Annotated in this window: 49 protein-coding genes (2 of these 49 cut by a window edge); 17 read left to right on the forward strand and 32 right to left on the reverse strand. The window is 59.9% G+C overall.

Features of this window, described 5'->3' with window-relative positions:
• The 3 genes from ACR0FG_RS13175 to ACR0FG_RS13185 form a co-directional block, all read right to left on the reverse strand.
• Nucleotides 1–757, reverse strand: partial view of an isovaleryl-CoA dehydrogenase gene (locus tag ACR0FG_RS13175; protein ID WP_170710181.1) — the 5' portion only. Its footprint begins 407 nt before the window's first position; the window shows 757 of its 1,164 coding nt (coding positions 1–757); it begins with the start codon at nucleotides 755–757; its stop codon lies off the left edge, out of view.
• A gap of 165 nt (nucleotides 758–922) precedes the next feature.
• Nucleotides 923–2,113: a DegT/DnrJ/EryC1/StrS family aminotransferase gene (locus tag ACR0FG_RS13180; protein ID WP_480893455.1), complete on the reverse strand. Its 1,191-nt coding sequence runs from the start codon at nucleotides 2,111–2,113 to the stop codon at nucleotides 923–925.
• A 39-nt stretch (nucleotides 2,114–2,152) separates the two neighbouring features.
• Nucleotides 2,153–2,821 (reverse strand): HAD-IA family hydrolase, encoded by a 669-nt coding sequence (locus ACR0FG_RS13185; protein WP_480893456.1) that lies wholly within the window; start codon nucleotides 2,819–2,821, stop codon nucleotides 2,153–2,155.
• Between the two features lie 133 nt (nucleotides 2,822–2,954).
• On the opposite strand from ACR0FG_RS13185, the gene glmU reads away from it, so the two are divergent.
• Genes glmU through ACR0FG_RS13200 form a run of 3 tightly spaced genes read left to right on the forward strand, consistent with a single transcriptional unit; the run spans nucleotide 2,955 to nucleotide 6,824 of the window.
• Nucleotides 2,955–4,307: a bifunctional UDP-N-acetylglucosamine diphosphorylase/glucosamine-1-phosphate N-acetyltransferase GlmU gene (gene glmU / locus ACR0FG_RS13190; RefSeq protein ID WP_480893457.1), complete on the forward strand. Its 1,353-nt coding sequence runs from the start codon at nucleotides 2,955–2,957 to the stop codon at nucleotides 4,305–4,307.
• A 4-nt stretch (nucleotides 4,308–4,311) separates the two neighbouring features.
• Nucleotides 4,312–6,135: a glutamine--fructose-6-phosphate transaminase (isomerizing) gene (gene glmS, locus ACR0FG_RS13195; protein WP_480893458.1), complete on the forward strand. Its 1,824-nt coding sequence runs from the start codon at nucleotides 4,312–4,314 to the stop codon at nucleotides 6,133–6,135.
• Entirely contained in the window at nucleotides 6,132–6,824 is a 693-nt protein-coding gene (locus tag ACR0FG_RS13200) for a DNA alkylation repair protein (RefSeq protein WP_480893459.1), read from the forward strand. The genes glmS and ACR0FG_RS13200 overlap by 4 nt, the downstream gene beginning before the upstream one ends.
• Here ACR0FG_RS13200 and ACR0FG_RS13205 read toward each other — a convergent pair.
• Nucleotides 6,821–7,231 (reverse strand): hypothetical protein, encoded by a 411-nt coding sequence (locus ACR0FG_RS13205; RefSeq protein WP_170710187.1) that lies wholly within the window; start codon nucleotides 7,229–7,231, stop codon nucleotides 6,821–6,823. The two genes, ACR0FG_RS13200 and ACR0FG_RS13205, sit on opposite strands and share 4 nt — an antisense overlap.
• Before the next feature lie 91 nt (nucleotides 7,232–7,322).
• Here ACR0FG_RS13205 and moaA point away from each other — a divergent pair, with 91 nt between their 5' ends.
• The gene (gene moaA, locus ACR0FG_RS13210; RefSeq protein WP_480893460.1) at nucleotides 7,323–8,330 is read left to right on the forward strand and encodes a GTP 3',8-cyclase MoaA; all 1,008 of its coding nucleotides are present in this window, start codon (nucleotides 7,323–7,325) and stop codon (nucleotides 8,328–8,330) included.
• 1 nt (nucleotide 8,331) lies between these two features.
• The gene (locus ACR0FG_RS13215) at nucleotides 8,332–9,657 is read left to right on the forward strand and encodes a 3-deoxy-D-manno-octulosonic acid transferase (protein ID WP_480893461.1); all 1,326 of its coding nucleotides are present in this window, start codon (nucleotides 8,332–8,334) and stop codon (nucleotides 9,655–9,657) included.
• Between the two features lie 42 nt (nucleotides 9,658–9,699).
• Here ACR0FG_RS13215 and ACR0FG_RS13220 read toward each other — a convergent pair whose 3' ends face one another.
• From ACR0FG_RS13220 to ACR0FG_RS13245, 6 genes are read right to left on the reverse strand one after another with little or no spacing between them, the layout of a single operon-like run.
• The gene (locus tag ACR0FG_RS13220) at nucleotides 9,700–10,863 is read right to left on the reverse strand and encodes a M20 aminoacylase family protein (RefSeq protein WP_480893462.1); all 1,164 of its coding nucleotides are present in this window, start codon (nucleotides 10,861–10,863) and stop codon (nucleotides 9,700–9,702) included.
• A gap of 17 nt (nucleotides 10,864–10,880) precedes the next feature.
• A complete protein-coding gene (locus tag ACR0FG_RS13225) occupies nucleotides 10,881–12,044 on the reverse strand; it encodes a M20 aminoacylase family protein (protein ID WP_480893463.1) in 1,164 nt (387 codons plus the stop codon).
• Between the two features lie 15 nt (nucleotides 12,045–12,059).
• Nucleotides 12,060–13,226 (reverse strand): M20 aminoacylase family protein, encoded by a 1,167-nt coding sequence (locus ACR0FG_RS13230; protein WP_480893464.1) that lies wholly within the window; start codon nucleotides 13,224–13,226, stop codon nucleotides 12,060–12,062.
• Between the two features lie 22 nt (nucleotides 13,227–13,248).
• Nucleotides 13,249–14,409, reverse strand: coding sequence for an acetylornithine deacetylase (gene argE / locus ACR0FG_RS13235; protein ID WP_480893465.1), 1,161 nt, complete (start codon nucleotides 14,407–14,409; stop codon nucleotides 13,249–13,251).
• A 7-nt stretch (nucleotides 14,410–14,416) separates the two neighbouring features.
• The gene (locus ACR0FG_RS13240) at nucleotides 14,417–15,226 is read right to left on the reverse strand and encodes a glycosyl transferase (RefSeq protein WP_480893466.1); all 810 of its coding nucleotides are present in this window, start codon (nucleotides 15,224–15,226) and stop codon (nucleotides 14,417–14,419) included.
• Between the two features lie 6 nt (nucleotides 15,227–15,232).
• A complete protein-coding gene (locus tag ACR0FG_RS13245; RefSeq protein WP_480893467.1) occupies nucleotides 15,233–17,053 on the reverse strand; it encodes an ABC transporter ATP-binding protein in 1,821 nt (606 codons plus the stop codon).
• A gap of 283 nt (nucleotides 17,054–17,336) precedes the next feature.
• Here ACR0FG_RS13245 and ACR0FG_RS13250 point away from each other — a divergent pair, with 283 nt between their 5' ends.
• From ACR0FG_RS13250 to ACR0FG_RS13260, 3 genes are all read left to right on the forward strand, one after another.
• Nucleotides 17,337–19,043: a peptide ABC transporter substrate-binding protein gene (locus tag ACR0FG_RS13250; RefSeq protein ID WP_170710196.1), complete on the forward strand. Its 1,707-nt coding sequence runs from the start codon at nucleotides 17,337–17,339 to the stop codon at nucleotides 19,041–19,043.
• A 94-nt stretch (nucleotides 19,044–19,137) separates the two neighbouring features.
• Entirely contained in the window at nucleotides 19,138–20,145 is a 1,008-nt protein-coding gene (locus tag ACR0FG_RS13255) for an ABC transporter permease (protein WP_170710197.1), read from the forward strand.
• A complete protein-coding gene (locus tag ACR0FG_RS13260; protein WP_170710198.1) occupies nucleotides 20,138–21,118 on the forward strand; it encodes an ABC transporter permease in 981 nt (326 codons plus the stop codon). The genes ACR0FG_RS13255 and ACR0FG_RS13260 overlap by 8 nt, the downstream gene beginning before the upstream one ends.
• Before the next feature lie 6 nt (nucleotides 21,119–21,124).
• Here ACR0FG_RS13260 and ACR0FG_RS13265 read toward each other — a convergent pair whose 3' ends face one another.
• The 6 genes from ACR0FG_RS13265 to ACR0FG_RS13290 form a co-directional block, all read right to left on the reverse strand.
• Nucleotides 21,125–22,261: an MFS transporter gene (locus ACR0FG_RS13265; RefSeq protein WP_480893468.1), complete on the reverse strand. Its 1,137-nt coding sequence runs from the start codon at nucleotides 22,259–22,261 to the stop codon at nucleotides 21,125–21,127.
• A 69-nt stretch (nucleotides 22,262–22,330) separates the two neighbouring features.
• A complete protein-coding gene (locus ACR0FG_RS13270; protein WP_480893469.1) occupies nucleotides 22,331–23,608 on the reverse strand; it encodes a DUF3422 family protein in 1,278 nt (425 codons plus the stop codon).
• A gap of 318 nt (nucleotides 23,609–23,926) precedes the next feature.
• Nucleotides 23,927–25,381 carry an NAD(P)(+) transhydrogenase (Re/Si-specific) subunit beta gene (locus ACR0FG_RS13275; protein WP_480893470.1) on the reverse strand — a complete coding sequence of 485 codons (1,455 nt, stop codon included), beginning with the start codon at nucleotides 25,379–25,381 and terminating at the stop codon, nucleotides 23,927–23,929.
• A 14-nt stretch (nucleotides 25,382–25,395) separates the two neighbouring features.
• Nucleotides 25,396–26,967, reverse strand: coding sequence for a Re/Si-specific NAD(P)(+) transhydrogenase subunit alpha (locus ACR0FG_RS13280; protein ID WP_480893471.1), 1,572 nt, complete (start codon nucleotides 26,965–26,967; stop codon nucleotides 25,396–25,398).
• Nucleotides 26,968–27,098: 131 nt separating this feature from the next.
• Complete coding sequence (locus tag ACR0FG_RS13285; protein ID WP_480893472.1) at nucleotides 27,099–27,548, reverse strand: methyltransferase family protein; 450 nt, start codon at nucleotides 27,546–27,548, stop codon at nucleotides 27,099–27,101.
• A gap of 179 nt (nucleotides 27,549–27,727) precedes the next feature.
• Entirely contained in the window at nucleotides 27,728–28,342 is a 615-nt protein-coding gene (locus ACR0FG_RS13290; RefSeq protein ID WP_480893473.1) for a TetR/AcrR family transcriptional regulator, read from the reverse strand.
• Nucleotides 28,343–28,405: 63 nt separating this feature from the next.
• On the opposite strand from ACR0FG_RS13290, the gene ACR0FG_RS13295 reads away from it, so the two are divergent.
• Together ACR0FG_RS13295 and ACR0FG_RS13300 are read left to right on the forward strand one after the other, a co-directional pair.
• Nucleotides 28,406–28,870, forward strand: coding sequence for a (2Fe-2S)-binding protein (locus tag ACR0FG_RS13295; protein ID WP_480893474.1), 465 nt, complete (start codon nucleotides 28,406–28,408; stop codon nucleotides 28,868–28,870).
• Between the two features lie 3 nt (nucleotides 28,871–28,873).
• Complete coding sequence (locus ACR0FG_RS13300) at nucleotides 28,874–31,117, forward strand: xanthine dehydrogenase family protein molybdopterin-binding subunit (protein ID WP_480893475.1); 2,244 nt, start codon at nucleotides 28,874–28,876, stop codon at nucleotides 31,115–31,117.
• Between the two features lie 8 nt (nucleotides 31,118–31,125).
• Here the strand turns inward: ACR0FG_RS13300 and ACR0FG_RS13305 are convergent, their stop codons facing one another.
• Nucleotides 31,126–31,905: a gamma-glutamyl-gamma-aminobutyrate hydrolase family protein gene (locus ACR0FG_RS13305; RefSeq protein WP_480893476.1), complete on the reverse strand. Its 780-nt coding sequence runs from the start codon at nucleotides 31,903–31,905 to the stop codon at nucleotides 31,126–31,128.
• 156 nt (nucleotides 31,906–32,061) lie between these two features.
• Entirely contained in the window at nucleotides 32,062–34,197 is a 2,136-nt protein-coding gene (locus ACR0FG_RS13310; protein ID WP_480893477.1) for a malate synthase G, read from the reverse strand.
• Between the two features lie 208 nt (nucleotides 34,198–34,405).
• Between ACR0FG_RS13310 and pepN the strand changes: the two genes are divergently transcribed.
• From pepN to ACR0FG_RS13345, 7 genes are all read left to right on the forward strand, one after another.
• A complete protein-coding gene (gene pepN / locus ACR0FG_RS13315) occupies nucleotides 34,406–36,958 on the forward strand; it encodes an aminopeptidase N (RefSeq protein ID WP_480893478.1) in 2,553 nt (850 codons plus the stop codon).
• Nucleotides 36,955–37,386, forward strand: coding sequence for a hypothetical protein (locus ACR0FG_RS13320; protein ID WP_480893479.1), 432 nt, complete (start codon nucleotides 36,955–36,957; stop codon nucleotides 37,384–37,386). The genes pepN and ACR0FG_RS13320 overlap by 4 nt, the downstream gene beginning before the upstream one ends.
• 124 nt (nucleotides 37,387–37,510) lie before the next feature.
• A complete protein-coding gene (locus tag ACR0FG_RS13325) occupies nucleotides 37,511–38,758 on the forward strand; it encodes a hypothetical protein (protein WP_170710211.1) in 1,248 nt (415 codons plus the stop codon).
• A gap of 100 nt (nucleotides 38,759–38,858) precedes the next feature.
• A complete protein-coding gene (gene gatB / locus ACR0FG_RS13330; RefSeq protein ID WP_480893480.1) occupies nucleotides 38,859–40,370 on the forward strand; it encodes an Asp-tRNA(Asn)/Glu-tRNA(Gln) amidotransferase subunit GatB in 1,512 nt (503 codons plus the stop codon).
• Between the two features lie 141 nt (nucleotides 40,371–40,511).
• Nucleotides 40,512–41,768 carry a peptidase T gene (gene pepT, locus ACR0FG_RS13335; protein WP_480893481.1) on the forward strand — a complete coding sequence of 419 codons (1,257 nt, stop codon included), beginning with the start codon at nucleotides 40,512–40,514 and terminating at the stop codon, nucleotides 41,766–41,768.
• Between the two features lie 80 nt (nucleotides 41,769–41,848).
• On the forward strand, nucleotides 41,849–42,322 hold the full coding sequence (locus ACR0FG_RS13340) for a DUF4177 domain-containing protein (RefSeq protein ID WP_480893482.1): 474 nt from the start codon (nucleotides 41,849–41,851) through the stop codon (nucleotides 42,320–42,322).
• A 93-nt stretch (nucleotides 42,323–42,415) separates the two neighbouring features.
• Nucleotides 42,416–43,786, forward strand: coding sequence for a DUF3179 domain-containing protein (locus ACR0FG_RS13345; RefSeq protein ID WP_480893483.1), 1,371 nt, complete (start codon nucleotides 42,416–42,418; stop codon nucleotides 43,784–43,786).
• On the opposite strand, the gene ACR0FG_RS13350 is transcribed toward ACR0FG_RS13345, so the two are convergent.
• The 14 genes from ACR0FG_RS13350 to murC form a co-directional block, all read right to left on the reverse strand.
• Entirely contained in the window at nucleotides 43,787–45,472 is a 1,686-nt protein-coding gene (locus ACR0FG_RS13350) for a chloride channel protein (RefSeq protein WP_480893484.1), read from the reverse strand.
• 100 nt (nucleotides 45,473–45,572) lie between these two features.
• Nucleotides 45,573–47,222: a DNA repair protein RecN gene (gene recN, locus ACR0FG_RS13355; protein WP_480893485.1), complete on the reverse strand. Its 1,650-nt coding sequence runs from the start codon at nucleotides 47,220–47,222 to the stop codon at nucleotides 45,573–45,575.
• 36 nt (nucleotides 47,223–47,258) lie between these two features.
• The gene (locus ACR0FG_RS13360; RefSeq protein WP_170710218.1) at nucleotides 47,259–48,122 is read right to left on the reverse strand and encodes an outer membrane protein assembly factor BamD; all 864 of its coding nucleotides are present in this window, start codon (nucleotides 48,120–48,122) and stop codon (nucleotides 47,259–47,261) included.
• Nucleotides 48,123–48,247: 125 nt separating this feature from the next.
• Nucleotides 48,248–49,168 carry a UDP-3-O-acyl-N-acetylglucosamine deacetylase gene (lpxC, locus tag ACR0FG_RS13365; RefSeq protein WP_480893486.1) on the reverse strand — a complete coding sequence of 307 codons (921 nt, stop codon included), beginning with the start codon at nucleotides 49,166–49,168 and terminating at the stop codon, nucleotides 48,248–48,250.
• Between the two features lie 214 nt (nucleotides 49,169–49,382).
• Complete coding sequence (gene ftsZ, locus ACR0FG_RS13370; RefSeq protein WP_480893487.1) at nucleotides 49,383–50,996, reverse strand: cell division protein FtsZ; 1,614 nt, start codon at nucleotides 50,994–50,996, stop codon at nucleotides 49,383–49,385.
• A gap of 351 nt (nucleotides 50,997–51,347) precedes the next feature.
• Entirely contained in the window at nucleotides 51,348–51,767 is a 420-nt protein-coding gene (locus ACR0FG_RS13375) for a hypothetical protein (protein ID WP_480893488.1), read from the reverse strand.
• Entirely contained in the window at nucleotides 51,754–53,088 is a 1,335-nt protein-coding gene (gene ftsA, locus ACR0FG_RS13380) for a cell division protein FtsA (RefSeq protein WP_480893510.1), read from the reverse strand. Before ftsA ends, ACR0FG_RS13375 begins: the two co-directional genes overlap by 14 nt.
• Before the next feature lie 7 nt (nucleotides 53,089–53,095).
• Nucleotides 53,096–54,100, reverse strand: coding sequence for a cell division protein FtsQ/DivIB (locus ACR0FG_RS13385; RefSeq protein WP_480893489.1), 1,005 nt, complete (start codon nucleotides 54,098–54,100; stop codon nucleotides 53,096–53,098).
• Nucleotides 54,088–55,005 (reverse strand): D-alanine--D-alanine ligase, encoded by a 918-nt coding sequence (locus ACR0FG_RS13390; RefSeq protein WP_480893490.1) that lies wholly within the window; start codon nucleotides 55,003–55,005, stop codon nucleotides 54,088–54,090. The genes ACR0FG_RS13385 and ACR0FG_RS13390 overlap by 13 nt, the downstream gene beginning before the upstream one ends.
• A 112-nt stretch (nucleotides 55,006–55,117) precedes the next feature.
• Nucleotides 55,118–56,041, reverse strand: coding sequence for a UDP-N-acetylmuramate dehydrogenase (gene murB, locus ACR0FG_RS13395; protein ID WP_480893491.1), 924 nt, complete (start codon nucleotides 56,039–56,041; stop codon nucleotides 55,118–55,120).
• Nucleotides 56,038–56,331: a hypothetical protein gene (locus ACR0FG_RS13400; RefSeq protein WP_170710224.1), complete on the reverse strand. Its 294-nt coding sequence runs from the start codon at nucleotides 56,329–56,331 to the stop codon at nucleotides 56,038–56,040. Before ACR0FG_RS13400 ends, murB begins: the two co-directional genes overlap by 4 nt.
• Nucleotides 56,332–56,354: 23 nt before the next feature.
• Nucleotides 56,355–56,621: a DUF2484 family protein gene (locus ACR0FG_RS13405; protein ID WP_170710225.1), complete on the reverse strand. Its 267-nt coding sequence runs from the start codon at nucleotides 56,619–56,621 to the stop codon at nucleotides 56,355–56,357.
• Nucleotides 56,618–56,866 (reverse strand): DUF2484 family protein, encoded by a 249-nt coding sequence (locus ACR0FG_RS13410; RefSeq protein WP_170710226.1) that lies wholly within the window; start codon nucleotides 56,864–56,866, stop codon nucleotides 56,618–56,620. Before ACR0FG_RS13410 ends, ACR0FG_RS13405 begins: the two co-directional genes overlap by 4 nt.
• Nucleotides 56,867–56,870: 4 nt before the next feature.
• Nucleotides 56,871–57,671, reverse strand: partial view of a UDP-N-acetylmuramate--L-alanine ligase gene (murC, locus tag ACR0FG_RS13415; RefSeq protein ID WP_170710227.1) — the 3' portion only. It continues 606 nt past the right edge of the window; only the last 801 of its 1,407 coding nucleotides appear in the window; its start codon lies off the right edge, out of view; its stop codon occupies nucleotides 56,871–56,873.

The following is a 57,671-nucleotide window of genomic DNA, read 5'->3' on the forward strand; positions in this document are numbered from 1 at the left end:
CGGCCAACACCACACGCTCATAGTCCAGCCCTGACATCAGAACGGCCACGCCTCGGCCTTCTTCGCCCAGAACATTCTCGAACGGCACCTCGACATCTTCAAAAATCAACTCAGCCGTGTTTGATCCGCGCATCCCCAGCTTGTCGAAATGGGGCGAGGTGGAAAACCCCTTCATCTCTTTCTCGATCAGAAAGGCTGTGATGCCTTTCGATCCCGCTTCAGGATCGGTCTTGGCATAGACGACCAGAGTATCTGCATCCGGTCCGTTGGTGATCCAGTATTTGTTGCCATTCAACCTGTAATGATCATTGCGCTTTTCCGCGCGCAGCTTCATCGACACGACATCCGACCCGGCCGAGGGCTCGGACATTGCCAGCGCCCCCACATGATCCCCCGAAACAAGACGTGGAAGATATTTCTGCTTTTGCTCTTCGGTGCCGTTCAGCTTGATCTGGTTCACGCAAAGGTTCGAATGCGCTCCATAAGACAATGACACCGAGGCCGAGGCGCGCGCGACCTCTTCAACAGCGATGGTATGGGCCAGATAAGTCATCCCTGCGCCGCCATACTCTTCGGGCACCGTAACGCCCAGCAACCCCAACTCGCCCATCTCTTTCCACAACTCGTTCGGAAAAGCGTTGGAACTATCGATTTCGGCGGCCATCGGCTTGACCCGCTCCTGCGCCCAGCGATGCACCATCTCACGCAGGGCGTTCACGTCCTCTCCCAAATCGAATTTCATCGTGGCCGTGAACATACGCGCTCTCCTCCTTCGCGTTAATGAACAAGTGTTCAATAACTGAATAACAGCGAATCCCCAGACGGTCAATCTTTGCAAAGGCCAACGACCAAAACGCAAAACGCGGCCTGTCGGGCCGCGTTTCTGCAGATTGAGCGTGCGCCGCAGGCGCACTCCGTTAGGTCATGATTGATAAACAGCGCCGACTTCAGCCCGAATGATCCGCGCGATCAGGCTGCAATCCTCAAGCGAAAAAGTCAGCGGAACACGCATGTCCATGATCCCGGTCAGGATGCGATCACTTGCTGGCATCGGTTCGCTCTCGGCATAGCGCCAACTGTCATAGCGCGAGGTAAACCCGGCGGGCTCCGCTCCTCCGAACCATTTCAGCTCAACCCCCCGCGCGGCACAGCGCTGGATCACTTCGGTTATACGCTCGGGAAGCCAATCGAGCAGAAGAAACTGAATTGATGACCCGACATAGGTTTCGGCCTCGAGACGTTCGACGATTGTCAGACCGGGCGTTCCGCGCAAACCGTCTTCGATCACCTGATAACGCTCGTTCCATCGCGCGACCTGTCGGTCCAGATCGCGCAGCTGCGGACGCAGGATCGCGGCGCGAAGATTGTCCATCCGCCCCGAGATATTGGGCGTGGTGTATTTAACCCGCTCAAACACTTCGGCCCCCGGAGCAGCCAGATGCCGTTCGTAGAGCATGTAGGAACCGGACAACATCGTCGCCATGGCTGCCAATTCCTCATCATCGGTGATCAACAAACCACCCTCGCCCGAGTTCACGTGCTTGTAGGTCTGGCAGGAATAACACCCGATCGCGCCTTGCCTGCCGGAAAGCTGCCCGCGCCACGCCGCGCCCATCGTATGTGCACAATCTTCGATGACGACCACACCGGCCGCATCACACATCTGCATCAGCCGATCCATGTCGCACAAATGCCCGCGCATATGGCTCAGCACCAGTACACGCGCTTGATCCAGCTTGGCTTCAAGATCGTCCAGATCAATGGTCAGGCTTTCAGACACACCGACAAAAACAGGTTTGCCTCCGACCGAGGCAATCGCTCCGGGCACTGGTGCCAGCGTAAACGCATTGGTCAGGACCGGATCACCCGGCAGCACCCCAACGGCTCGCAAGGCAGTCGCCATGGCATAGCCACCAGATGCAACGGCCAGACAGTATTTCGCACCCATCTGGGCCGCAAATTCCTGCTCTAGCAGGGCGGTTTCACCCAGCTCTCCGGCGGCAACGTTATAGCGATGCAAGCGCCCATGGCGCAGAACCGTCAGGGCTGCTTCGATTGCGTCTTCCGGGATAGGTTCCTGCTGCGTGAAGCTGCCAGTAAATCTCTCGGTCATAGCTTTGTTCTGGGGCTACGAGGTGGCCGCGTCAAGGGATCACGCTGCCCCGATCAGAGTGTTTACCAGATCAGGCAGGTCGTCAAAGTGATGCAGCAACGCTTCGGGCTGCAACGATGCCATATCTTCCCCGGACGGACCAAAGGTGACCAGCACCGAAGGAACACCCGCCGCTCGGGCGGTGTTTCGGTCCGTATCCGAGTCGCCAATCAGAACACACATGTCGGGATGCCCCCCCGCCCGTCGCGCCGCCTCGCGCAACGGCTCGGGATCGGGCTTGCGCACGGGCAAGGTATCGGCACCGACAAGCGAGGCGAATTGATCGCGAACGCCCATCCGCGTCAGCAACAGATCGGCCAGACCTTCGGGCTTGTTGGTGCAGATGCCCACGCCATACCCCGCAGCCTTCAAAGCTTCGACCGCGCCCAGCGCGCCAGGATAGAAATATGTATGGGTGTCGATGGCTTGCCCGTAGACGTCAAGAAAAATTGGGTAATAGGTTTCAACCGTTTTCTCATCATAAGCGCCCACGCGCTTCAGCCCCTGCGTCAACATCAAACGTGCGCCGCGCACCGCTACCGCTGCGTCCTGTTCCGGATGCAGCACATCGCCATGCCCCATCTGTCGAAAACAATGGTTCGCAGCGGCCAGCAAATCGCCGGATGTATCCGCCAATGTTCCGTCCAGATCAAAGATGACAGTCCGCATCAAAACTCCTTGCTCGGCAGAATTCCGCCATCTCGTGTTGCAATCGGCAATCTTCTTTGATGGCCGAAGCGCTTGCGCCTTTGACCTCAGCGGATAAAACGGTCCGCGACAAAACAAAAGAGAAAACAAATTTATGAGCACTGCCCTGATCATCCTTGCCGCCGGAAAAGGCACAAGGATGAATTCCGACATTCCCAAGGTTCTGCACCCGATTGCCCAGACACCGATGCTGGTTCACGCGATGCGCGCCGGAGCCGTCCTGTCGCCCGCGCAGACCGTTATCGTCACCGGCCACGGGGCCGAGGCGGTTGAAAAGGTCGCCACTGCCGAAGACGAAAGCGCCCAGATCGCTGTTCAAGAGGAACAGCTTGGCACGGCACACGCCGTTGCGCAGGCCCGCGACGCTTTGCAGGGATTTGAGGGCGATGTTGTTGTTCTTTATGGCGACACGCCGTTTTTGCAGCCCGACACGCTGGAACGCATGATCGCAGCCCGGGCGCAGAACGATCTGGTCATTCTGGGGTTTGAGGCCGCCGATCCTGCCCGCTATGGCCGTCTTGTGATGAATGGCGACTTGCTGGAACGGATTGTCGAATTCAAGGATGCGTCAAATGAGGAACGCGCCATAACCTTCTGCAATTCAGGACTTTTGGCGTGTGACGCGGGAACGCTCTTTTCACTGATCGATGCCGTCGGGAACGACAATGCTTCGGAAGAATACTATCTGACGGATGTTGTCGAAATCGCCCGGTCCCGCGGGCTGAACGTCACGGCCGTCGCCTGTGACGAAGCCGAGACGCTGGGCGTCAACTCTCGCACGGATCTGGCGGCGGCGGATGCGGTGTTTCAGACCCGCGCGCGTGCTGAGCTGCTGGAGCAAGGTGTAACCTTGATGGCCCCCGACACGGTCTATCTGTGCGCCGATACCGTTATCGGACGCGACACCGTGATCGAGCCCAACGTGGTGTTTGGCCCCGGTGTCACTGTCGAAAGTGGCTCCACGATCCGCGCGTTCTCGCATCTGGAAGGGTGTCATGTCAGCCGTGGTGCGGTTGTCGGCCCCTATGCCCGCCTGCGACCCGGCGCTGAACTGGCCGAGAACACCCGTATCGGTAATTTTGTCGAGGTCAAGAATGCCGAGATTGCCGAAGGCGCAAAGGTCAATCACCTGAGTTATATCGGCGATGCCTCGGTCGGGGCCGCATCCAATATCGGAGCGGGGACCATCACCTGCAACTATGACGGGGTGATGAAGCACAAGACCACGATTGGCGAAAATGTCTTTGTCGGATCGAACACGATGCTTGTGGCTCCGGTTACGGTTGGTGACGGTGCGATGACGGCAACAGGGACGGTTGTGACGAAGGATGTTGAACCTGATGCGCTGGCCGTCGCCCGCGCCAAACAGGAAAACAAGCCGGGTTATGCGCGCAAACTATTTGAAATGTTGAAGGCGAAAAAGGCTCGCCGCGACAAAGGAGCCTGAGCATATGTGTGGAATTGTTGGCGTTCTGGGCAGCCACGAAGTGGCCCCCATTCTTGTGGAGGCACTGAAACGACTGGAATACCGGGGCTACGACAGCGCCGGTATCGCCACCGTAAATGGCGGAGCGTTGGGACGACGTCGGGCGGTCGGCAAGCTGGTCAATCTCAGCGATCTGTTGGTGCATGACCCCCTGCCCGGAAAGTCCGGCATTGGACATACACGCTGGGCAACGCATGGTGTCCCTTCGGTCACAAATGCGCATCCCCATCAGGCTGGCCCGGTGGCCGTGGTGCACAATGGCATCGTTGAAAACTACCGCGAGTTGCGGGCAGAACTTGCCGAAAGCGGCGTCGACTTTGTGACTGAAACCGACACCGAAACCGTCGCCCTTCTGACCGAACACTACATGAATACCGGCCTCTCGCCGGTTGAGGCCGCGTACAAGACCATCGACCGTCTGGACGGTGCCTTTGCACTGGCCTTTCTGTTCAACGGCGAAGATGACCTGATTGTTGCTGCGCGGAAGGGCTCTCCGCTGGCAATTGGTCACGGTGATGGTGAGATGTATGTGGGCTCGGACGCGATCGCGTTGGCCCCGCTGACGGATCAGATCACCTATCTGGAAGAAGGCGACCGGGCGGTTCTGACCCGCACCTCGCTGGAAATCCGCAATGAGGCGGGCGAAATCGCCAACCGCGAAAAGCGTCAGATCAAGCTGGATCAGGCACGCGCCGACAAGGGTGAGCACAAGCATTTCATGGCCAAGGAAATCGCTGAACAGCCCGTTGTTGTGGCCGAAGCGATCAGATCCTATCTGCCAACCGGCGGGGATGAGGTCATCCTGCCGGGTGCCGGGCTTGATTTCACCAAACTGGATCGCCTGACGATGGTCGCCTGCGGCACCGCGTTCTACGCCTGCCTGACCGCGAAATACTGGTTCGAGCAATTGGCAAAAATGCCGGTCGAGGTCGATATCGCAAGCGAGTTCCGCTATCGCGAACCTCCGATCACCGACCGCACACTGGCCCTGTTTGTCAGCCAATCGGGTGAAACCGCCGATACGCTCGCCGCGCTGCGTTATTGCGAGGGCAAAGCGGACAAGATCGTCTCAGTCGTCAATGTTCCCGAAAGCTCGATCGCGCGGGAAAGTGATGTGGCGCTTCCGATCCACGCGGGCGTGGAAATCGGTGTGGCCTCGACCAAGGCGTTTACCTGTCAGCTCAGCGTCCTGCTGATGTTGGCGCTCAAAGCCGCGGCGGATCGCGGTACGCTCAGCCCCGAGGAGATCGCCGATCACGCAGCGGCCTTGCGTGGCTTGCCCTCGGTCTTGAATACCGCCTTGGATCAGAACCTGTCGATCCGCACATCTGCCCAACGCCTGTCCGAAGCGCGAGATGTGCTCTTTCTGGGGCGCGGTCTGATGTATCCGCTGGCCATGGAAGGTGCGCTGAAACTCAAGGAAATCAGCTATATCCACGCCGAAGGTTACGCATCGGGCGAGCTGAAGCACGGCCCCATCGCCTTGATCGACAAGAATATGCCGGTGGTTGTCATGGCTCCCAAAGATACGGTGTTCGACAAGACCGTATCCAACATGCAAGAGGTCATGGCGCGCAAGGGTAAGGTCATTCTGGTTTCTGACGATGACGGCATCGCCGAAGCGCAGGATGGCGTCTGGAGCACGATCCGAATGCCCCATGTCCATCCCAGCCTGACGCCGATCCTGTATTCCGTGCCAGCGCAATTGCTGGCCTATCACACGGCGGTTGCCAAAGGTACTGACGTGGATCAACCGCGCAATCTGGCCAAATCCGTGACGGTCGAATGACCGGGCGGATCAACGTGGACACTTATCTGGATCAGATCAAAGCCCACGCTGATCCCGAACGCGCCGAACAGGCGGCAGCATATCACAAGGCCGCCCGTCCGCATCTTGGCGTGCCCAACCCGGTTCTGAATGACCTGACCAAAACGTGGCGGCGCGAGTTGGATGTGGCGCAACGCGTTGATTTGGCCGATGCCCTGTGGCAGACCAACATTCACGAGGGCCGTCTGGCCGCTGCCAAGCTGCTGACGCAGGCGCGAATCCGCCCCGATCAGGCGGTCTGGGAACTGTTGCAAAGCTGGTTGCCCGATTTCGATGCATGGGCGGTTGCGGATCATGCCTGCATGGCGATGCAGAAACGCCTGACCGCCGATCCCGAGCGTTTGGATCAGGTCGAACAGTGGACAACATCGGACCACATGTGGACCCGCCGCGCCGCCTTGGTCGCCACCCTGCCCTGGACCAAACAGAACCACCCAAAACCCGATGACCTGCAACGCCGAGACCGCATTCTGGGGTGGGCCGCTGGTTATGTCCCCGATCGGGACTGGTTCATCCAAAAGTCGATTGCCTGGTGGCTGCGCGAGCTGTCGAAACACGACCCTCAGCGCGTCATTGGCTTTCTGGAACAGCATGGCGAAGCCATGAAGCCCTTTGCCCGGAAAGAAGCTGGGAAATACCTGCGCTCCTAGTTGGAATACACTTCCAACTCGACCAGTTCATCAAACGGCAACAAAAGGGCCCGCATCGCGTCCAGTGACAGGCGGCCTCCGCTGCCCTCAGGGCCGGGGACAAGCGTGATATAGGCTTGCGCTCCGGTTCTTGGCACCACGACCCGGCCGGTCATCTCTGTGTCCACCAGCGAAGTCTCCAACCAACGACCCGGCGTATTGGGATCGCCCAACCCTGCCACCGTCTTGCGCGGCCCGTCCCAGCCCGTTGAAGACGTAGCCGGGGGCGGTGCCTCGGCCGGGGCTTCAGCGACGACCGGCGTCGCTTCGGGCTGAGGGTCCGACGCGCCGAATACCCGGTCCGAGGTTGACCGAATAGCCTCGCACCCGCCAAGAACCAGACAAATTCCGAACAATACAAATCTCATACCCCTAAAATTACCCTGCCACCCGCAACTGCGCCAGCCCAAAGCACAGATGACCCTTGCCGGTGCCCCCTTGCCGCTTTACCTATGAGCCATGACAGCACCGCTCATCGACCCGTTTGCCCGCGCCATCACCTATCTGCGTGTCTCCGTCACGGACCGCTGCGATTTTCGCTGCGTCTATTGCATGTCGGAAAACATGACCTTTCTGCCCAAGAAAGATCTGCTGACTCTGGAAGAGCTGGACCGCATGTGCTCGACCTTTGTTCGCATGGGCGTCGAGAAACTGCGGATCACCGGGGGTGAGCCGTTGGTTCGCCGCAACATCATGACATTCTTCAACAGCATGACCCGGCATCTCGACAGTGGCGCGCTGAAAGAACTGACGCTGACAACCAACGGTTCTCAGCTGCATCGCTTCGCCGATGACCTCTACGCCGCAGGAGTGCGCAGGGTGAATATCTCGCTGGATACTCTGGATGAGGACAAGTTCGCCAAAGTCACCCGCTGGGGCCGCCTCAAGCAGGTATTGAACGGCATCGACGCGGCGCAAAAGGCCGGACTGCGGATCAAGATCAATGCTGTCGCGCTCAAGGGCTTCAACGAAGAGGAACTGCCCCGCATCACCGAATGGTGCGCCGAACGTGACATGGACCTGACATGGATCGAGGTCATGCCGATGGGCGATATCGGCAACGAGGATCGTCTGGATCAATACTGGTCCCTCAAAGATGTTCGCAAGGAATACGAAAACCACTATGCCGTGACCGATCTGGCGGAACGCACCGGCGGGCCTGCGCGCTATGTCCGGCTTGAGGATACGGGGCAAAAGATCGGCTTTATCACGCCGCTGTCGCATAACTTCTGCGAAAGCTGCAATCGCGTGCGCCTGACCTGTACCGGCGAGCTTTATATGTGCCTCGGTCAGGAAGATATGGCAGACCTACGCGGCGCATTGCGCGACCACCCCGATAGCGAAGAACCGCTGGAAGATGCGATCCGCAAGGCGATCACCCTAAAGCCCAAAGGCCATGATTTCGACTATTCGCGCCAATCGGTCGACGGCCGGATGAGTCGCCACATGAGCCATACGGGCGGCTGACATGTCCGGGCAAAATGCGCGCCCGACGCTGCTTTACAAACTCTATTGCGGGCTGACCTATGTCGCGGCTCCCTTGGCCTGGAAAACCGTCCGCGCCAAGCTTGAAGCCGCCGGGGTGGCTCCTGAAAGGCAACGTGAGCGCTTAGGATACGCCAGCCAACCACGCCCCTCGGGCCAACTGATCTGGTTTCACGCCGCCAGCGTCGGGGAAAGCCAATCGGTTCTTAGCCTTATCAAACGACTGGGCGACCGTTTGCCGGATTCACAGTTCCTGATTACCTCAGGCACCCCGACCTCAGCCGCATTGATCGAAAAGCGTCTGCCACCACGCACGCGCCACCAATACCCGCCACTTGATACTGCTGGTCCGGTGCGGCGCTTTCTGGATCACTGGAAACCTGACGCGGCGATCTTTGTCGAAAGCGAAATCTGGCCGCGCCTGATCGTCGAAAGTGCCGATCGCGGAACACCCTTGGCACTTCTTAACGCGCGACTATCGGAAAAATCTGTCGCAGGCTGGAAAAAGCGCCCGCAAACTGCGCGGTTCATACTGAACAAATTTCGCCTGTTCCTGACCCAGAACGACAAAACGGCTGCGAATTTGATCGCGATGGGCGCGCCTGCTGACCGGGTCCAACCCGGCACCAATCTAAAGGCCATGTCAGACCCACTACCGGTGGACACAAACACCCTCAACGACATCCAGACACAAATCGCAGACCGTCCGGTCTGGATCGCCAGTTCCACCCATGCCGGAGAAGAAGAGGCCATTCTTGCCGCGCATAAACACCTGTTGAACCAACGGCCCAATCTGTTGCTTTTGCTGATCCCACGCCATCCCGAACGCCGGGAGGAGGTCGCCAGACTGACGGCCCAAGCCGAACTGGACTATTCACTCCGCAGCAAGCAGCAACCGATCACCGACGCAACCCAAGTCTATATCGCCGATACGCTAGGCGAGACTGGCACCTGGTACGCCTTGTGCCCCATCGTTTTTCTGGGGGGCTCGCTCAGGGAAATCGGCGGCCACAATCCCTTTGAACCTGCGCAAGCCAATGCTGCGGTCATTACCGGGCCTGGATACTTCAATTTCGCCGAGACATTTGCCCCGTTGATCAAAACGGGTGGAGCGGTCGAAGTTGAAACCAGCGCAGACCTTTCGAAAATAGTCGAGACATGGCTTACGGACAAAACCACGCTTGAGACTGCGCGCGCCGCAGCAAAATCCTGCGTGAACACCCAAAAATCGGCATTGGACGATGTCATCGAAACGCTCAGTACCCAACTCGACCTCGCCCCCCCGGCGGATCCGGCTTCATCTGTCTAAAAATATCCCGGGGGTGTGGGGGCAGAGCCCCCACTCTTTATATCAAGCCGCAGGCATCCGTTGCTCAACGATCTCGGCCCACCAGCTGCACCCGGCCGGAATTGCCTCATCGTTAAAGTTATACTCCGGATGGTGCACCATCGCCGTGTCGCCATTGCCGACCAAAATGTAAGCACCCGGCCGCTCTTCGAGCATAAAGGCAAAATCTTCGCCACCCATGACCAACGGTGCCTCTTCACAATCGCCCGACACCGAGCGGGCCACCTGTGCTGCAAAATCGGTCTGTTCGTCGCTATTCACCATGACCGGATAGCCCCGAATATAGGTCACATCTGCTGTGCCACCAAAGGTCGCCGCGACCCCGTTGCAAATCTCGTTGATCCGCTTTTCCGCCAAATCGCGCATTTCCTTGCCCATGGTGCGCACGGTGCCTTTGATCTGAACCGTCTGCGGGATCACGTTGAAAGCCTTGGACGAGGTTTCAAACGACGTCACCGACACCACCACCTGATCAATCGGGTCAGCATTACGAGAGGCAATCGTCTGCAACGCCAGAACCGCCTGCGCTGTCATCACAGTGGTGTCCACTGTCTCCTGCGGCTTCGCCGCGTGGCCGCCGCGTCCTTCAAAGGTGATATCGAACTGGTCAGTTGCCGCAAAGAACGACCCTGGACGGATCGAGAAGCTGCCGACCGGTTTGCCCGGCCAGTTGTGCATCCCATAGACCTCCTGGATGTTCCAACGCTCCATCATACCGTCCTCGCACATCTCGCGACCGCCGCCGCCGCCTTCCTCGGCGGGCTGGAAGATCACCACGACGGTGCCATCGAAATTACGCGTCTCGGACAGGTATTTGGCCGCGCCCAGCAACATGGCCGTATGCCCGTCATGACCGCACGCGTGCATCGCCCCATCGGTTTTCGAGGCATAGTCCAGACCCGTCGCCTCGTGAATCGGCAAAGCGTCCATGTCAGCCCGCAATCCGATGACCTTACCGCCGGTATCGACCTTGCCCTTGATGACCCCAACAACGCCCGTACGGCCAATTCCGGTCACGACCTCATCGCAACCGAACTCTTTCAGTTTGTCCGCAACCAGCGCACTTGTGCGATGGGTTTCAAACAGAATCTCGGGGTTTTCATGGATATCCCGTCGCCATGCGGTGATTTCATCCTGCAACTCGGCAAAGCGGTTTTTGACTGGCATTTCTTCTCTCTCCTATCTCAAGCCGCCGGCATCCGGCGCTCGACCATTTCGGCAAACCACGAGCATCCCATCGGGATGATCTCATCGTTGAAATTGTATTCGGGGTGATGCAGCCCGGCGCTGTCGCCGTTGCCCAACACAATGAAAGCCCCGGGGCGTTCTTCCAGCATGAACGAGAAATCCTCGCCCCCCATCACCATCGGCGCTTCACCACAGCTGCCGCCCACGGAAACCGCAGCCTCAGCCGCATATCCGGTCTGTTCCTCGGCATTGATGGTCACCGGTACGCCGCGCGAGTAAGTCACTTTGACCGTGCCGCCAAATGTCGTGGCAATGCCCTCTGCCACCTCGGTCAGCCGTTCCTCGATCAGGTCGCGTATTTCATTTGAGTGCGTCCGCACGGTCCCGCGCACCTGCGCCGATTGCGGGATAACGTTGAACGCCTTTGACGAGGTTTCGACCGAAGTCACCGACAATACCGCCTGCAGGATCGGATCAGCATTCCGCGACACGATGGTTTGCAGCGCTACAATCAACTGAGACAGCATCACTGTTGTATCAATCGTCTCTTGCGGCTTGGCCGCGTGACCGCCCCGCCCTTCAAGGTGAATATCGAACTCATCCGCTGCGGCCAGCAAAGGGCCGGATCGGATGGCAAACCGCCCGGTTGGAACGCCCGGCACATTGTGCATCGCATAGACTTCCTGAATACCAAAGCGATCCATCAGACCGTCCTTGCACATTGCCTCGGCCCCGTTTCCGCCCTCTTCAGCCGGTTGAAAGATCACAATGGCCGTGCCGTCAAAATTCCGCGTCTCGGACAGGTATTTCGCTGCGCCCAACACCATCGCCGTGTGGCCATCATGACCGCAGGCATGCATGGCGCCGTCGGTCTTGGAAGCGTAGTCCAGTCCCGTCTGCTCCTGCATCGGAAGCGCATCCATATCAGCGCGCAACCCGATCACGCGGCCCTGCGTATCGGTCTTGCCTTTGATGACGCCAACAACGCCCGTGCGACCAATGCCGGTCACAACCTCATCACACCCGAATTCTTTCAGTTTTTCGGCCACCAGCGCGCTGGTCCGGTGCGTGTCATAGAGAATCTCAGGGTGTTGGTGAATGTCACGCCGCCAACCGGTGATTTCTTCGTGCATTTCCGCAAGGCGATTTTTGATCGGCATCTCATTCTCCCAAAGCTATGCGACAGGCATCCGTCGTTCCACCAGTTCAGCAAACCAACTGCATCCGGCGGGAATTGCATCGTCGTCGAAATTATATTCCGGGTGGTGGCACATGGCGGTGTCCCCGTTCCCGATAAAGATGTAGGCACCGGGCCGTTCTTCAAGCATATAGGCAAAATCTTCTGAGGGCATGATCGGATCGGTGCTGTCATCGACCTTGCCTGCCACCGCTTGCGCGGCCTCGGCCGCGTAGCCGGTTTCAGCCTCGGAATTAACGGTCACGGGATAACCCGGTGTCCAGACCATCTGAGCCGACGCATCAAAAGCCGAGGCCGTATCTTCCGCAATCCGGCGCACGCGCTGTTCTGCGATCTTGCGATACTCGGGGTCAAGCGTCCGCACCGTGCCCTTCAACCGCACCGTATGGGCAATCACATTCGAAGCGACGCTGTCGGTTTCGAATGTGCCCACGGTCAGGACGACACGTTTGATCGGATCAACCGTGCGCGACACAACCGATTGCAAAGCCACAACAATATGCGACGCCACAAGCGTGGTATCCACCGCTTCATGAGGCGCGGCAGCGTGACCGCCCTTACCGGTCACGACGATCTCGAACTCATCGGACGAGGCCAGCAACGCGCCGGGGCGGATCGCGAACTCTCCGACCGGCATTCCGGGCATGTTGTGCATTCCGTAAACTTCCTGAATGCCCCAGCGCTCCATCATTCCGTCCTGGCACATGGCCAGACCACCAGCCCCGCCTTCTTCGGCGGGTTGGAAGATCAGCACCGCAGTGCCATCGAAATTCCGCGTCTCAGCCAGATATTGCGCCGCGCCCAGCAGCATCGAGGTATGACCGTCATGCCCACAGGCGTGCATCTTGCCCGAAACGGTCGAGGCATAGTCCAGCCCCGTCGCCTCTTCGATCGGCAGCGCATCCATATCGGCGCGTAGGCCGATCACCCGACCCATGGTATCCGTGCGGCCCTTGATCACCGCCACAACGCCGGTTTTTCCAATCCCCGGCGTGATCTCATCCACGCCGAACTCTTTCAGGCGATCAACCACAAATCCCGCCGTTTCTTCGACGTCATACATCAATTCAGGATGCATATGCAGGTGACGTCGCCATTTGGTGATCTCATCATGCATTTCGGCAAGCCGGTTCTTGACGGGCATCTTTGACCTCCCTTCTGAGGTGTTATTCGCAGAGCCGTTCTACCAGACGTTCCATGAATTTTTGGCCTGCGTTGAATTGAGAAATCGTAATAAACTCATTCGGCTGATGGGCCTGCGCAATATCGCCGGGGCCGCAGATCACGGCGGAATAACCGGCCTCCTGAAATTGACCGGCCTCGGTGCCATAGCTGACCACATGGCTGGCATTGTCGCCGGTCAACGCGCGCACCAGCATTTCGGCCTCACCGTCCTGTTCAGGGACAAGACCGGGGATCGAGAAATTCTCGGACAGCTCGATCCGCGCTTCGGGATGAATCACCTGCATCCGTGCTTCAACTTCTCGGACCTTGTCGAAATAAGCCTGCTGCCAGGTGGCTTTTTCTTCATCCGGGACGGTGCGGAAATCCATCATAAAACGGCAATCCTTGGCGGTGATATTATGGGCGGTGCCGCCGTCGATCATGCCCACATGGCAGGTGGTCCAGGGCGGGTCGAACACAGCCGCGATATCCGAAGGCTGCGCTGCCATATTCTGCGCATTACGCTGATTGGCCCAGTCGATCAGCGGCGCGGCCTCCATGATGGCGTTGACACCGGTATGCATGATCGAGCTGTGAACCTCAAACCCGACGATATGCGTGTCATAGCCGAACCCGCCCTTGTGACCAGTGACCGCCTGCATCATCGACGGCTCGCCCACGATCACGGCCGAACCCTTTGGCAACACCCCTTGCATCGCTTCGATCATTGGCGGCGCACCGGTGCAGCCCACTTCTTCGTCGAAACTCAGTGCCAGTTGCAAGGGTCGAGCGACACCTGCGTATTGCGCCTCGACCAATGCCCAGATCGCCAGAGCGTCGAACCCTTTCATGTCGCAGGTGCCGCGCCCGAAATATTTTCCCTCGCTCTCGGTCACAACAAACGGGTCGGTGTCCCATGGTTGCCCGTCAACCGGTACAACGTCCGTGTGGCCGGACAGCACAACCGCGCCCTCTTTCAATGGTCCGACATGTGCAAACAGCGCGGCCTTGTGCGGCTGATCGGGATCGGGCCAGAGATGCGGTTCGATCCTATGCGATTTCAGATAGTCAGAAACCCAGTTGACCAGCGGCAGATTGGTGTCGCGACTGACCGTCGGGAAAGACACAAGTTTGTCCATAATGTCCTTTGGTGACAGTCTCATCGTGTGCTCATCCCACCCAATGCTCTTCGATCCATTTCGCCGGCTTGATAAAGTGGCGCAAATACCGCAAGCTGTTCTTTTCCGTAGACTTTCTGTCGTGACGCGCCGCCCAATATGTGCCTAAAGATCCCGCCTTGTGCCGGTGGGTCCACTGCCCCAGAATGGCGTTTTCGGGATCGTTGGCCCCAGCGAAAATAACCACCCGCGCCTTTTTCGGCAGAGTTGGCGTCATCACCAGATTCAGCGGGAAGGTCCAGACGCAATCATGGCTGAACTGCTGAACCGCCCAGCGCGGAAAGAACTTTACCCCGCCCGGCGCGTTTTGTGTGACATAGCGTTGTTCGAACCGGAATTTCTCGGCAATCTTCTGCGGGTCTTCGCGGAACGCCTTTTGCATCGGCGCGAGCTTACCCACCGGAAAGCGGAACAGCGACGTTTGTCCCAGACGCTCGAACGGCGTGGTCGGGTTTTTAGCCATGACGACGTCGTCTTCGTTACCGATCTCAAAGAAAATATCCAAAGATCCCGTGATGACGATATCAAGATCCAGAAACAGAACCGGCCCGGTCAACGAGCCCAGCTTTTCGCTCCAAAGCCTGGATTTGGGCCACTTGCCAATCACACCGACCGGCATGTCATAATCGACCTCTGGCAGATCCTCGCATATCACCTCGGGGCGGACGCCTTCGCGGGAATCCGTGAAACAGGTAAAGCTAAAGGGCGGCGTGATGTTCCGGGCCACCATGCCATACAGCCGATTGATATAGTTCGGTCCGTATTTGGTGCCCCAGTTGATACAGATGATTTGCTTCTTCATGTCGCCCTAGTAACCGCTATCGGTCTCCAGCACAAAGTGTCCGGGTTCAACCTCGCGATAGACCGACGGCTCGGGCTTGTAGTCGATGGGATGAATAGGCGATGGGATCGGTTTGAAGTTCAGATCCTTCTCGGATTTGCGCTGGTTCGGATCCGCAATCGGAACCGCCTTCATCAGCGCCTGAGTATAGGCATGCTGGGGGTTTTCGAACACGCGCGCACGCGGTCCCATCTCAACGATGCGACCCAGATACATGACGCCGACATAGTGGCTGACACGTTCGACCACGGCCATATCGTGGCTGATGAACAGATAGCTGAGGCCCAGTTCGGATTGCAGTTCCATCATCAGGTTCAGAACCTGCGCCTGAACGGACACATCCAAAGCCGAGACAGCCTCATCCGCGATGATCAGCTTGGGGTTCAGCGCCAGCGCGCGGGCGATGGCGATCCGTTGACGTTGCCCGCCCGACATTTCATGCGGGAAACGCCGCATAAAGCTGCGCGGCAACTGCACCTTGTCGAACAGTTGCGCGACGCGGTCTTGAAGCTCAGACCCAGACGCCACACCATAGTTGCGCATCGGTTCGGCAACTTGATCGATCAACTGCATCTGCGGGTTCAGGGACGCAAACGGGTCCTGAAAGATCATCTGCATGTCCAGCCGCGCCTTGCGCAGACCGCTTTGGTCCAGCTTCATAATATCGACGCCGTCCAGATCGACCTCACCCGCCATGGGTTCGACCAGACGCAGGATCGACCGCCCCGCCGAAGATTTACCGCAACCGGACTCGCCCACCAGACTGAGCGTCTGCCCCCGGTTCAGAGTGAAGGAAACATCTTCGACCGCGTGAACATTCGAGATCGTGCGACGCAGCAGACCGCCCTTGACCGGAAACCGCGTGGTCAGGTTCTTGACCGTCAGCAACACCTCGTTGGTGCCGGGAATCGGCGCGATATTCTGCCCTTCGACGCCCAGCAGCTTCATCGGTTCGGGCGCGGATTTGCCCCGCATCTCGCCCAGTTTCGGAACCGCAGCCAGCAGCGCCTTGGTGTAATCATGCGTCGGGTTTTCAAAGATTTCCTTGACGGTGCCTTCTTCGACCTTGTTGCCACGGAACATGACCACAACGCGGTCGGCCATCTGCGCCACCACGGCCATGTCATGGGTGATGAACATCACCGCAGTGCCGGTTTCGCGCTTGAGCCGGTCCATCAGCGCCAGAATCTCGGCCTGAATGGTCACGTCCAGCGCAGTGGTCGGTTCGTCTGCGATCAGCAGGCGAGGCTCGCAGGCCATGGCCATGGCGATCACGACACGCTGACGCATCCCGCCGGACAATTCGTGCGGGTATTGTTTCAGCCTCCGCTCAGGCTCGGGGATGCGGACCTGACGCAACAATTCTAGCGCGCGTTCTTCGGCCTGAGCTTTGGTCATATCCTTGTGGATACGCAGACCTTCGGTCAGTTGCCGACCCACGGTGAAGACCGGGTTAAGCGCTGTCATCGGCTCCTGAAAGATCATGCCAATCTCGTTGCCGCGAATCTGTTTCATCAGATCCTGATCTGCATCCGCCAGATTCATCTCGTCGCCATCGCGACGATCAAACAGCAGTTGCCCACCCGCAATTTCACCGCCGCCAAATTCGACAAGGCGCATCAGAGACAGCGAAGAAACAGATTTACCCGACCCGGATTCTCCAACGATACAAACGGTTTCGCCGGGTTTAACCTCGAACGAGACATCCTCGACGCCGACAACCGGCCCGTCCTTGGTCTGAAATTCCACCCGCAGTTTTTTGACCTGGGCAATAGGCTGATCCAGCACGCGCGCGCTCCCCTTGGCGTCATTTTTGTCTGAGTGCCAAACGCTAAGGCCGCAGCGCCGGAAAAGTCAAACGCATTGCTGAAATTCGCGACGGCAAGGCTTGCAATTTTCGAAAGTTCTGTTTCGATACGCCTCGTAACCACTCTGGGGAGTGGCGAAAAATCGCGACACGTGAAACGCATTGTTGTTTCCCGTCAAATCCTTATCCCCAAAGCGGCAACGCCAAACCCGCAGGCATTGCGGAGATAATCGAGACACGAATGTGTCCAACATGGAGTGTATGATGAAAATCAAAACCCTTTTGCTTGGTGCGATTGCAAGCACGGCGATGGCCCCGATGGCCTTTGCCGAGCGCGGATCGGACGGCAATGTCAGCATTATCTACTGGCAGGCCCCGTCGATCCTGAACCCGTTCCTTTCGGGCGGCACCAAGGATGTGGAATCGGCCTCGTTGGTAATCGAGCCTCTCGCGCGCTACGACCAGGACGGCAACATGGTGCCATATCTGGCCTCCGAGATTCCGACCGTTGAAAATGGCGGCGTCAGCGAAGACCTGACCTCGATCACCTGGAAGATCGCGCCGGGAATCACCTGGTCGGACGGCACGCCGTTTACCTCGGCGGATGTGAAATTCACCGCTGATTACTGTATGCACCCCGAAGGCGGCTGCGCGCAGGTGACTAAATTCGAAGGCGTCACCTCGGTCGAGGCTGTTGACGATCTCACCGTCAAGGTCACTTTCGACGCACCGACCCCGTTCCCCTACGGACCGTTTGTGGGCGGCGAAAGCCCGATCATTCAGGCCGCTCAGTTCGCGGATTGTGTCGGTGCCAAAGCGCCCGAATGCACCACCGAGAACTTCAACCCGATCGGCACTGGACCTTTCGTGGTAACCGAGTTCAAGCCGAACGACGTGATCACCTTCAAGGCCAACGACAACTATCGTGACCCGGCGAAACCGGCCTTTGCGACCGTGACCTTCAAAGGCGGCGGCGATGCAACCGCGGCAGGCCGCGCGGTCATGGAAACCGGCGAGTTCGACTATGCCTGGAACCTGCAGCTTGCGCCCGAAGTGATCGCGCAGATGGAAGCAGGCGGCAAGGGCACTCCGGTTGCAGGCTTTGGCCCGCTGGTCGAGCGTATCATGCTGAACCAGACCAACCCGTCGCCCGATCTGCCGGAAGGCGAGCGTTCGACAGCCAAGCATCCGCATCCGTTCCTGCAGGATCCAGCCGTTTACAAGGCTCTGTCGCTGGCCATCGACCGCCCGCTGCTGGTGGAAATCGGTTATGGTCAGGCGGGCAAAGTGACCTGTAACTGGGTCCCTGCTCCGGCTGCGTTCAACTCGACCTCAATGAGCTGCGACACGCAGGACATCGAAGGCGCGAAAAAGCTGCTGGATGATGCAGGTATCGTAGACAGCGATGGCGATGGCATCCGCGAAAAGGACGGCGTTCCGCTGAAAATCGTCTATCAGACCTCGACCAACGCTGTCCGTCAGGACTTCCAGGCATTGATCAAGGAGTGGTGGAGCCAGATCGGTGTTGAAACCGAACTGCGCAACATCAACGCATCGGTCTTCTTTGGTGGTGATCCGGGCTCGCCCGACACGTTCCAGAAGTTCTATGCTGACGTTGAAATGTACGCCAACACCTTCAACGGCACCGATCCTCAGTCCTATCTGGGCAACGGTCTTTGCGACAAGGCGCCCAAGCCGGAATCGCAGTGGCAGGGTGAGAACATCAGCCGCTTCTGCAACGAAGAGTTCGACAAGCTGCATGGTCAGCTGGCCGAAACCGCCGGTCTGGAGGCCCGCGCTGAAATCGCGAAAAAGCTGAACGACATCATGGTTGAAAACGGCGGTATGATCCCGCTGGTACACCGTGGCCGTCTGTCGGCGCACGCAAACTCTCTGGGTGGCGTTGTCCTGAACGTTTGGGACAGCGAGCTGTGGAACATTGCGGACTGGCACCGCAAAACCGGTTCCTAAGCCCTGATTTTGCAATGCCGCGCCCCGATCGTTATCGGGGCGCGGTCATTTGCGCACCATCCCAACAAGAAGACGCATATAAAGGCGCCTCTTAATGCTTAACTTTACCATTCGACGACTGGTTCTGGCCGTACCCACGCTGCTGTTCATCAGCCTCGTCATCTTCCTGCTTCTCGAACTCGCCCCAGGCGACCCGATGGCGCAGGTTCCTCTCACCGTCCCACCCGAAGTCAAAGAGAAGATGCGCGAGGCGCTTGGCCTCGGCCAGCCGATGCATATCCGGTTCTGGAAGTGGATCGTGCAGTTCTTCTGGATCGAACCGCAAGTTCTGATCGACGCAATGTTCGGAACTACCTTTTCCGAAGGTGACCTGCGTGTGATTTCGTGGCAGACCCGTTCGCCCGTCATGGACATCGTCGTTCAGCGTATCCCGCAGACCCTGTGGGTTGTTGGCACCGCCTATGTGGTCGCGATCCTGATCGCCCTGCCCATCGGCATTTATTCCGCATACCGCCAGTATTCATGGTTCGACCAGATGGGCACCTTCGTCTCGATGGTCGGCTTTTCGGTCCCGCCGTTCTTTTCCGGCGTTCTGGTGATCGTGATCTTTTCGGTCCAACTCGGCTGGTTCCCTTCGATCTATGACACGACTCATGTGGTGAATAGCTGGGACAGCTTTGTTGTGCAGTTGAAGCAGATGATCATGCCGGTCATGGTTCTGGCACTGCAGATCACCGCGCAGCTTTCCCGGTTCATGCGCGCTTCGATGCTGGACAACCTCAATCAGGATTACGTCCGCACCGCCCGCGCCAAGGGCCTCAGCGAATATACCGTGGTCATGGTCCACGTCCTGCGCAATTCGATGATCCCTGTTGTCACCGTGATCGCGCTGGGTATTCCAGCGATCTTCGGCGGCGCGATCATTACCGAGCAGGTCTTCAAAGTGAATGGCATCGGCCAATTGCTGATCGGGGCCATTCAGGCCAACGACCTGCCAATGGTGCAGACGCTGACCTTCATCTTTGCCGTGCTGATCGTGTTGTTCAACCTGATCGCGGACGTTCTGTATGGCATTCTGGACCCGAGGATTCGCTATGACTGATCATGATCGTACCGATACGCTGGTCCCGGACGAAGGATTGGCCCCCGCCTCGACCGCGTTGCCGACCACAGGAGTGATGGAGGAACTGACCACCCCACCCCGCAGCCAGTGGCGCGATGTTTGGGATCAGTTCAAGACCCACAAAGGCGCGATGATCGGGGCGGTCCTGTTCATCTTCATCGTAGCGGCTGTGTATCTGGGTCCGTACCTCTGGACCATCGACCCAACGCAGATCGACATCCGGTCGCGCAATCAGGGGCCCAGCCTTGCCCATCCCTTTGGCACCGACCAGTTGGGCCGCGATATCCTTGCGCGGATGATGTCAGGCGGGCAGACCTCGGTTTCCGTAGGTATCACGGCGATGCTGCTGGCCCTGTTTCTGGGCTCGTTCATCGGCGTGATCGCCGGGTTCTTCAAACGGCTCGATGGCCCGCTGATGCGCCTGACCGATCTGTTCCTAGCGCTGCCTCTGTTGCCCTTGCTGCTGGTCATGATGCTGCTGTTTCGCGAACCCCTGTCCGCTGCGTTCGGACTGGAGCGCGGCATCTTCATCCTGATCGTCTGCGCCATCGGCATCACCTCGTGGATGCCCACTGCGCGGATCGTGCGGGGGGACGTTCTGGCCATCAAAGAGCGCGAGTTCGTTCTGGCCGCCCGGTCCATCGGCACCAGCAACAGCCAGATTATCACGCGGCATATCCTGCCAAATGTGCTGTCGCCGATCATGGTCTCGGCAACGCTGGGGATTGCTACGGCGATCATCACCGAAAGTGCTCTGTCGTTCCTTGGGCTGGGCTTCCCGCCGGATTTCCCGACTTGGGGCCGGTTGCTGTTTGACGGAGTCGACTATCTGCAGCAATACCCCGAACGCGTGTTCTGGCCCGGTCTTGCGATCTCGCTGACCGTTCTCAGTGTGAACTATCTGGGCGACGGCCTGCGTGATGCGCTGGATCCGCGTATTCGCGGGCGCTGAACAAACTCAGCCGGTGCGTTTCAGCGCACCGGCTAACACAATGATCAGAGCCGCCAGCGGGATCAGGACCGCAAAGGCCAGCCTCAGCGTCATCAACTCGGCGAGAAACCCGATCAGGGGCGGCCCGATCAACAACCCTCCGTATCCTAAAGTTGCGACACTTGCGATGGCCTGTCCGGGTGGCACGTTCGGATCACTGGCCGCGCGGCTGAACGCCAATGGCATGATCACTGCATAACCCACACCCATCAGGGCAAAGCCGGTCAGAGCCAGACCCGAACCACCGGCAGAAACAACGGCAAACACACCCAGTGCAGCGAAGAGACCGCCAAACCTTGCCGTTGCAACCGGACCAAAACGCGCGATGACCACACCACCGGCCAGCCTGAAGACCACCATCGCGATCGAGAATACGGCATAACCCAACGCGGCAACGCTCTCTGCTGCTCCGGTCTCATCCCGCAGGAAAATCGCGCTCCAATCCGCAACTGCACCTTCGCCCAAAGCGCCACACAAGGCGACAAACCCAACAAGCACCAATGCACCGGAAGGCAAAGCAAATACTGCTCCTCCGGCCTGTTCCGTCTTGCGCGAACTCCACGTCACCCATGACAAGACCAATGCGAGGCCTACGACAATTCCACCTGCCAGCAGAAAGTGCTGCAGCACCGTCAGGTTCAGTTGAACCGCCCCAAACCCGCTGAACGCGCCTAAACCTGCCCCAAGACTCCACATTGCGTGGAAAGAAGGCATAAGCGGCTTGTCATAAGCCTGTTCAACCTCTGCCGCCCAAGCGTTCATCGCCACATCCATTGATCCGTGAAATGCGCCGAAGATGAAAAGGTAGATGGCAAGCGCCCAGAACCCACCGGCAAAGGCAAGAAGGATCAGCGACAGCGTATAAAGGACTGCAATAACCCGCGTGATCGAAACTGCACCAAACCGATCCGTCAGCCGACCTGTGATCGGAAAGGAACAAACCGCCCCAGCCGCCATGAACAGCAGGCCGTAACCCAGCTCTTCGTGGCTGAGGCTCAGACGATCGCGCACAGCCGGAATGCGCGAAGCCCAGATGCCAAACAAAGCCCCGTTCAGAATGAACATGGCCGTCACCGCACGCCAGGCCGCAAAAACACTGATCATCGGATTCTCATGTGAAACGTGACAAACGATGCGTGTATCGCAGGGCCTGCGGTGATTGGCAAATACACCCTATTCGATACGACGACGGATCTTTCGGATCGCAAACCAGACAGCCAGCACCACGGGCACGGTTACACCGGCAGTCAGCATCCCCTTGCTGATCCCCGCCTCGGTCAGCGGATAGAGAAGATATCCGAGCAGCGAGACCGCATAATAGCTGATCGCGACCACCGACAATCCCTCGACCGTATGTTGCAGCCGCAGCGCCAGATCGGCGCGCCTGTCCATGCTGGTCAGCAACGCCTGGTTCTGGGCGCTGCGTTCGACATCAACCCGCGTTCGCAGCAACTCTCCGGCGCGGATCGCCCTGTCAGACAGGGTTTGCAGCCGCTTTTCTGTTGATTTGACCGTGCGGATGGCGGGCTCGTACCGGCGCATCATGAAATCGGCAAAGCTCTGCCCGCCTTCAAAGCGTTCTTCTCTCAACACCTCGACCCGCCGATTGACGATGGCCTCGTAGGCACCTGTTGCACCAAAGCGGAATGCGCATCGGGCTGCGATGGTTTCAAGCTCGGTCGATGTCGACAGAAGCTGGGGCAACAGCGCATCAGGGGCGACAGCGTCGTCCGTCATTTCGACCATCAGTTCGGTCAACCTCTGGTCCAATTCGCCGATGCGCGGCATGATCTCCTTGACTCGGGCGAAGCCAAGCATAGACATCGCCTTGTAGGTCTCGATCTCGCACAACCGTTGGATTACCCGCCCCGTCCTGCGCTGCCCGGTCCCTTTCGAGACGAACAGCGCAAATCTCATGTGGCCTGCAGGATCGATCCGAAAATCGCTGGCGCAGATGGCCGAGTCATCCAGGACCCGCGCAACCGCCAGACTTTCCGGCTCAAACCAGCTTCCCAGGGCCGAGCGCCCCACCTCGTCCTCAGGTCGGTCCACGACACGCATCATGACGGACGTGATCCTTTCGCCCGGACTTGATGCCAGCCAGTCCGCCGGGAAAACCTCGAAATCCGCCGGATCAAATGCCCGTTCGCTGACATTCTGCGAAATCGCGGTATAGGTCACAAATTCGGTATGCTGCTCCCACTTGAGCCAATGCCGTCCGATCTGCCCTGCGTAATGCGTAGCCTCGGGTTGAGGATGCGTCGCCCCATGCCGATCCAGCAAGTTGATCAGATGGGCCATATCCTCGCCCCGGTCCCGCGCTGCGGCTTCGTCGCTTTTCTTGATGGCCAGGAAGACAACGGTGCACGGGGCTTGTGCCACCGGGAACGGTCGTGCGTGCAGTTCATTGGCCAAGGCGTAGCGCAATGGGTGGTCCTGGATCGGCGTCATAACTTGCTCCGTCGGGTTCGAGCTACTATACCCATCCCCCGAGCTTCCGCAATTCTCGCTTTATTTCAATTAGTTACGTGGATACCTCGGTATACAATTCGCTATCTCTTTGATTTAACTGCCATTGCTCGACAGCACCGCGTTCAACACTCAGTTTTTCCACGCGGTATCGTCGATGAACTGCCAGATTTCGAGGCAATTCCAGAGCTTTGGTGTCTTTTCAGCAACTGAACGTGGGCACAACCTGCCTAATAATTAGTCGCTACATTGAAAAAGGCGCCCGATATGGACGCCTCCCTCTGTTTCATTTCACTCAGCTCATTCGATCATTGGCAGGAGTTTATCGAGTGAGGCTTTGGCGTCACCATAGAACATGCGGGTGTTTTCCTTGAAGAACAGCGGGTTTTCGATGCCCGAATACCCGGTGCCCTGACCGCGTTTCGAGACAAAGACCTGCTTGGCCTTCCAGCATTCCAGTACCGGCATCCCGGCGATGGGGCTGTTGGGGTCTTCCTGTGCCGCAGGGTTCACGATGTCGTTCGAGCCGATGACGATGGCCACATCCGTTTCGGGGAAGTCGTCATTGATCTCGTCCATCTCGAGCACGATGTCATAGGGCACCTTGGCCTCGGCCAAGAGCACGTTCATGTGCCCCGGCAGACGACCCGCAACCGGGTGGATGGCAAAGCGCACATTCTTGCCCTTGGCGCGCAGCTTGCGGACCAGTTCGCTGACCGATTGCTGCGCCTGCGCCACGGCCATACCGTAGCCGGGGATGATTACGATGCTGTCCGCATCGTTCAGCGCCGCGGCCACACCGTCGGCCTCGATGGCGATCTGTTCGCCCTCAACGGCCATCTGCTCGCCCTGCGGGCCGCCAAAGCCACCCAGGATCACGCTGACAAAGTGGCGATTCATCGCTTTACACATGATGTAGGACAGGATCGCACCCGACGAGCCCACCAGCGCGCCCACCACGATCAGCAGGTCGTTGCCAAGGCTGAAGCCAATCGCCGCAGCCGCCCAACCCGAATACGAGTTCAGCATCGACACCACCACCGGCATATCGGCTCCGCCGATGCCCATGATCAGATGATAGCCGATGAAGAGCGCCGCCAGCGTCATCAGGAACAGCGGAAAGAACCCGCCCGAGGCGGTGTACCAGATCAGGCAGATCAGCGAGAGACCCGCCGCCGCCGCGTTTAGCATATGACCGCCGGGCAGCTTAGTCGCCGCCGAGGTCACCTTGCCCGCCAGCTTGCCATAGGCCACGACCGAGCCGGTAAAGGTGATCGCACCGATGAAGATGCCCAGAAACAGCTCCACATGCAGGATCGCCAGTTCGGCAGAGGTCTTCTTGGCGATCAGCTTGGCGAACGCGCCGAGATCAGACAGGTCCGCCTGTGACGCGCTGTCGGCGATTGCCATGACCTGCGCCACATTGCCGATCTCAAAATGCGCGTTGAAGCCAACGAATACAGCCGCCAGACCGACCAGCGAGTGCATCGCGGCCACAAGCTGCGGCATCTCGGTCATCTGCACGCGCTGCGCCACGTATTGACCGATCAGGCCACCGCCCGCGATCAGCAGCAGCGACAGTAGCCACAGGCCCGAGCCCGGACCAACCAGCGTGGCAAAGACCGCCAGCGCCATACCGACAATGCCATACCAGACCGCGCGCTTGGCGCTTTCCTGGTTCGACAGACCACCCAAGGACAGGATGAACAGAACAGCCGCAACAACATAGGCGGCAGTGGTAAAGCCAAATTCCATCTACCCGGCCTCCCTTAAGATTTCTGGAACATGGCAAGCATGCGCCGGGTGACAAGGAAACCGCCGAAGATGTTGATCCCGGCCATGAAGACAGACAGCGCCGCCAGCAGAATGACCAGGAACGACCCCGATCCGATTTGCATCAAGGCCCCTACGATGATGATCGACGAGATCGCATTGGTGATCGCCATCAGCGGTGTGTGCAAGCTGTGCGAGACGTTCCAGATCACCTGGAAGCCCACAAAGATCGCCAGCACGAACACGATGAAGTGCTGCATGAAGCTGGCCGGGGCCACCAGCCCCACCAGCAGCATCAGCGCGCCACCCACACCCAGCAGGGTGAATTGCTGTTTGGTCTGCGCCTTGAAGGCCGCGATCTCCTGCGCCTTTTTCTCTTCCGGGGTCAGTTCCTTGACCTCGGGTTTCTTCTGCGCCGCGATCGCCTGCACCTTGGGCGGTGGTGGCGGGAAGGTGATGTCGCCTTCGAACGTCACCGTCGCACCGCGGATCACATCGTCCTTCATGTCGTGATTGATCTGACCGTCCTTTTCGGGCGTCAGGTCCGACATCATGTGGCGAATGTTGGTCGCGTACAAAGACGACGATTGCGCCGCCATCCGGCTGGGGAAGTCGGTATAGCCGATGATGGTAACGCCATTGGGCGTCACGATCTTCTCATCCGCCACGGTCAGCTTGCAGTTGCCGCCCTTTTCTGCCGCAAGGTCCACAATGACCGAACCCGGCTTCATCGCCTCGACCATATCCTTGGTCCAAAGCTCAGGAGCTTCGCGGTTCGGGATCAACGCTGTGGTGATCACGATATCCATTTCCGGAGCAAGCTCGCGGAACTTGGCCAGCTGCGCCTCGCGGAACTCATCCGACTGCACGCTGGCATAACCGCCGGTAGCCGCGCCATCTTGCTGGTCTTCCTCAAAGTCCAGATAGACGAACTCGGCCCCCATGGATTCGACCTGCTCGGCCACTTCGGGGCGCACGTCAAACGCGTAGGTGATCGCCCCCAGCGAGGTCGAGGTCCCAATCGCCGCCAGACCGGCCACACCGGCGCCGACGATCAGCACCTTTGCAGGCGGAACTTTACCGGCTGCGGTCACCTGACCGGTGAAGAAACGACCGAAGTTGTTCCCGGCCTCGATAACCGCGCGGTAACCTGCGATATTGGCCATCGAGGACAGCGCGTCCATCTTCTGAGCGCGCGAGATACGCGGCACCATCTCCATCGCAATAACGTTGGCACCTTTGGATTTGGCCGCTTCCATCCCCTCTTCGTTGCCCGCAGGGTTGAAGAAGGAAATCAGCGTCTTACCCTTGGTCAAACGTTTCAGTTCGGTTGCGTTGGGCTGGCGCACCTTGGCGACAATGTCCGCCGCTTTCCACAACGCGGCAGCCGTCTTAACAACCTCAACACCAGCCTCCTGATAGCTCGCGTCCGAGAAACCAGCGGCAGCACCCGCACCCTTCTCAATCAGGCACTCATAGCCCAGCTTTTGCAATTGACGAGCCGAATCCGGCGTCATCGCAACACGGTTCTCCCCGTCAAAAATCTCCTTTGGTGTGCCTAGCTTCAACGGTGCAGTCCCCCTTGTTTTCGGTCTGTTGGCGCAAGTAGTCGGTATTCTTCGTCAAGCTCTGATGTATCTCGCGAAAGATTATTTCGCAAGCGCAGCATTTCGGACGCTGTGTCAAAATCCTCACAGCGTCAGATCCACCGGCGGGTCTGGCGTTCATAGCGGGCAAAATCCGCCCGAAAAGTCCGGCGCAGGCGGTCTTCTTCCGGCAGGATGAAACGGCGCTCAAGGACCCAGACAAAGATGGGAAGCAGGATCAGGGATATCACAGCGTCAAAGCGCAGGATCAATCCGGCCAATATCAACACATCACCCAGATAAATCGGGTTACGGCTGCGTTTGAATATTCCGGTCTGGACCATTGAAGTCGGGGTTTGACGCGGCATGACCGGTGTCTTGAACCGCCGAAACTCGGCTATTGCAAGGATGATCAGAATAACCCCGGCACCAATCAACAGACCACTTGCAAGATCGGTAAACCAGCCATCCAGGGACAGTCCCAGCGGCAGATACCGCGCTTGCAGCCACGCCAGAACAGCTGTTCCCAGCAACCAGACCGGTGGGATATCAATGCTGCGCATACCCGTTTCCATTTGCCCCGACAATCACCATAGGTGTCGTTTTCGGGCGCAGATGTATCGCTTTACGCCCTTGATGGCAAAACACAGATGGTCGCAGGAATATCAGTGCGACCAGAAGCCCGCCGATGTCAGCCAATTCACAACGCTGTCGGCTAATGCACGGTGGGCTTACAGGTGGCTTATCGGGCTTCGAGTCCTGCTCCGATCAGCGCAGAGACCTGTGCGATGCGATCTTCGAATTCGCGCGCGCCAGAGGTTGTCAGCTTTATCCCTTTGAGCGTTGCCGTAATCGTCTTGGCCATTTCATCAGGGCCGTTTGGCAGCCCAACGCGTCCGGCGGCGTGCTCTTGCGTCAGCCACTCAGCATAAAGCCGCGTCAGCTCAGCCTCGCCCTGCTCGACGATATCGTCAGACATGGATTTCGTGGCGTCCAGCATCTCGACCCCATGAGGCGAGGCCAGAATTGTGGCCATACCGTCGGTCTGCGCCTGAATCGCCTTATCTACAACTTCTGGAATTGTGCCAGCCCCTTGCAACGCGCGCGCGACCGCGGAAATCTTGTCACTGTAATGCAGTTCAGTCAGCTTGCGGACAATGTCCTGCTTGTTCTTGTAATGCAAATAGACAGCAGGCCGTGACATGCCCGCCCCTTTGGCAATGTCATCCATCGAGGTTTTGCGAAACCCATATGCGGCAAACGCCTGAAAGGCCGAATTCAGGATCGCGGCCTGTCTTGGATCATCAATAGCTTCAATCATGCCCGAAGCACTGACAGTTTTTGTTAATTTTGTCAATTTACATCCTGACATTTTGCGATAAATATGTCAGAAACCTGCCACAGCCAAAAGAGGTGCGCCATGGCGACCCCCCTCAAGATCAACGGAAAGACCCATCAGGTCGATCTGCCCGACGATGTTCCCCTGTTGTGGGTTCTGCGGGATGAAATCGGATTGACCGGAACCAAGTTCGGCTGCGGCGTTGCTGCTTGCGGGGCCTGTACTGTTCATATCGATGGCGAGGCCGTGCGGTCCTGCCAAGTGGCGCTTTCAGATGTTTGGGGCGACGTGACGACCATCGAAGGGTTGGGCACACCCGACGCGATGGCAACGATTCAGCAAGCATGGGTCGACAATCAGGTGGCGCAATGCGGCTATTGCCAGTCGGGTCAGATTATGCAGGCGGCGGCATTGCTGGCCGAGAACCCCTCGCCCACGGACACGGATATTGATGATGCGATGCAGGGCAACCTTTGCCGCTGCGGCACCTATCCTCGCATCCGCGCAGCCATCCATGACGCTGCCGCCAAGCTGAAGGAGGTCTGAGCCATGGCAAGTATCGGAAAAATCCTGCGCCGCACCTTCCTGATCGGTTCTGCCGCCGTTGTGGGTGGTGTCGCCTTTGGTGCCTATTATGTTTCTCGCCCCGCCGCGAACCCGCTGAAACCGGGCGATGGTGAAACCGCGCTCAGCCCCTTTGTGATGATCGATCAGCAAGGCGTCACGCTGTTTGCCCCCCGTGCCGAAATGGGACAAGGCGTGATGACCACATGGGCCGCTCTGATCGCCGAGGAACTGGATGTTGAGCTTGACCAGATCCGCATTCTGCACGGTCCCGCTGCGGCCGCGTATTACAACTCGGCACTGGTTGGAGAGGGTTTGCCCAACAAGGGTTATGACGTCTCGGATTTCCAGCACAATCTGGGTGAGGCGCTGGGTGTCCTTGGCAGAACGCTGGCTTTGCAGGTCACAGGTGGCTCGACCTCGATGAAAGACGGGTTCGAGCGGATGCGCATGGCAGGCGCCACCGCGCGCGAAACGCTTAAACAGGCGGCGGCTGATCGGTTGGGTGTTGATCGCGCGCAGCTGAAGACGGAAAACGGTGCAGTCATCGCCCCCGATGGGACACGCATCGCCTACACCGAACTGGCCGAGGCCGCCGGGCAAATCGAACCGCCCGAGGCTGCCCTGCGCGATCCGTCCGACTGGCGTCTGCTGGGACAACCGCAGCCCCGTGTTGATATTCCCGGCAAATCCACCGGAACCGCCGAGTTCGGCATCGATGTGCGCCCCAAGGGTTTGAAATTTGCCTCGGTCCGCATGAACCCCAAGCTGGGTGGCAAGATGAACGGCTTTGACGCCAGCGCGGCCGAAACGATGCCTGGGGTCGAGAAAGTGGTCGATCTGGGCACTGGTGTTGCTGTCATTGCAAACAACACCTGGCTTGCGATTCAGGCGGTCGAGGCCATCGACGTAGACTGGGGCGATGCACCCTATCCGCCGGAAACCGACGCCCTGATCGCTGAGATTGCCAAGGCCTTCGATGCGTCCGCAAACTCGACCATGCGCGACGATGGGGACGTGGACGTACTGCCCGAAGGGGCCACCGAAATCACGGCAGACTATACCGTGCCCTATCTGGCCCACGCCACGATGGAGCCGATGAACGCCACCGCGTTGTTTACGGGCAACAAGCTGGATCTTTGGTGCGGCAATCAGGCGCCCACGTTAATTCAGTTCCGGGTCGCCAACGTCGCCAATCTGGATGCGGAAAACGTTGAAATTCACACCACCTATCTGGGTGGCGGCTTTGGTCGCCGGGGTGAGCTGGACTTTGGCGAGATTGCCACCAAGGTCGCCATGGCAATGCCCGGCACGCCGGTTCAAACCACCTGGAGCCGTGAAGAGGACATGCGCCACGACTATTTCCGCCCCGCTGCGCTGGCGCGGATGCGTGGCGCGGTCAAAGACGGCAAGGCGGTGCTGATCGACGGCAAAGTTGCCTCGCAATCCCCGACCCAACAGGCGGTTGCGCGCTACACCGGCTTCCCCGGCGGCGGTCCCGACAAGGTGCTGGTCGAAGGGTTCTTCAATCAGCCCTACGCGGTACCGAACTACCGCATGAGCGGGCATATCGCGGATCTGGCCGTTCCCGTGGGCTTCTGGCGCTCGGTTGGCAACAGCCACAATGGCTTCTTCCATGAGACATTCATGGATGAGATGGCCCACGCCGCCGGACGCGACCCGCTCGAGCTTCGCCTTGAGCTGGCAAAATCCGAACACGCGCCATCAGCGGGATGTCTGGAGGCCGTCAAAGAGATGTCAGGCTGGACGGGCAAAACGCCCGATGGCGTCGGGCGCGGCGTCGCGCTGACCTACAGCTTTGGCACCCCGGTCGCACAGGTGATCGAGGTTGCGCCGGATAAGTATGGCTCGATCCGCATGACAAAGGCATGGATTGCTTGTGATGTTGGCCTTGCACTGGACCCTGCCACGGTCGAGGCGCAGATGATCGGCGGCATGATCTATGGTCTGTCCGCTGCGGTTCAGGGCGAGATTACCTTTGCCGATGGCGAAGTCGAACAGGGCAACTTCCCGGACTATGATGCGCTGCGGATGCACAACACGCCGGTCACGCAGGTTCGCATTCTGGAAACCAACAAGCACCTTGGTGGTGTGGGCGAGCCGGGAACGCCGCCCTCAATGCCCGCGCTTGGCAATGCACTGTTTGACCTGACAGGTCAGCGTGTCCGCGAACTGCCGTTCAACAAGCATTTCGATCTGCTGGTTTGAACCTGAACTCAGGCCGTGCGCTGTAGGTGCGCGGCCTTGCGACCGGCGGCCCACGCATGAACCGCCGCACCAAAGGCTTCGAACAAGGGGCGCGAGACCGGATCATTGGCCGCGTCCCATTCGGGGTGCCATTGAACCGACAAGGTAAATCCGGGCGCGTCCTGAACATAGATCGCCTCGGGCGTGCCATCAGGCGCATGGCCGTCAATCACGATACGTTGCCCGATGGCCTTGATCCCCTGCCCATGCAGCGTATTGGTCATCACCTCGGTTGCGCCAAACAATTTATGAAACACCCCCCCTTCGGCCAGTGTCACCACATGGCGAAGGGCAAACTTTTCCTCAAGCGTGCCATCGGGGGGCATTCGGTGGTTCAACCGCCCCGGCAAATCGCGGATTTCAGGATAAAGCGTCCCACCCATGGCCACATTGACCTCTTGAAAGCCACGGCAAATCCCGAAAAACGGCTGTCCCCGGTCAACACAGGCCCGGACCAGAGGCAATGTGATCGCATCCCGCGCCCGGTCAAAATCACCATGCGCCTCGGTCGCGCATTCGCCGTATTCCTCGGGATGCACATTGGGGCGGCCACCGGTCAGCAGAAACCCGTCGCAAACCTCAAGCAGTTCGTCCACAGACACAAAACGCGGATCGGCGGGGATCAACAATGGCACACAATCCGAGACATTGGACACCGCATCCGAATTCATCGTCCCGCCCGCATGGGTCGGGTACTGATCATTCATCAGATACGAATTGCCGATAATTCCGACGACCGGACGCACCATTCAATCCTCACTGCAAGATTTAGAACCGTTCTCGCATTCATGACAAAATTACGCGGAAATTCAAAGTGCACAGGCGCAGCTTGGGATGTGAATTTCTCAACATCCCAAAGATCTGGCCTACCCTTTTCGCCCAAACAGGGCGGTGCCTGCACGGGGTCAGTTGCTTTGTGCCTTCAGCTCCAGCCGCCGCGCGTGCAGAACCGGCTCGGTATAACCCGAGGGCTGCACACGGCCCTTGAACACCAGATCGCAAGCCGCCTGAAAGGCGACACCCTCAAAATCCGGGGCCATGGGGGTATAGGCGGGATCGCCGGCATTCTGCAGATCAACGACCGCGGCCATCTTTTGCATCGCCGCCATCACTTGCTGCTGACTGACCAGATCATGATGCAACCAGTTGGCCAGCGCCTGAGACGAAATCCGGCAGGTGGCACGGTCCTCCATCAGGCCGATATCGTTGATATCGGGCACTTTTGAACAGCCGACGCCTTGATCCACCCAGCGCACGACATATCCCAGAATACCCTGCGCGTTGTTCTCGATCTCGCGAGCGATCTCGGCATTGCTCAGGTTGCGCCCATCTAGCAGAGGGATGGTCAGCAGATCATCCAGCGTGCCACGTGCACGACCAGCGGCGATTTCATCCTGCCGCGCCAGAACGTCAACCTTGTGATAATGCGTCGCGTGCAGGGTCGCAGCGGTTGGTGACGGCACCCAGGCGCAGGTCGCGCCGGACATCGGATGGCCGATCTTGGCCTCCAGCATCTCGCCCATCCGGTCGGGCATCGCCCACATGCCTTTGCCGATCTGCGCCTTGCCTTTCAGCCCACAGGCCAGACCGATATCCACATTGCGATCCTCGTATGAGGCGATCCAGGGCGTGTTCTTGATATCACCCTTGGGCAGCATCGGCCCCGCCTCCATCGAGGTGTGAATTTCATCCCCGGTCCGGTCCAGAAAGCCGGTGTTGATGAAGGCAACGCGCGACTTGGCGGCACGGATACATTCCCTGAGATTGACCGAGGTCCGCCGTTCCTCGTCCATGATGCCCAGCTTCACGGTGTTGCGCGGCAGGCCAAGGATGTCTTCGACCATGTCGAATATCTGAACCGAAAACGCGACCTCTTGCGGCCCGTGCATCTTGGGTTTGACCACATAGACCGAACCCGTGACCGAGTTGCCGCCATCCCGCTGCAGGTCATGCATGGCGATCAGCGTGGTGCACAGCGCATCCATCAGCCCTTCGCCAATCTCGCGACCCTCGGCATCCAGCACGGCAGGGTTGGTCATCAGGTGCCCGACATTGCGCACCAGCATCAGCGACCGACCCTTGAGCGATGTGGCCTCGCCATCAGGTGCGGTAAACGCCAGATCCCGTGCCAGTTTGCGGGTAAAGGTCTTGCCACCCTTGGTCACATCCTCGGTCAGGTCGCCTTTCATCAGGCCCAGCCAGTTGCCATAGGCCACAACCTTGTCCTCGGCATCGACACAGGCGACCGAATCCTCGCAGTCCATGATGGTAGACAAAGCCGATTCCAGCCGCATGTCAGAGATATGCGCCGGATCCGTTGCGCCGATTGCGCTATGGGCGTCGATCCGGATCTGGATATGCAACCCATTGTTGCGCAACAGCACGAACTCTGGCTTCGCCGCTGGGCCGCCATGGCCGACGAATTGCGTAGGATCAGCCAGGGTCGGCATCAGCGCCCCATCCTGAACGCTCAACCCCGAGACATCCGCCCACGATCCAAAGGCCAGCGGCACGGCGTCATCCAAAAACGCCTTGGCCCAGGCAATCACACGGTCGCCACGCGCCCTGTCATAGCCACCACCGGACGGCAGATCGCCCATCGCATCGGTGCCATACAGCGCATCATACAGGCTGCCCCAACGGGCGTTGGCCGCGTTCAGCGCAAAGCGGGCATTAGTGATCGGAACAACCAGCTGAGGTCCGGGGATCACCGCAATCTCGGGGTCGACATTGGCCGTCTCGATCTGAAAATCGGGGCCTTCTTCGACCAGATAGCCGATTTCGCGTAGGAATTCCTGATACGCAGCCGGGTCATGGGACAGACCCTTGCGTGCGCCATGCCACCCATCGATGCGGGCTTGGATATCGGCCCGCTTGGCCAGCAAATCGCGGTTCTGTGGTCCCAGATCGTTCACCAGACGTGCAAGCCCATCCCAAAACTGCGCGGGCGAAACGCCTGTTCCCGGCAATGCGCGGGTTTCGATGAAATCCACCAGAACCCGGTCTACCTGCAGCCCGCTCCGGGTGTCCCTTGTCGTCATTCGCCGAATCTCCCGCGATTGTGTGCCATTGTATGCGCAGTCCATTTAGGTCGTTTGTTTCCAACAGGCAACTTTTGACGTTGCCGTCCATTGATCCGGAAAATCGCGAAACAGTTTCAAAAAACACAACACGAACAAGGCGGGTTGGTTGCAGCCCCCAGACGAAGCCCATAACGTCGCGCCAGACAACTTTGATACGAGGCCCCCGATGCGCGACGCCGCCCCTTCGACCATCTACCTGAAAGACTATACGCCCTTCGGATTTCTGGTGGACAGCGTGCATCTGACATTTGATCTGGCCGCCCATGCAACCCGCGTGACCTCGCGCATCGCATTTCGACCAAACCCGGAGGCATCGGATCGCACCTTCTTTCTGCACGGCGAAGAGCTGAAGCTGATCCGGGCCACAATCGACGGCGCAGACGTCACACCCGAAATCACCGAAAAGGGCCTGACTGCTTCGGTCCCAGATGCGCCCTTTGTGTGGGAGGCCGAGGTTGAAGTCGATCCCGGCAACAATACCGCGCTTGAGGGGCTTTACATGTCGAAAGGCATGTATTGCACCCAATGCGAGGCCGAAGGGTTCCGCAAGATCACCTATTATCCAGACCGCCCCGATGTGATGTCTACCTTCACCGTTCGCATCAACGGAAACCTGCCCGTGCTGCTGTCCAACGGTAACCCGACCGGCAAAGGCGACGGCTGGGCCGAATGGACCGATCCGTGGCCCAAACCCGCCTATCTGTTTGCGCTGGTGGCCGGTGATCTGATTGCCCATCCCGGTCAGTTCACGACCATGTCGGGCCGCGACGTCGAGCTGAACCTCTGGGTCCGACCCGGTGACGAAGGCAAATGTGCGTTCGGCATGGAAGCGCTGAAAAAATCGATGAAATGGGACGAAGACGTCTATGGCCGCGAATACGATCTGGACGTGTTCAACATCGTGGCCGTGGATGATTTCAACATGGGTGCGATGGAGAACAAGGGACTGAACATCTTCAACTCCTCCGCCGTTCTGGCCAGCCCGGAAACTTCGACCGACATGAATTTCGAACGGATCGAGGCGATCATCGCGCATGAGTATTTCCACAACTGGACCGGCAACCGGATCACCTGCCGCGACTGGTTTCAGCTGTGCCTGAAAGAGGGCCTGACTGTCTTCCGTGACGCGCAGTTCACATCCGACATGCGCTCGGCCCCGGTTAAGCGTATCCACGATGCCATCGACCTGCGCGCGCGGCAGTTTCCCGAGGATAACGGGCCCCTCTCGCACCCGGTCCGACCCGAGAGTTTTCAGGAAATCAACAACTTCTACACCTCGACCGTCTATGAAAAAGGCGCCGAGGTGATCGGAATGCTGAAACGTCTGGTCGGGGATGAGGCGTATGGCAAAGCATTGGATCTGTACTTCGACCGTCATGACGGCCAAGCCTGCACCATCGAGGATTGGCTGAAGGTGTTCGAGGACACCACAGGCCGTGATCTGAGCCAGTTCAAACGCTGGTACAGCCAGTCGGGCACGCCGCGTGTGGCGGTGTCCGAGGATTGGGACGACGGCACCTATACCCTCACACTGCGCCAGCATACGAACCCGACGCCGGGTCAGGATCAGAAGCTGCCGCAGGTGATCCCGGTGGCCGTTGGCCTGTTGGGGCCAAACGGGGATGAGGTGCAGGAAACGAAGGTGCTGGAACTGACCGAGGCCAGTCAGAGCTTTGCCTTCACCGGATTGGCCGCCAAACCGGTGCCCTCGATCCTGCGCGATTTCTCGGCCCCGGTGATCCTTGAGCATGACATCACGAATACCGAACGCGCGTTCCTGCTGGCCCATGACACCGATCCGTTCAACCGCTGGCAGGCCGGGCGCTCGCTGGCCGAAGACAGCCTACTGCGCATGATCAGGCAAGACACTGCACCGGACGCAGACTATCTTGACGGGCTGCTGGCGGTGATGCGCGACGGCGACCTGGACCCGGCCTATCGCGCGCTGATGTTGGGGCTGCCGACGCAGTCGGAACTGGCCGCAGCGCTGCACGATGCGGGCGAAACGCCTGATCCGATGGCGATCTGGGCAGCCGTGGAAACTCTGCGTCAGGCCACGGCCCAGCACATGCAGGACTTGTTGCCCCGCCTGCAAAGCGAGGCGCTGGTCGATGGCCCCTATCAGCCCGATGCCGAGCAATCCGGCAAGCGCGCATTGGGTAGCGCCGCGCTCGCCCTGACAACACGGCTGGATGGCGGCGCGATGGCAGCCGAGGCCTATGCCCGCTCTGACAACATGACCCAGCAACTGTCTTCGCTGGCTTGTCTTCTCCGCGCTGGCAAGGGCGAGGCGCAATTGGCTGCCTTCTATGATCAGTGGCAGCATGACCGGCTGGTGGTGGACAAATGGTTCGGTCTGCAAGTTTCCATGGCCGCACCGGACGCCGCGCCCAACATCGCCAAACGCTTAACCGAACACGCAGATTTCAACTGGAAGAACCCAAACCGCTTCCGCGCACTGATGGGGTCTTTGGCCGCGAACCATGCCGGGTTCCATCAGGAGGACGGGGCCGGTTATGAACTGCTGGCAGACTGGCTGATCCGGCTGGACCCGGTTAACCCGCAGACCACAGCTCGGATGTGCAGTGCCTTCCAGACATGGAAACGCTATGATGCCGACCGTCAGGCTTTGATGCGCACCCATCTGACCCGCATCGCGGATACCTCCAACCTGTCGCGCGATACAACCGAAATGGTGTCGCGCATTCTGGACGCATGACTGTACCGTTCGAGTTCACCCGTCACCATCGGTCGCAGCGCACTGTCTTGATCCTGATCTGCATCTATGCGGTGCTGATCGGGCTGGTGATTGTGTTTGATGCGGTCTGGTGGCTGATGGCCTTGCTGGCTTTGACGACATTGCCAGCCCTTTGGGACGTATTTCACGACACCAACGCTGGCGTCAGATTGGATGGTCAAACGCTCAGCTGGCATACGGGCAAACGCGAGGGTGAGATCGCGCTGGCAGAGATTGAGAAATTCCGGTTCGACACGCGCTGGGATTTCTCAGTACGCGTGTCCGCGATCCTGAAAAACGACAAACACATACGCCTGCCGGACGAGTCGCTGCCACCTCACAAGCAGTTTGAACAGGTGCTTCAGACCGCCGGATATGCAGTCGAACGCCACCATTTCCGCGTTTTCTGAAACGATGGGCAACATTGCACTGGATTGATCGCAAAATTCAGATTTTCGGGTGACGAACTTGATTTGAGCGCAAATTCTGGTCAAACTCGGTCTGTTACAAGTGTGTTCAAGTTTGAGTTTTGCCATGTTTCGGTCGTTTGGGGCTGTATTTGCCCGTTTTGTCACCCCTTCTTCTCAAGTCGAACCAGCTTCGCCTGCCGGGCTGACCGAACCGTTTGCATCCGGACAATTGAACATCCCCGTCGCGCAACCCGGTGAGGATGCTCTGATCGGTCACAAGACCATTGAGCGGGGCCGCTATCTGGCGCGGCAAGGGCTTTGGTCGCATCTGTCGTCGGAAATGCTGGCTGCCGACACTGCGGGCGAGACGACACCTTGCGGTCAGCCGATTGCTGATCTTCTGGCGTTCGGAGCGCGCTCTGACGTCGTTTTGGCGGTGGAACATGCGCTGTCCGACGGTAAGGCCATTTCTGACTACGATCTGCTCTGCGGCATCTCCGAACTTGAAAGCGAGATGAATGAGCATCCCGGTGATCCGATGATCGCGCTGGTGGTTGCCTTGGCCCATATCGATCTGGCCTGGGCATGGCGCGGGAAAACACCCGAGGCGAAACTGCCGAAACTGCACCGCTCGCGCTGCGCGGCGCATTTTGACCGGGCCGCCGTCATTCTGGCCGAGTGCCGTGCGAAGGCCAAAAACAGCCCTGCAATTGCGGCTGGCGATTGTGCCCTGCTTGCCGGACACCGCACCGCCAACGCGCGGGCGGCTGATAAGTTTGAAACTCTGATCTCGTTGGACCCGCACAATCATCGCCATATGCGCGTGATGGGTGCCCATCTGCTGCCGCGCTTTTTTGGAAGCTATGAAAAGCTGGAAAATCAAGCACTTCGCATGGCTGCAATGACCCGGGCCGTTTGGGGTGCCGGGGGTTATACCTGGGTTCAGTTCGACGCCATCGCACAGGATGACGAAGCCTGCGCCCGCGTCGATATCGAGTATTTCCTGGAAGGTTTGCGCGACATTGTCGCCCGCCGTCCGGATCAGGAGATGATCAATCTGCTGGCCGCCTATTGCGCTATCACAATGCAGCAACAAATGGGCCGCAATGCCAAAGCCGATGCTGTGCGCCAACAGATTTGCGACGCGGCCGACTGGCTGATCCGGGATCACCTGACGGAATTGCACCCGCTGATCTGGGCCCATGCCACCAACGGGTTCAACAACAGCCTGCGCGTCAGTTCCGCTGAACGCTTTGCCGCGTTGGGGCATCGCGATGCGTTGCGCGCCATTGGCAATCTATTTCGCGATGAACTGCGCAGCGGTCTGAACGTGACCTTTACGCCCAGCGGATTGCAGTTTTCCAGCAATTAAAGCATTCCGGAAAACCACGATTCCAGCCCATTCCCCCTTGCCCATATGCTTGGGCGGGCCTAATACGCTGATCTAGAATTCTGCGGATATGAGGCGCGCCATGCTCGACCTGACATACGAAATGCCCAAAGTTAAAACCATTGCCGGGGCCAAGCACGATTGGGAACTGGTGATCGGGATGGAGGTGCACGCTCAGGTCTCATCCAATGCCAAGCTATTCTCGGGCGCGTCGACGCAATTCGGGGCCGAGCCGAATTCGAACGTAGCATTCGTGGACGCGGCGATGCCGGGGATGCTGCCGGTGATCAACGAGTATTGCGTGGAACAGGCCGTTCGCACCGGGCTGGGTTTGAAGGCGGATATTAACCTGAAATCGGCCTTTGACCGCAAGAACTATTTCTATCCCGACCTGCCGCAGGGTTACCAGATTTCCCAGCTTTATCAGCCTATTGTGGGCGAAGGCGAGGTTCTGGTCGAGATGGGCGACGGCACTGCGCGCATGGTGCGGATCGAGCGTATCCATATGGAACAGGATGCGGGCAAATCGATCCACGACATGGACCCGCACATGTCCTTTGTCGACCTGAACCGAACAGGTGTTTGCCTGATGGAGATCGTCAGCCGCCCCGATATTCGCGGACCGGAAGAGGCTGCGGCCTATATCGCCAAGCTGCGCCAGATCATGCGTTACCTGGGCACCTGCGACGGCAACATGCAGAACGGCAACCTGCGGGCGGACGTCAACGTCTCGATCTGTTTGCCGGGTGCTTATGAGAAGTATCAGGAAACACAGGACTTCTCGCATCTGGGGACGCGGTGTGAGATCAAGAACATGAACTCGATGCGGTTCATCCAGCAAGCGATTGAGGTTGAGGCCCGCCGCCAGATTGCCATCGTCGAAGGGGGTGGCGAGGTCGAGCAGGAAACCCGCCTGTATGACCCGGATAAGGGTGAGACTCGGTCGATGCGGTCCAAGGAAGAGGCGCATGATTACCGCTATTTCCCCGACCCCGACCTGCTGCCGCTGGAGATCGAGCAGGCATGGGTGGATGACATCGCCGCCAAGCTGCCGGAACTGCCAGACGACAAAAAAGCCCGCTTTATCAGTGAGTTCGGCCTGACCGACTATGACGCATCAGTGCTGACCGCCGAGGTGGAATCTGCGTCTTACTTCGAAGAAGTCGCCAAAGGGCGCAGCGGCAAGCTAGCTGCAAACTGGGTCATCAACGAGCTGTTTGGCCGGTTGAAGAAGGAAGATCACGACATCACCGACAGCCCGGTTTCTCCGGCGCAGTTGGGGGGGATCATTGATCTGATTTCGTCGGACGCGATCTCGGGCAAAATCGCCAAGGATTTGTTTGAAATCGTCTATACCGAGGGCGGTGATCCGGCGAAAATCGTCGAAGAACGCGGCATGAAACAGGTCACGGATACCGGCGCGATTGAGGTTGCTTTGGACGAGATCATCGCCGCCAATCCGGCGCAGGTTGAAAAGGCCAAGGTGAACCCGAAACTGGCGGGCTGGTTCGTGGGTCAGGTGATGAAAGCGACGGGCGGCAAGGCCAACCCCAAGGCCGTTAACGAATTGGTCAGCAAAAAGCTGGGATCGTAGATCTTCCGGTTTGTACAGACCCCGAACAGGGGTTTGTTCGTTTTGTACATAATGAAAGCTTAACATTCAGGGGCGGGTCATCGGCTTGACTCGGCCCTTGAATGCGCTTTTTCATCCCGCAAGGCAGAGAGGTGAGCAGTCATGACAAATCGTTTCGATCAGGAACTGGAAACCCGGCTGATGCGCTATGCCGCCATCGATAGCCAAAGCGATGAGACCTCGGCCACGACGCCCAGCACGGCGATTCAGTTCGACATGCTGAACCTGCTGCGGGATGAGCTGGTCGAGATCGGGGCCGAGAGCGTTGAGATGACGGGGGACAGCGTGGTTGTCGCCACCATTCCGGGCACCGCGCCGGGGCCGACCATCGGGTTTCTGGCGCATGTGGATACCGCGCCGCAGTTCAATGCAACCGGGGTGAAGCCTCGGGTGATCAAGGGGTATAATGGCGGAGACATCAGTTTTCCCGATGATCCCGATCTGGTGTTGTCGCCCGACGAGCATCCCTATCTGGCCGAAAAGATCGGGCATGATCTGATCACCGCGTCCGGCACGACGTTGCTGGGGGGTGATGACAAGGCGGGGGTTTCGATCCTGATGACCATGGCGCGGCATCTGATCGAGAACAAGGACATCCCGCATGGCCCGATCCGCATCGCCTTTACGCCCGATGAAGAGATCGGGCGCGGTGTTACCGAACAATTGCCAAAGGATCTGAAAGCCGATTTTGCTTATACGCTGGACGGGCAAGAGGTGGGCGAGATCGAATACGAAAGCTTCTCGGCCGATCGCGCGGTGATCAGGATCACCGGCGTGTCGATCCACCCCGGTCTGGCCAAGGACAAGATGGTCAATGCCGCACATCTGGCGGCAAAGATCGTGCAGACCCTGCCGCAGGCCACCATGACGCCCGAAGTGACCGACGGGCGCGAGGGGTTCATTCATGTCACAGACATGAATGGCGGCTCCTCCGAGATGGAGATCAAGCTGATCCTGCGCGATTTCGAGATGGATGGCCTTGAGGCGCAGCGCGAGATCGTGCGCAAGGTTTGCGACGCCGTACAGGCGACCGAGCCGCGGGCGCAGATCAGTTGCGAGATTTCGCACCAGTATCGCAACATGCGCTATTGGCTGGAAAAGGACATGACCCCGGTCGATCTGGCGCGCGAGGCCTGTGAGGATCTGGGGATCGAAGTGCAATCGGTTCCGATCCGGGGCGGTACGGATGGGTCGCGCCTGACCGAGTTCGGGACGCCCTGCCCCAACATTTTTACCGGGATGCAGTGTATTCACGGGCCGCTGGAGTGGATTTCGGTTCAGGACATGGCGTTGGCGACCGAGGTCTGCCTGTCGCTGGTCGGCAAGGCGGCGCGGGGTCCGGGCAACACAACGGGCTGAAATATGCCAAAGCGTGATCTTGGCTTTCACCCGCCTGTCAAAATGTTAATTTGCCGGGATATGACAATCAGGACCGATTGATGCAGCGTTACGAATACAAAGTTGTCCCCGCCCCGCAGAAAGGCACCAAGGCCAAGGGCGTCAAGACGCCCGAGGGGCGGTTTGCCAATTCGGTTGAGCAGGTTCTGAACCAGATGGGGCAGGATGGCTGGGAATATCAGCGATCCGAATTGCTGCCCAGCGAGGAACGCACGGGGCTGACCGGCTCGGTCACGAACTGGCGCAACGTTCTGGTGTTCCGCCGTGCTTTGCAGTCCGAGGTGCCGCAGGTTCAGGAGGCGGAGCCAGAGAGGGAACCAGAGGCGGATGCCGATGATGGCACGCCAACCGCCCGCCCGGTCCCCGGCCCTGAAGAGGTTCTGCCAGAAACCCCGCCGGCACCGGTTGCGGCCCCTGCCCCGATCGCGGCAGAGGTCAAAGACCCGCCTTTGACGCTGAAAGAGGCCGAAAGCGTCGCTGAAGGTGACCCGGAAGAGCCCGGCCCCAAAACCTGAGCCCCGCCTTTGAAATGAACGGTCACGGCACTGTGGCGTGAACGTGAGCGCAAAAGCTGGCACATTCGACATGGTTCCATGTGGGAGAGTGCCATGTCGATTTCTCGTCGCGGATTTACTGCTTTGTTGGGCGCGGGCATCGGGTTTCCGGGCGGTTTGTGGGCGCAGGAAGATCCTGTTCTTGAGGCGCTCAGATCCACGATATACGGCAGCCGTTCCGAGTTCGATGACGGCATGGCCTTTTTGCGCCAGCGCGGCAAACCGGATGTGGTTCCGGCCCTTCTGACGGCCATGCGCTATGCAAGGCGCCGGGACCGGCAGATTGCCGACGTCATGGATTCACTGACGGGCGCGCGGCTGGGCGCGGACTGGTTCGAGTGGATGCTGTGGCAAGAGAAGAACGCCCAGATCGTGCCGCATCCGTCCCTGATCCCGTTCAAGCGTGAAGTGTTGTTGGGGATCGACGACAATTTTGACCTGTTTTTGCGGCCCGAATATCTGCAGCGCGACAAGATGAAAATCCGGCTGGAGGAGATCAGCTGGGGCGGCGTGGTCAAGGACGGCATTCCGTCGCTGGACAATCCGAAGCTGATTTCGGTCGCGCAGGCGGATTACATGAAGGACGACGATCTGGTGTTCGGCGTCGAGATCAATGGCGATGTTCGGGCCTATCCCCTGCGCATCATGGGCTGGCACGAGATGTTCAACGAGGTGATTGGCGGCGTGCCGGTTGCTTTGGCGTATTGCACCCTATGCGGGTCGGGGATCTTGTTTGAAACGCAAGTGCCGGGGCGAAACAAACCGTTTGTCTTTGGCTCATCCGGGTTCCTGTATCGGTCGAACAAGCTGATGTTTGACCGTGAGACGCATTCGCTGTGGAACCAGTATACCGGCAAGCCGGTGGTCGGGCCGCTGGTGAACAGCGGGATCGAGCTGAAACAGCGCCCGGTGGTGATCACGCGGTGGGATAGCTGGAAAACCGCGCATCCGGACACAAAGGTGTTGTCGCTGAACACCGGCCATCGCCGGAACTATGGATCGGGCGTTGTGTATCGCGAGTATTTCGCCTCGCCCGAGTTGATGTTCCCGGCGCTGGTGGATCAGCGGCAGCATCGGCAGAAGGATTATGTGTTTGCCGTGCGCCAGTTCGGGGCGGCGCGGGCGTGGCCGTTGCAGGCGTTCAAAGGCAAGCCGGTGATCAATGATGCCATTGGCGGGCGGGCCTTGATGCTGATGGGTGACCCGGACAAACGCAGCGTGCGCGCTTATGAGCGTGGCTCGCATCAGTTCCGCGCCACCACGGATGGCGGATTGCTGGACGAGGCGGGCAACCGCTGGCGTGTCACCGAAGAGGCTCTGATCGCACCGGACGGCGCGGAATTGCCGCGCGTGGCGGGGCATATCTCGTACTGGTTTGCCTGGGACAATTATCTGGGCGATGCGGCCAGCGTTTACGGCGGCTAGTCAGGAATGTTCCTCGGCCGCTGTGGCGGCCAGCGCGCGGTTATACGCCTTGAGCGCGTCGATGTGATAAAGCGCGCCGACGGGGTTTTCGCATCCGTCCTTGTCGATGATCACAACGGGGATGCAGGGGATTTCATCCCGGTCGAAATAGGGCATTGCGGCCTCAAGGGTGGCACTGGCTTTGACGCAGAGGCCCTGATCGATCAGGGCCAGCGCCTCGTCCCGTGTGATCGAGCGTGCGTTGCCAAGGGGGCGCATGACCGCGCCCGCGCGCAGCATCGCCAACAGGTAAGCCTGTGGCCCGGCGGCCAGATGCACGTTGCGGCGTTCAAGCTGTGTCAGGAAGAAAGACCGGTCCACAAGGCGCGAGGCCAACGCGGTGGACATGGAAACCGAGACCATAACGGCAAGGCCGATCTGCCAATCTCCGGTCAGTTCAAAGACGATCAGCGTTGTGGAAATCGGCGCGCCCAGCACCGCCGCTGCAACCGCGCCCATCCCGGCAAAAGCATAAAGCGTGTGGGTGCCGGACACATCCGGCAGAAGCCCGGTGGCAATCAGACCAAAAGCCAGCCCGGTCAGCGCCCCGATCATCAGTGAAGGCGAAAACACCCCGCCCCCCATGCGCCCGCCCATTGTGATGGCCACTGCGGCGGTTTTGACCACGGCAAACAGGATTGCCGTGGTGAGCACGAGATCTCCGGTCAGGGCGCGTATTGTGGTTTCATAGCCGACACCGATGATATGCGGAAACCAGATCGCAATCAGGCCCAGCAGCGCCCCCGAGACGGCGGGCCGCAGCCAGCGCGGCAGAGACAGGCGATTCTGGACATGGGTGCCGATATCCTCGGCAAAAAAGATCGAGCGCATCAGCACCAGAGACACCAGCCCGCAGATCAGACCTAGGATCAGGAAGGCGGGCAATTCGACGTAGAATTGCAGCGATCCCGGTGTGTCCAGCGTGAATTCGGTGACATCGCCATATTCCAGCCGGTTGATCACTGTCCCCGCGACCGAGGCGATGACGATGGGGGCAAAGGCGTGCACTGCGAAATGGCGCAGCACGACCTCGAGCGCGAACAGGGCCCCGGCGATAGGAGCGTTGAAGCTGGCCGAGACGGCGGCGGCCACGGCGCAGCCCAGCAGGTCGCGCCCGGTGATGCCATCGGCGTGGATGTGATTGCTGACCCATGTGGAAATCACGCCTGCCATATGCACCACCGGCCCTTCGCGGCCTGTGGACCCGCCGGAACTGAGGGTGATGAGCGAGGCAAAGAACGAAGCGATCCCGGCCTTGGATTCCACCCGGCCATTGGTGACGGCGGCCCCTTCGATCACGTCCGCAACGGATCGCACGCGCCCGTCATCGGTGAATTTATGCAGGATGATCCCGACAATCAGCCCGCCGATGATGGGGGTGATCAGGATCACGATCCACGGCAGCTTTTCCGCGTGGGTATGCAGCAGCAGGATATCTTCGGTCGCATAGATATAAGCCTGCAGGCCCGCGATCGCCTTGCGGAAGGCCAGCGCCATGAACCCGGCGGCAATTCCGATCAGCAGGGCGATGAACCAGAACTGGATCTGACTGGGGCCGCGCCGCCGCATCACCCGCCAGGCATCCTTGAGAGCGGCCAGAGCCTGATTGAGCTGGTTGCGCAAAACGGTGCGGGTTGATTGGGTCATTGGCCCTCGGGGATCACATCATATCCCTTAGTAAGCCACGGAGCGGTCTGATAAAAGTGGGATCGCGACGGATTGGGGGGCCGAATGCGGCAGAAGGGGCTCAGGCCTGCAAAAGGGCACGGGCGGCGGCGCGGGCCTGATCCGTGATGGTGTCGCCTGCGACCATGCGGGCGATTTCATCGACGCGGTCGGGTTCGGCCAGCGGGATGACGGTGGACAGGGTCTGATCGCCCGTCACCCGTTTCTGCACCCGCCAGTGATGTGCGGCGCGGGCGGCGACCTGCGGGGAATGTGTGACCACCAGCACCTGCCCGCCCTGCGCCAGCGACGCCAGACGGCGGCCAACCGCATCGGCGGTTGCCCCGCCGACGCCCCGGTCAATCTCGTCAAAGATCATGGTGCGGGCGCTGTCGTCGCCGGTCAGGCAGACCTTGAGGGCCAGAAGAAAGCGACTGAGTTCGCCGCCCGAGGCGATCTTGTTCAGCGGGCCAGAGGGCGCGCCGGGGTTGGTGGCGACGGTGAAGGCCACCGCGTCGGTGCCTTCGGGGCCGGGATCAGCGGGGATGATTTCGGTTTGAAACACGGCGCGTTCCATTTTCAGGGGCGCGAGTTCTGCCATGACCGCTTGGTCCAGCGCGCTGGCCGCTGTTTGGCGCGCGGCGCTGAGGGCGCTAGCCGCTTTGTCATAGGCGGCCTGCGCTGCGTCGACGGCGGCGCGTTTGTCGCTGAGGTCGGCGTCGCCAGCATCCAGCCGGTTCAGGCGGTCGCGCAAGGTGTCGGCAAACGTGCCCAGATCGTCGGGGGCAACGTCGTGTTTGCGGGCCAGTGCGCGGATGGCGAACAGGCGTTCCTCGGCCTGTTCCAGTTCCGCCGGATTGAAGTCGAGCGCCTGCAGGCAGGTGTTGACGCCGTCCTGCGCCTCGCCCAATTCGATCAGGGCGCGGCCCAGGGCAGCAATCGGTTCCTCAAGCTGACCGCTGGCATTGTCCGAGACGCCTTCGAGCCAGCGCACGGCATCGGCCATCGCGCCTTCGGCCCCGTCACCGCCCAGCAGGGCATAGGCGCGGGCCACGTCGTCGCGGATACGCTCGGCCCCCTGCATCATGCGGCGGCGGGCATCCAGGTCGGCATCCTCGCCCGGTTGCGGGTCCAGCTGGTCGAGTTCGCCCACCGAATGGCGCAGGAATTCTTCTTCGGCGCGCATGGTAGCCAGCATGGCCTCGGTCTCGGCCAGTGCCTTGCGTGCGCGGGACATGTCGGACCAAGCGGTGCGGACGGTGGTCAGATGGTCCCCTGCCCCGGCATAAGCGTCCAGCATGGCGCGGTGGCCGCGCGGGTTCAGCAGGCCGCGATCATCGTGCTGGCCGTGCAGTTCGATCAGGGTTTCCGACAGCGAGCGCAGCACTTCGCCGGAACAGCGGCGGTCATTGACCCATGCGGTCTTGCGCCCCTCGGCGGTGTTGATGCGTCGCAGGATCAGGTCTTCGCCACCGGGCAGACCAGCCTCGGCCAGAACGGAATGGGCGGGGTGGTTTTCGGGCAGTTCGAACTCGGCCACAACTTCGCCCTGCGCGGCGCCCTGACGGACCAGTTCGGCGCGTCCGCGCCAGCCCAGCACAAAGCCCAGCGAATCCAGCAGGATCGACTTGCCCGCGCCGGTTTCGCCGGTCAACGCGTTCAAACCCGGTTGAAACGTCAGTTCCAGCCGGTCGATGATCAGCATGTCGCGGATATCAAGGGCGCGCAGCATCGGGTCTTTAGCGTCCCTCGGCCTCAGCCATGGCAGTTACAACCACTCACCCTTGATGGTCTGGCGGTAGATCTGGCTGAGCCAGTTGTTGCCACGGCTCTTGAGGTCAAGCCCGCGTGATGTCAGCAGCTTGTAGCCTGCATCATACCATTCAGACGACTGATAGTTGTACCCAAGGATGGCCCCGGCAGACTGCGCTTCGTCAATCAGACCCAGCGACAGATACGCCTCGATCAGACGATAGAGCGCCTCGGCGGTGTGGGATGTGGTCTGGAAATCTTCGACCACGACGCGAAAGCGGTTGATGGCCGCGGTGTAATGATCCTGACGCAGGTAATAACGCCCGATCTCCATTTCCTTGCCCGCCAGATGGTCGAAGGCCAGATCGAATTTCAGCACGGCCGAGGTAGCGTATTCACTGTCGGGATAGACCTCGATCACGGTACGCAGGGATTGCAGCGCCTGAAAGGTCAGGCCCTGATCACGTCCGACCTCGTCAATCTGGTCGTAATAGCTGAGCGCCAGTAGATACTGGGCATAGGCCGCGTCTTCATCCGTTGGATAGAAGTCGATATAGCGCTGCGCGGCGGCGCGGCTTTCTTCGTAATTCTTGTCGGTATGGAACGAGAACGCCTGCATGATCAGGGCGCGTTTGGCCCAGTCGGAATAGGGATAAAGGCGTTCAACCTCGGAGAAATACCACGCGGCATCGTCCGAGCGATTCTGCGACAGTTCGAATTCGCCGCGCGTGTAGATCTGTTCGGGCGTATAGCCTTCCAGATTCTGCGAACGGTCCGCGCCTTTCTTGCCGAAAAGGCCCCCTGCGTTGCCACATGCCGTCAAAACTGCTGCCAGAAGAATCGCGCCTGCGAACCTGACTGCCGCCTTGCTGCCAACCATACCGCACATCCTTGTCGTCATACTCTGCGGGGATCACCCTGCACCGGCCATGGTCTAGCACATAAAATTCCGGTGCAAAACGCCTTATGCGCCCTCTGTCGGAAATGTCGTCAGAGTTGATCGGGTCAGGCGACCTGCGGAATTTCGCTGCGCACAAGGCCCTGCCCCGGCAGGCGCGCGGCCTGTTCCGGCGTGCACAGAACGGGGCGCACGGCACCCGGCGTTTCGAACAGTTTGCGCAGCAGGGTGTTGGTCATCGAATGGCCCGACTTGTCACCGGTGAAGTGACCCAGAATCGGACCGCCTGCCAGATAGAGGTCACCCAGCGCATCCAGCATCTTGTGGCGCACCGCCTCATCCGCGTGGCGGAAGCCACCGGGGGTGAGAACCTCGGAGCCCTGAACAACAACGGCGTTTTCCAGGGTACCGCCAAGGGCCAATCCGGCCTCCCACATGGCTTCGACGTCGGTGCGGCGGCAGAAGGTGCGGCTGTCGCACAGCTCGCGCGCGAAGGATCCGTTGCACATGTCCAGAACCTTGGTCTGGTCGCCGATGGCGTCGTCTTCGAAATCGATGTGGAATTCGATCTTGAGCCCATCCGCAGGCGCGATCGAGGCGCTGGCGCCTTCGCGGGAAACCGAAACCTCTTTCAGTACCTCATAGGCCAGAACCGGGCTGGCCTGACGGCGCACGCCCTTGGCCATGATGCCACGCACGAATTCAACGGACGAGCCGTCCATGATCGGAATCTCGGGACCATCGATTTCAATCAGCGCATTGTGAATGCCGCAGCCTGCGATGGCGGCCATGATATGCTCGACAGTAGAAACGGAGACGCCTGCGTCGTTGATCAGACGGGTGCACAGCGGGGTGCGTTCAACCACGTCATAGATAGCCGGGATCAGTGCATTGCCCAATTCGATATCGGTCCGCTTGAACCAGATCCCGTGGCCCGCCGCAGCAGGTTTCAGAACCATGGTTGCGGGCTTGCCACCGTGCAGCCCGGTGCCTGTGAATGTGACCGAAGATTTGAGCGTATGTTGCAAATCGAACCTCAGCGAGCGGTGTCCAGCCTGAGTGCGGCTGTGTTGGACATTCAACTAAGGAAGCGGGCGCTTTGGCTCAACTCACTCTTTGCAACTGATTGAAACATGAATGTGACAGATCGGCAAAACCCTGCTTACAGCCGGTTTAGCGATTGTTTTCAAACAAAAAAGAGCCGCCAGATGGCGGCCCTTTGTCTTGATTTTGTTACCGCCATCAATTGGCTTGACGCCTCAGGAAGGCGGGAATTTCGATACGGTCCTGATCCGGATCGGCCTCTTCATGGGCAGGTGCCGTAGCGTCAGAGGCGCGCATTGCGGGCTGCTGGCGCTGTGGCTGCGCGGGCGTATCCGCCGCATGGCCGGTCATCCGGTCGATCAGCCGGTTAAAGCCGAAACGCGGGCGATCCTCGGCCGCGGGCTGCGGTTGCGGGGCTGGTTCGCGGGGCGTGTCCTGCACCCGCGAGACATGCATCCGCTGGCTGTTCGAGGGCACTTTCTGAACCGCAGCCTGCAGCCGCTGCATCGCCTCGGGCGACGGTGTGCCGGGGGCCGGGGCACGCGATGTGGTATAGGAGTCTGCCGGTTCTTCCTGTTCAGGCTGCGGCTCGAACTGGGCAACTTGCGGCTGATAGGCGGGCGGCGGCAGGCCATCGTCATCCTGCGCGGCGGGCTCTTCGTGCCAGCCTTCCTTCAGCTCTACATCCTCGATCGATTCAAACAGGGTGGGGGCGATGTTTGTGTCGTCCGCAGCGGGGGCCTCGTCCGCGGCGACCTGTTCGGGGGCCGGTTCTTCCGCCGAAACGGTGCGGGTCAGCGGTGCCGACATGGAACGGCGTGCAACCGGGGCATCCTCGGTCTTTTCGGTGGCGTCGATGCCGGTGGCCACGACGGACACGCGCATACCGCCTTCCATATCGGTGTCGAGGGTCGAGCCGACGATGATGTTCGCCTCGGGGTCAACCTCTTCGCGGATACGGTTGGCCGCCTCGTCCAATTCGAACAGGGTCAGGTCATGCGAACCGGTGATGTTGATCAGCACACCCTTGGCACCCTTGAGGCTGATTTCGTCCAGCAGCGGGTTGGCGATGGCTTTCTCAGCCGCCTGAATGGCGCGGTCTTCGCCGGTGGCTTCGCCGGTGCCCATCATGGCCTTGCCCATTTCGTCCATCACGGCGCGGACATCGGCAAAGTCGAGGTTGATCAGGCCCGGACGCACCATCAGGTCAGTCACGCCCTTGACGCCCTGATAGAGCACGTCGTCGGCCATCGAGAACGCCTCGGTAAACGTGGTTTTTTCGTTGGCCAGACGGAACAGGTTCTGGTTCGGGATTATGATCAGCGTGTCGACGACCTTTTGCAGGGCATCAACGCCATCTTCGGCCTGACGCATCCGCTTGGCCCCTTCGAACTGGAAGGGTTTGGTAACGACGCCAACGGTCAGCACGCCCAGTTCCCGTGCGGCTTGCGCGATGATCGGAGCAGCCCCGGTGCCGGTGCCGCCGCCCATGCCGGCGGTGATAAAGCACATATGCGCGCCTGCCAGATGGTCGACAATCTGTTCGATGCTTTCTTCGGCAGCCGCTGCACCTACGGTCGGGCGTGCCCCTGCACCCAGACCTTCGGTCACTTTGACGCCCAGCTGAACCCGCGCGGACGAGCTGCTTTGCTGCAGCGCCTGCGCGTCGGTGTTCGCAACCACGAACTCAACCCCGTCCAGTTGTTTTGCAATCATGTTGTCGACAGCGTTTCCGCCCGCGCCGCCGACGCCAAATACCGTAATCCGTGGCTTTAATTCATCATGCCCGGGCATCGAAAGATTCAATGTCATGCTCTGTCCGCCTGTTTTATATGTTGCCGCGCAATGCGGTGTTTTTCTGACCTATCCACGGATTATTTTACTGTGTCATTTCGGAAACGTCACCAGAAAAATCGCAAGAATCCACAAAATATGGAGGAAATATGGCAGCAAACAGCGGTATTTCGCTGCCATCGCCATATGTTGCGGCAGAAGGCTCATGCGGCACTACGCGCCAAAAGAGCGCGTCCTTGCAAACGGGACGCGTTAACCGGTTGATCACTTGTTCTTGACGCGGGAAAACTGCTCGGGTCCTGCCGCTGGGCCTCTGCCGGGCCTTGTGGATAGTTTTAGGGATAAATCCCCTGCACGCAACCCAAATTTCTAGCTTATTGGGGCGCCCGGACAGTTCAGGCTGTCTTTGGTGATGCTGCGGACCTCTTGCGTTTCGCTGCGGGTGAATCGGGCCAGCCGCACCATCAGGCGGTCATTGTGCAGGAAGGGCCACCAGCAGACCGGCAGCCCATCTGGCGCGTCGTCATAGAGGAAACATATCTGACCATTGTGCGTGGTGATCCGACCATAGACGCAGCCCCGCCCCTCCATCCGCCAGACCGAGAGGGTGGGGCTGAGGAATTGTTCGGTGCCGACCAGCATACCGCTGCGGATTTCGTGGAAGGTGATGGTTTTGCCGACCACGGCCTCCAGAAACGCGTCCGGAGAAATCAGGGTTTGCGCCGGAGCCATGACGGGCCAGAGGGCCGCGCAAAAGGCGATCCGGCGCAGGGCTTTACCAATTGTCACGGAACCAGCGCACGGCGCGTTTGAAGGGCCGCGCCGAATAGGTATCGACCGGAATTTCGAAATCCCACCATTCATCCTGCGGATGCGCCGCGAACAGGCTGAGGCCCACGGCGGACGAAAAGCCCGGGCCGGTGGCGGATTGCGGCAGGCCGTGCACACGCAGCGGACGGCCAAGGCGCACGCGCTGGCCCAGAATGCGGGTGGCGAGACCATCGAGCCCCATGATCTGACTGCCGCCGCCGGTCAACACGATCTGCTGGCTGGGCAGGTGGTCAAAGCCTGCAGCATCCAGACGGGTGCGGACCTCTTCGAGGATTTCCTCGACGCGCGGACGCATGATGCCGATCAATTCGGCGCGGCTGACGGTGCGGCGGTCGTGTTCCCAATCGCCGGTGTCGCCACCAATGTCGATCAGGTCGCGGTCGTCGGCCCCGGTGGCGTGGACGCCGCCGTTGAAGGTCTTGATCCGTTCAGCCACGGCTGCGGGAACGCCAAGGCCCATGGAAATGTCTGCCGTCACATGGTCGCCGCCCATCTTGACGCAATCGGCGTAGATCATGTGTTTCTTCATGAAGATCGACACGCTGGTGGTGCCGCCGCCCATATCGATACAGGCCGCACCCAGTTCCTGTTCATCCTCGACCAGCGCCGAGATGCCGGAGACATAGGCCGAGTTGGCGATGCCTGCCAATTCAAGGTCGCACCGCTTGATGCAACGCACGATGTTCTGGATTGCCACGGCATCGACCGTCAGCATGTGCATATCGACGGCGAGGCTTTGCCCCAACTGCCCGCGCGGATCGATCAGGCCCGAGCGGTTGTCCAGCGCAAAGTTCACCGGTTGCGCGTGCAGCACCTCGCGCCCTGCGCCATAGTCCGGCACGTCGCAGGCGTTCAGAACGCGGCCGACCTCGGCCTCGGTCACAAGCTGGCCCTCCAGATCGACCTGCGCGTCCAGACCGTAAGAGCGTGGGTTGGCACCCGAGAAACAGGCGATGACGTGATCGACGCGAATGTCGGCCATCTTTTGCGCCGCCTGCAGCGCGGTGCGAATGGCGCGTTCGGTTTCCTGCATCGCGGTGACTTCGCCAAACTGCACCCCGCGCGAGCGGGTGGTGGCCGCGCCAATCACGCGGAAGCCGGTTTGCCCAGCCATCGAGCCGATCGAGTTATCCTCGGACAGGCGACCGGTGCCGTCAAAGCGCAGGACGAGGCAGGCGATCTTGGAACTGCCTACATCGAGAATGGCGACAACGCCCCGTTGCATGGCCTGTCTGCGCATTTGCCGCATGGCGCGTTGGGACTGATACAGATCGGTCATCATGGTCTTACTGCCCGTCACTTGTTGTAACTTTTGTGTTCCACCAGATGTCGCTGGCGGTTTTGTTCATTCTCACTGTGGGTCGCTGGCCGAGGCGCATATCCACTGCCGCCACGTCGCGTTCCAGCAGGTCTTGCACCTCATTCACCGCCAGCACGCGTTCCAGTGCGCGCACTGGGCGTTCGGTCGGCAACATGATGCGCTGGTTGCGGTCCAGCACCAGATCCCAGCGCCGTTCACCGACACGGACCAGGCCGCGCACCCGGTTGCCAAGGCTGCGGGCGGTGGTCAGGATTTCCAGCGCTTCGGGGACGTGTTGATGCGCGCCCTTGCCCGCGATCAGCGGCAGATCGGCGTGGTCGGCGCGGGCGGCAATCTGGTCCACATGTGCGCCGGTTTCGTCCAGCAACTCGATGCCGTCGCGGTTGCGCCAGACAATAACGGGCTGACGTTCAACAACATCCACCTGCAGGATGCCACCCGGACGAATGCGCACGGTGGCGGATTTGACCGGGTCCAGGCCGGTGATCGTGTCGCGGATCAGTTCCACATCCAGATCCCACGAGCTAAGCGGGAAATCCAGAGGCACAACTTCGCGGATATCCTCGGACAGGGTGGTGCCTGCGCCGTCGATGGCCATCAGGTTGACCATGAATTCGGGCCGTTCCTGAATCGAGGTCTTGATACCGGCGACATAGGCGCTGACGGCCTCGCGCCGGTCTTCCGAGGCGAAATAGCCGCCCACCGCACCGACAACCGCAAGGATCGGCAGGCCGATCTTGAGCCCGCGCCGGATACCGGGGGTGAGCATCCAGCGTTGAAAGCGATAGCTGAGGCGCGAGGGCGCTGGATCGGCCCCCTGCGTGCGGCCAAACAGGCGCGTACCGCGAAGGCGCAGTTTGGGTTCGGGTTTGGTTTCAGGGCGCGGGGCAGAGGCGAAATCGGCATCCGGCCCGGCAAGGGGTTTGGTCCGGTGGATCACCGGCGCACGGGTGGCGGTCAGCGGTCGCATGAGGCGTCCTCCACCATCCAGGCGCAAAGCTGGCCGAAGGTCATGCCGCAATGTTCGGCCTGTTCGGGCACCAGCGAGGTCGGGGTCATGCCCGGTTGGGTGTTGGTCTCCAGCAGGAACAGACCATCTGCGCCCATACTGTCATCCCAGCGATAGTCGGTGCGGGTCACACCCCGACAGCCCAGCGCATTATGGGCCTTCACCGCATACTCCATGCAGCGGTCAAAGATATCCTGCGGGATGTCGGCAGGCAGCACATGCCACGAGCCGCCGGGCTTGTACTTGGCGTCATAGTCGTACCAGCCGCCATCGGTCATGATCTCGGTCACGGTCAGGGCGCGGTCGCCCATCACGGTCACGGTCAGTTCGCGGCCTGCGACGTATTTCTCGACCATGATGTGTTCGGGCATATCCTCGTCCAGTTGAGGCGGACCGTTGGCGTTTTCGTGGACGATGTAGATGCCGACGCTGGAGCCTTCGTTGTTGGGCTTGGCCACGTAGGGCGGTTCCATCACGTGCACCTCGATCACCTCGATCTTGGGCACGATGACGCTGGGCACGATGGGCAGGCCCTCGGTCTGGTAGATTTCCTTGCTGCGCTGCTTGTCCATCGCAAGGGCCGAGGACAGAACGCCGGAATGTGTGTATGGGATGCGCATCCATTCCAGCAGACCCTGCACACAGCCATCCTCGCCCCAGCGGCCATGCAGGGCGTTGAAGACCACATCCGGTTTGATGTCCAAAAGGCGCGCATAGAGGTCGGGACCTGCGTCCAGCTCGACCACTTCAAAGCCTTCTCCCCTAAGGGCGGCTGCGCATTCGCGCCCAGAGCTGAGAGACACCTCGCGTTCCGCCGAGGGGCCGCCCATCAATACCGCCACTTTGGGGTTTGTCCTGCTCGACATACCCAATGTGCGCCTCAATGTCCCCGGACCTTATGTGGTGGTCCGTACTGCGTTTATGCCTTTGATCCGTCGCCGTTAATTGCCTGATTATGGTCTGACGGTTGGGGCTTTATTATTCCAGCGGATCACCGATCCGCATGATTTCCCATTCTAGCGTGATGCCACTTGTTTCGTAAACCTTTTTTCTGACCTCTTCGCCCAGACCTTCGAGGTCTGCGGCGGTGGCGTCGCCGGTGTTGATCAGGAAATTCGAGTGCTTGGGGCTCATCTGCGCGCCGCCAAGCGTGGCACCGCGCATTCCGGCGTCGTCGATCACCTTCCACGCCTTGAGGTCATGGACGTCATCCGCCTTGCCGGTCGAGGAGAACCCGGCGGGGTTGCGGAAGGTCGAACCGGCGCTGCGATCTTTGGTGGGCTGGGTCTCGTCGCGTTTTTTGAGCTGCGCTTCCATGCGGGCGTGTAGCGCGGCGGGGTCACCTTTGGGGCCTTGGAACGTGGCCGAGATAAGCACCGCGCCCTCAGCCAGGTCGGACTGGCGATAGCGGAAGTTGAGGTCTTGGGGTGAGAGGTCTTTGATCTCTCCGCCTCGTGTGACGATTGTGGCCTTTTGCAGAACGTCTGCGGTGTAGCTGCCGTAGCAGCCTGCGTTCATTCGCACCGCGCCGCCGATGGAGCCGGGGATGGTGCGCAGGAAGGTCAGATCAACGCCTGCATCCGCGGCTTTGCGCGCCACATGCGCGTCCAGCGCGGCGGCCCCGGCGGTGACGGTGGTGCCGTCGATCGAGATCGTGTTGAACCCGCGCCCCAACCGGATCACCACCGCGCGCAGCCCTCCGTCGCGGACGATCAGGTTCGATCCGACGCCCATGGGGAAAACCGGGGTATCTGAGGGCAGATCGCGCAGGAAGGATTGCAGGTCTTGCGCATCGGCGGGTTGGAACAGGTAATCCGCCGGACCGCCCACACGCAGCCATGTGAGGTCGTTGAGCGGGCGCGCCCTGGTCAGGCGGCCCCTGACAGTGGGCAGGGTGCTCATTCGCCTGCCCTTGCCGCCAGACCCCGCCCGCCGACGCCGCCCATGATGGCAGCAAAAAGGAAGGGCAGGACCGCGCCGGTCAGCCAGACGAAGGGGCCAAAGGCCCGTTCTTCTTCGCCGGTTCCGACACCTGCCAGCATCACGATCAGCACCAGCGCGGCGACCGAGGTCAGCCCGATCAGCCACAGCAGACCCCGAAGCCCGATCCAGCGTCCGGCAACAAAGCCCGCAAGCGCCCCGAACACGAGGGAGATCAGCGGCAGATAGGCAAAGGTTGCGATGTCGACCATGGGGGGCCTCCTGAGACTGGCCGTTACTTTCTGGCCGCCTTCATGCCCTGCATTTTCGCCTTTGTCCAACGGGTCAGATAAATCACGGGCCAGCGCAGGACGGACATGCCTGCTGCCAGCACGATCAGGCCGATCCACGGCCCGTTTTCGTAGGTGACATAGCCCAGTATCGGCACGCCTGCGGCGATCAGGATATAGGCGCGGGTCCAGTGGTTGTCTTTGCTGGGGATCATCGCCAGCACGTTGGCGACCAGACCCCAGAGACCGGCAAGCGCGATGGACCAGCTCATTCCGGCACCTCGCGGCCCGTCCATTTGCGCCAGTAATAGCGGATGGGATTGCGGTACATCGAGACAAAGCCAGCGAGTGCCAGCAGACCGATGAACCAGCCATAGTCATAGCCGAGAAACACGATCAGCGCAGGGGCACTGATGAATAGCACGATGCCGGGCGGGAATTGCAGGCGCATGGGCAGCATCGCCACCACGGTCGAGGCCAGAACCCAGAGGCAGGCCAGTATGAGCGACAGCGCCACCTGCTCAGCCCGCTTTGGCGAGCAGCCGGTCGGGCAAGCCGTTGGCCCATGTGCTGATTGTGCCGGCACCCAGACAGACGACCATGTCGCCGGGGCGGGCCTGTTCGCGCACCAGCCGGGCAAGGTCGCCTTCGTCCAGAATGGCGCGCGCGTGGCGGTGGCCGTGGCGGATCAGACCCTGCACCAGCGCATCGCGGTCGGCGCCTTCGATGGGGTCTTCGCCTGCGGCAAAAACCTCGGCAATGGCGACGACGTCGGCGTCGTTGAAGCAGGTACAGAAATCGTCGAACAGGTCGGACAGGCGGGAATAGCGGTGCGGTTGGTGGACAGCGATGACCCGACCCTCGGTCGCTTGGCGCGCCGCCTTGAGGACGGCGGCGATTTCAACCGGGTGGTGGCCGTAATCGTCGATGATGGTGACCCCGTTGACTTCGCCGACCTTGGTGAAGCGGCGGTTGACGCCGCCGAAATTGGCCAGTGCATCGCGGATTTCACTGGCCTTCATGCCCAGATGACGGGCCACGGCCACAGCGCTCAGCGCGTTCGAGACGTTGTGGTCGCCGGGCATCGGCAGGGTGCAACCCTCGATCACCTTGTCCTCGTATTGCAGGTGAATGTCGAAATGGGCGACGCCGCCTTTGTAGGTCAGGTTCTCGGCCCGCACATCGGCCTGCGCGTTGAAGCCATAGGTGCGCACGCGGCGGTCGGTGATGCGGCCAACCAGCGCCTGAACCTCGGCATGGTCGGTGCAGCAGACGGCGAGGCCATAGAAGGGCAGGTTCGAGACGAATTCGTGGAACCCGTC

Source organism: Ruegeria sp. E1 (assembly GCF_056534225.1).

Excerpts from the sequence above, each read along its gene's own strand:
- glmS (WP_480893458.1), top strand. The coding sequence starts at position 4,312 with ATGTGTGGAATTGTTGGCGTTCTGGGCAGCCACGAAGTGGCCCCCATT.
- ACR0FG_RS13300 (WP_480893475.1), top strand. The coding sequence starts at position 28,874 with ATGGCAAGTATCGGAAAAATCCTGCGCCGCACCTTCCTGATCGGTTCT.
- ACR0FG_RS13225 (WP_480893463.1), bottom strand. The coding sequence starts at position 12,044 with ATGCCGATCAAAAATCGCCTTGCGGAAATGCACGAAGAAATCACCGGT.
- recN (WP_480893485.1), bottom strand. The coding sequence starts at position 47,222 with ATGCTGCGCGCCCTTGATATCCGCGACATGCTGATCATCGACCGGCTG.
- argE (WP_480893465.1), bottom strand. The coding sequence starts at position 14,409 with ATGAGACTGTCACCAAAGGACATTATGGACAAACTTGTGTCTTTCCCG.
- ACR0FG_RS13295 (WP_480893474.1), top strand. The coding sequence starts at position 28,406 with ATGGCGACCCCCCTCAAGATCAACGGAAAGACCCATCAGGTCGATCTG.
- ACR0FG_RS13400 (WP_170710224.1), bottom strand. The coding sequence starts at position 56,331 with ATGGTCGACATCGCAACCTTTGCCTATCTGCCGCTGATCTCCCTCGTG.
- ACR0FG_RS13345 (WP_480893483.1), top strand. The coding sequence starts at position 42,416 with ATGTCGATTTCTCGTCGCGGATTTACTGCTTTGTTGGGCGCGGGCATC.
- ACR0FG_RS13270 (WP_480893469.1), bottom strand. The coding sequence starts at position 23,608 with ATGACGCCGATCCAGGACCACCCATTGCGCTACGCCTTGGCCAATGAA.
- ftsA (WP_480893510.1), bottom strand. The coding sequence starts at position 53,088 with ATGACCGATCTGTATCAGTCCCAACGCGCCATGCGGCAAATGCGCAGA.
- ACR0FG_RS13320 (WP_480893479.1), top strand. The coding sequence starts at position 36,955 with ATGACTGTACCGTTCGAGTTCACCCGTCACCATCGGTCGCAGCGCACT.
- ACR0FG_RS13265 (WP_480893468.1), bottom strand. The coding sequence starts at position 22,261 with ATGATCAGTGTTTTTGCGGCCTGGCGTGCGGTGACGGCCATGTTCATT.
- ftsZ (WP_480893487.1), bottom strand. The coding sequence starts at position 50,996 with ATGACATTGAATCTTTCGATGCCCGGGCATGATGAATTAAAGCCACGG.
- ACR0FG_RS13260 (WP_170710198.1), top strand. The coding sequence starts at position 20,138 with ATGACTGATCATGATCGTACCGATACGCTGGTCCCGGACGAAGGATTG.
- pepT (WP_480893481.1), top strand. The coding sequence starts at position 40,512 with ATGACAAATCGTTTCGATCAGGAACTGGAAACCCGGCTGATGCGCTAT.
- ACR0FG_RS13405 (WP_170710225.1), bottom strand. The coding sequence starts at position 56,621 with ATGAGCTGGTCCATCGCGCTTGCCGGTCTCTGGGGTCTGGTCGCCAAC.
- murB (WP_480893491.1), bottom strand. The coding sequence starts at position 56,041 with ATGAGCACCCTGCCCACTGTCAGGGGCCGCCTGACCAGGGCGCGCCCG.
- ACR0FG_RS13180 (WP_480893455.1), bottom strand. The coding sequence starts at position 2,113 with ATGACCGAGAGATTTACTGGCAGCTTCACGCAGCAGGAACCTATCCCG.
- ACR0FG_RS13360 (WP_170710218.1), bottom strand. The coding sequence starts at position 48,122 with ATGGTTGGCAGCAAGGCGGCAGTCAGGTTCGCAGGCGCGATTCTTCTG.
- ACR0FG_RS13385 (WP_480893489.1), bottom strand. The coding sequence starts at position 54,100 with ATGCGACCGCTGACCGCCACCCGTGCGCCGGTGATCCACCGGACCAAA.
- ACR0FG_RS13200 (WP_480893459.1), top strand. The coding sequence starts at position 6,132 with ATGACCGGGCGGATCAACGTGGACACTTATCTGGATCAGATCAAAGCC.
- glmU (WP_480893457.1), top strand. The coding sequence starts at position 2,955 with ATGAGCACTGCCCTGATCATCCTTGCCGCCGGAAAAGGCACAAGGATG.
- gatB (WP_480893480.1), top strand. The coding sequence starts at position 38,859 with ATGCTCGACCTGACATACGAAATGCCCAAAGTTAAAACCATTGCCGGG.
- ACR0FG_RS13240 (WP_480893466.1), bottom strand. The coding sequence starts at position 15,226 with ATGAAGAAGCAAATCATCTGTATCAACTGGGGCACCAAATACGGACCG.
- ACR0FG_RS13310 (WP_480893477.1), bottom strand. The coding sequence starts at position 34,197 with ATGACGACAAGGGACACCCGGAGCGGGCTGCAGGTAGACCGGGTTCTG.
- ACR0FG_RS13275 (WP_480893470.1), bottom strand. The coding sequence starts at position 25,381 with ATGGAATTTGGCTTTACCACTGCCGCCTATGTTGTTGCGGCTGTTCTG.
- ACR0FG_RS13285 (WP_480893472.1), bottom strand. The coding sequence starts at position 27,548 with ATGCGCAGCATTGATATCCCACCGGTCTGGTTGCTGGGAACAGCTGTT.
- ACR0FG_RS13340 (WP_480893482.1), top strand. The coding sequence starts at position 41,849 with ATGCAGCGTTACGAATACAAAGTTGTCCCCGCCCCGCAGAAAGGCACC.
- ACR0FG_RS13350 (WP_480893484.1), bottom strand. The coding sequence starts at position 45,472 with ATGACCCAATCAACCCGCACCGTTTTGCGCAACCAGCTCAATCAGGCT.
- ACR0FG_RS13250 (WP_170710196.1), top strand. The coding sequence starts at position 17,337 with ATGAAAATCAAAACCCTTTTGCTTGGTGCGATTGCAAGCACGGCGATG.
- ACR0FG_RS13215 (WP_480893461.1), top strand. The coding sequence starts at position 8,332 with ATGTCCGGGCAAAATGCGCGCCCGACGCTGCTTTACAAACTCTATTGC.
- ACR0FG_RS13205 (WP_170710187.1), bottom strand. The coding sequence starts at position 7,231 with ATGAGATTTGTATTGTTCGGAATTTGTCTGGTTCTTGGCGGGTGCGAG.
- moaA (WP_480893460.1), top strand. The coding sequence starts at position 7,323 with ATGACAGCACCGCTCATCGACCCGTTTGCCCGCGCCATCACCTATCTG.
- ACR0FG_RS13230 (WP_480893464.1), bottom strand. The coding sequence starts at position 13,226 with ATGCCCGTCAAGAACCGGCTTGCCGAAATGCATGATGAGATCACCAAA.
- ACR0FG_RS13390 (WP_480893490.1), bottom strand. The coding sequence starts at position 55,005 with ATGTCGAGCAGGACAAACCCCAAAGTGGCGGTATTGATGGGCGGCCCC.
- ACR0FG_RS13325 (WP_170710211.1), top strand. The coding sequence starts at position 37,511 with ATGTTTCGGTCGTTTGGGGCTGTATTTGCCCGTTTTGTCACCCCTTCT.
- ACR0FG_RS13185 (WP_480893456.1), bottom strand. The coding sequence starts at position 2,821 with ATGCGGACTGTCATCTTTGATCTGGACGGAACATTGGCGGATACATCC.
- ACR0FG_RS13220 (WP_480893462.1), bottom strand. The coding sequence starts at position 10,863 with ATGCCAGTCAAAAACCGCTTTGCCGAGTTGCAGGATGAAATCACCGCA.
- pepN (WP_480893478.1), top strand. The coding sequence starts at position 34,406 with ATGCGCGACGCCGCCCCTTCGACCATCTACCTGAAAGACTATACGCCC.
- ACR0FG_RS13305 (WP_480893476.1), bottom strand. The coding sequence starts at position 31,905 with ATGGTGCGTCCGGTCGTCGGAATTATCGGCAATTCGTATCTGATGAAT.
- ACR0FG_RS13255 (WP_170710197.1), top strand. The coding sequence starts at position 19,138 with ATGCTTAACTTTACCATTCGACGACTGGTTCTGGCCGTACCCACGCTG.